We start from the raw sequence: 45,272 nt of genomic DNA on the forward strand, positions 1-45,272 counted from the left end.
ATGGGGACGATCGAGGAGTCGTTCCGCAAGGCGTGTTCCCGGTACGGGATCCCCGCGTCCACGCTCACCGACAACGGCAGCGTGTACACGACCCGGCTCCGCTCGGCCGAACCCGGCGGGTTCGAACGCACGCTCGCCCTGATGGGCGTGAGGCGGAAGAACGGCAGGCCGTACCATCCCCAGACTCAGGGCAAGATCGAACGCTGGCACCGCACCCTCAAGAAATGGCTCGCGGCCGGACCATTGGCGAAGGACCTCGACGAACTCAACCGGCAGCTCGACGGGTTCCGGCGCGAGTACAACGAGGAGCGCCCCCACCGCGCCCTGGGACGGCACACCCCCAAGGAGGCGTACGAGGCGAAGGGCAAGGCCGGCCCCGACCCCGAACTCGCCGCCCGCGAGCAGGCCAGGCGGGACGAGGAGGAACGCCGCGGGACGGGGATGGAGGCCTCCGGAAGGCCCGTGCGCCGCGGGCCGGGCGTCGGACGTGTCAGGCCCGTTGACGTCACCGTCCCCGCGGGGCTCCACAGGACGGACGGGCGCGGCTGCGTCGTCCGCGCGCGTGGAGGGGGCGTGCGCCGCATCGTCGTCAACATCGGCAAGAAGAATGCCGGCAGGACGGTGGAACTCGGCATCGACCACGGGGTCATCACCGTCGTCGACCCGGTCACCGGCGAGGTTCTCGCCGGGCAGGTGCTCGACCCCGCCCGCGACTACCAGCGCCGCAGGCCCTCGCCCGGTGTCAACGATGCCCCAGGACAGATGTAAACCATGCCCCAAGACACACCGTCAACCATGCCCCGAGACATGCGTCAACGATGCCCCAAGACAATACAGCCATTGCTCCGTAAGAACCGCCTCTTGAGACAAGTCAGCGGCGGAAATTACGGAGCAGTGGGGATATCTCCGTAAGAACCGCCTCCAAGAACGGCGGATGCCTCGTTCATATGGGTTGTTTCGGTTGATTCTCGCCTGACCACGGACGGGAGGTAAGCGGGGCGCTAAATCCATATCATCAGGCGGGGCGTCCCGCGCTCAGGTATTGACGAGTGGGGATTGCGGGATCCGGAACCCGGGTGATGGATCTGGAAACCTGGGTGATGGATCCGGACGGCTGGGTCAGCGGTGTCCTGCGTGACGGTATCGGCGAGGCGGGAATCGCGGAATCACCGATCGGCTCGGAACCCGGGTGGGGGAATCCGGACGGTCGAATCGGCGGCGTCCGGTCCGGGTTATCCACATTGAGACCGGAACATGGGAAGCTCCGTACACATTGTCCTAACGGTTTGGTGCGGCATCGGCGTCCGGCATAGCGTCGAGGCATGAAGACACATAAAGGAGTCGATGCGCTTCTGCGGGAAGCCGAACGGGAGCGACGCTGCGCCATCGGACGGGGCGATGCCATGCAGCATGCGCTGCGCAGGCGTCTGCGCTCCCATGAACTCGTATCCCCCTATCCCAACCTGTATGCGCGAGCGGGGTATTGGGAACGGCTCAACGTGGAGGAACGTTCGCTGCACACCATACGCGCGTTGGCGAAGCGTCGGCCCCGTTGGGTGTTCGCCGGTCTGAGCGCCGTCTGCCTGTATGGTCTCGAACATGGGTATGGCCTGCATGACGGGCGGATCCATATCGCTTCCCGCGGTGGGCCGCGCGGCGACGACAACAAGCGGTTGTGTCGTCTGTACATGTCGAGCACGGGTCGGCTTTGGCGCAGCGACGGCATTCTGGTCACGTCCCCGGCCCGGACGCTGATCGATTGCGCGACATACCCGTTCGCCAATGCGCTCGCCATATTCGATTCCGCGCTGCGCCGCGGACTGGTGCGTGCCGAGGAGATACGGGTATTGGCGTTGCGCGCGAACTGTGATGAGCGGGCGGTGGGGAGATTGGTGGACCATGCATCACCGGCCAGCGAGAACGGAGGTGAATCGCTGATGCGCGGATTGATGATCATGCAAGGGTTCGCCGAACCGCAACTGCAGGTCGAATTCGACAATCCCGGCAATCCCGAGGCTCCATACCGCGTCGATTTCTGTTGGAAGCTGGCCGACGGGCGCATCATCGTGGCCGAATACGACGGGATGGCCAAATATGCGGATACCGGTAATCCGAACCGCGCGACCTTGCAATCGAAACTCGAATACGAACGGAGACGGGAGGCCCATTTGAAGGCCGGAAACGTCTCCACCGTGATACACACCGTTTATGAGGACCTGGTACGACCGCAGAGGCTTGAGCGGAAACTGTCCGACGCCGGAGTCCCCAGGATCCGGTAATGCGGCGGACATCGCGGAATCCGGCCGGGGCGGACAACGACTCCTGCGGCGGTCGCTACGGAGATAGATCCGGTGCTCCGTAACAACCGCCGCCGGACATCGATGAGCGGCGGTTCCTACGGAGATGAACGGCTCGCTCCGTAATTTCGGACACTGGCTCGCCACAAGAGGCGGTTTCCACGGAGATCGACCCATTGCTCCGTAAGAACCGCCGCTTACGACCGGTCAGCGTCCGAAATTACGGAGCATCGGGTCGATCTCCGTAAGAACCGCCGCCGAAAAGGGTTCCGGGGATGGATGGAGTGGATGGGACGGGAGGAACGGATGGGATGGAATGGAGTGGATGGAGTGGATGGAATGGATGGAGTGGATGGAGTGGATGGGACGGGAGGTATCGGCCGTTTCAATCGAATGGCACTGCCGGGGAGACCCCAGGCCGGATGGGTGAGACGTATCGGCCACGCCGCATGGCATTGCCATGAATGGGCGAGGTGTTTCGACAGTCTTGGACACGCCGCACGGCATCGCCGGAAGGATTGCCGGGAATGGACGGGCGAGGCGGCCACGTGGCTTGGCGAATTTAGAATGGCGATATGGGAGACATGGGCAACATCGAGAACAGCGAGGAAACCGATATGGCAGCCAACAACGAAGTAGGTGTCGAAGATGTCACCGAGACCAATGGCACGACCGGCGACGGGAACCGTGGCGATGCGCTCATCATCAACTGCCTGCCGCTGACGGACGCCGAGCGGCGGGCGTTCGCAGCCGCGGCGCCCGGCGTGCGCCAGGAGTTCGTCGGCAACCCCATCGAACGCGGCACGATGATATGGAAGGCCCACGTGCCCGCGGAGCTCAAGGCGAAGGCCACGGCGGTCATCGGCAACATCCCGCCCTCCGACTGCCGCGACTATCCGCGTCTGGCCTGGCTGCAGACGTGGAGCGCCGGCGTCGACAAGTACGTCGCGCCCGGCGTCCTCGCCGACGGCGTCACCGTGACCAATGCGACCGGCGCGTACGGCCAGACCGTCGGCGAGCATCTGTTCGCGATGATGTGGGCGCTCATGCGCAACCTCCCCGACTATGCGCGCCAGCAGGGCGAACGCCGCTGGCACGACCTCGGCCGCGCGCTCAGCCCGGCCGGCGCGACCGTGCTGGTCATCGGCACCGGCGACATCGGCTCGCATTTCGCGCGGCTCGTCAAAGCCGTCGGCGCGCATACGGTCGGCATACGCCGCGACGCCGCGAAACCCGCGGACGGCATCGACGAGATGCATGGATTCGACGAACTCGACGCGCTCCTGCCCGAAGCGGATGTGGTGGCGCTCGCCGTGCCCGCCTCGCCCGACACGACCCATCTCATCGACGCGAGGCGGTTCAGTCTGCTCAAATCCACGGCCGTGCTGCTCAACGCCGGCCGGGGCAACGCCATCGACCCGATCGCCCTCGAACGGGCGCTCGCCGAGGACCAGCTGCACGGCGTGGGACTCGACGTCACCGAACCCGAGCCGCTGCCCGCCGACAGCCCGCTGTGGGACGAGCCGCACTGCCTCATCACCCCGCATGTGGCCGGCGGCAACCATCTCGAGGCCACCGAGCGGCGCATCATCGACATCGCGTTGGAGAACGTGAGACGCTACGCGGCCGGAGAGCCGTTCGTCAACGTGCGGCGGTAGGGGAGGAAGCCGGGGGCGATTCCCCCATAGGTGCTTCCCCCATACGACGTGTGCGGGACGCCCGCGACGGATGATTCCACCGCAAGCGCCCCGCACACGTCGTACACTCCTCGGGCCGCGATCAGCCTTCGAGGAACCCCTTCACCGACGCCTCGGCCGCCGCGTAGCCCTTGCGGTACATCATCTCCAGTCCTTCGAAGCTCTTCTTGAGCGTGTTGAGGCCGTACAAGTCCTCAGGTGCGAGGATGAGCACGCGGCCCTCCGCCTCGTACCGCTTCGCCAGCTCGATCTCGTCGTTGTACGTCTTGTACCGCATGCGCAGGCGCTCGGCCGCCGCCGGATACGTGCGCTCCAGGATGCGGGCCGGCGCGAGGTCCTTGCGCTGTTGGCGCACCTCGTCGCGCAGACGCGACAGAATCAATATCACCTTGTCATAGCCGTCGTCCAGCGCCTTCTGGACCGGGACCGGATCGGCGATGCCGCCGTCGTAGTACGGCACGCCGTCCACCACGTACGGTTCGCACGCCACCGGCACCGCCGACGACGCCTTGACTACGTCGAAGTCGTCGAAGCGGATGCGCGACTTGTCGAAGTATTTGGTCGAGCCGTCCTCGGCGTTGCAGGCGATGACGGTGAACCCGGTCGGGTTCGCCTCGAACGCGTCGAAGTCCACCGGGTATTCGCCGTCGTGGTTGCTCAGCGTGCCGTAGATGTAGTCGAGGTTCGCGAAATTGTGGTTCTTGAAGAAGCTTTCGGCGCTCGCGTATTCCTTGCGGAACGCGAACTTCGTGTAGAACGTGTGGTTGCGCCCGTGCTGGCGTGCGATGAACGAGGTCATGTTCGCGGCGCCCGCCGAGACGCCGTAGCACATGTCCACGTCGATGCCCTCCTCGAGCATGTAGTCCATCACGCCGCATCCGAAGATCGCGCGGAAGCCGCCGCCCACGTCGATCATCGCCGTCCTGTTCGCCATGTCATCCCCCTTTGCGTCCTGCATACGTCCCGCATCCCGCGTCGGTCCCGCGGTCCTGCGCCCGTATCCGTCCGCGGTCCCGCGGTCCGTCAGGCCGACACTACGCCCCGAGGCGGGACATCCCCACGCTTATTGGACAGGCATGGCGGAACCGTCGCAACGCGGGGTGGTTCCCCGCCGCCTCACGCGCTTCACGCGTGCAGCAGCTCGCGCGAAAGCGCGGCGATGCGCTCCGACGGGTCGGAGTTCGCGAGCTCGACGCCGCCCCGCGCCGATTCCGGCGCGAGATGGCCGAGCGATTCGAGCACGACGCCCAGATGGCGCACCGTGCCCTCGTTGCCGTCGATGACGGCCGCGCGTTCGGGCAGGAGCTCGCGGAAATAGTCGCGGTAGAACACGAAATGCGTGCAACCGAGCACCACCGAGTCGATGCGGTCGAGGTCGTACTGGTCGAAGTAGCCGTGCAGCGTGCGCATCACCAGGTCATGGTCGCCGAGCCTCCCCGACTCGACGATCTCCACCAGTTCCGGGCACGGTTCCTTGACGATCTCGTTGTCCGAGTCGAAACGCTCCATGAGCTTCGCGAACTTGCGTTCGCGCAGCGTGAGCGGCGTGGCCGCCACGATCACGCGCTGCGGGATGTGATGCGGGTCGGAGGGCACGTCGCCGCGGTCGCAGGCGATCTTCAACGCCGGCTCCATGCCGATGATCGGGATGTCGTACGCCTCGCGCAGGTCGTTCACCGCGGCGGAGGTGGCCGTGTTGCACGCGATGACCACCGCCTTGACGCCCTGCTTCACGAAACGTTCCACGATCGCGAAGCTCAGCTTCCTCACCTGCTCCGGCGTCTTCACGCCGTACGGCGCGTTCGCGGAATCGCCGAAATAGAGGACCCGCTCGTGCGGCATGTCCCGCACGAGCTGCCGCACCACCGAGATGCCGCCCAACCCGGAATCGAACACGCCGATCGGCGCCGTCGAACTCATCAGCACTCCTCCCTGCCACGCGCGGCCGTCTCACACGGCCGTTCCGCACTCCCGACCCAGCGTACTCGCGACGAGCGGACGGCGCGACCGGACGTGAACGGGCGGCGGCCCGGAGCGCGGCGGGTCGGGTATGCTGGCAGCCATGAGCATTCCGCAGCACGTCACCAAGGCGCACGCCACCGGCAACGATTTCGTCGTCTACCTCGATCCCGAGGGCCGTTTCGAGCCCACCGAGGAGGAGGTGAGGTTCCTCACCGACCGTCATTTCGGCATCGGCGGCGACGGCCTGATCCGCCTCGCGCGCCCGCGTGACGTGTCCGACCTGAGCGGGGAGCAGGTCGCCGACTGCGAGCGCAACGGCGCCGTATGGTTCATGGACTACCGCAACTCCGACGGTTCGCTCGCGGAGATGTGCGGCAACGGCACGCGCGCCATCACCCTGTTCGCCCAGCGCGAAGGCCTGTTCGACGGCGACGTGTTCCGCCTCGGCACGCGCGCCGGCGTCAAGACCCTCACCTCGCTCGGGAAGGTCGAAGGCCTCGGCGAGCACGTGTTCCGTGTGGACATGGGCGCGTGGAGGCGCGGCGAAACCGATGCGTACGAGGTCACGATCCCGGGCACGCCGGGCTCGGCCCGCGGCACGTTCGTCGACATGGGCAACCCGCATGTGGTCGCCGTCATCGAGGACGCGTTCTCCACGCTGCCGACCGTCGAGGCGCTCGACCTCGTCACGAAGCCGGTCGTGGCGCCCGTGATCGAATCCGACCAGAACGTCGAATTCGTGCGCATCGACGACATCGACGACGACGCGGACGATCTGGGCGAGGCGACGATGCGCGTCAACGAGCGCGGCTGCGGCGAGACGCTGTCGTGCGGCACCGGCCTGTGCGCCACCGCCGTCACGCTGCGGGCGAAGACGGGCGTGGACCACTGGCTGATCACCGTGCGCGGCGGCACGTTGCGCGTGGACGTGACCGACACGGACGTGACGCTCACCGGCGATGCGACGATCGTCGGCGATATCGAGCTGGCGCCGCGCGCCGCGTGACGGCGTGCGCTCGCCGGCGGACGGGATGACGGAACGACAGGACGAAGGGGAACGATGATGACGAAGCATGACGATGATGTGACGACGATCGACGGGCGCGGTGCGGACGGGTCCGCCGCCGCGAAGCTGCCCTCCGGATGGCGGCATGGGGCGACTTGGACCTATCTGGTCGTGCTGCTCGCCTCGGCGGTGGCCCTGATCGTCTCCTTCGTGCTCAGCGCCGAGACGCTCGAACTGGCGCGGCACCCGGACCAGCAGCTCGGCTGCGACGTGAACGCCGTGCTGTCCTGCTCGACCGTCGCCCAGTCGTGGCAGTCGGAGATCGTGAAGTTCGCCGGTCTGAGCTATCCGAACGCGTTCTTCGGCATCGCCGCCGAATCGGTGTTCGTCACCATCGCGGTGATCGGCCTCGCCCGCGTGAAGGTGCCCCGCTGGTTCGCGGCATGCATCTGGTTCGGCGGGCTCGCCGCCCTGCTCTACTCGTACTGGCTCACCACGCAGTCCCTGTTCGTGATCCGCGCGCTGTGCCCCTGGTGCCTGGCGCTCATGTTCTCCACGACAGTCCAGTTCATGGCGCTCAGCCACGCCACGGCGGTCGTGCAGCGGCTGCCCGGCGCGAAGGGGCCGGATCGTCCGCGCGGCCTCGACACCTACTACCGTCTCAACTACGACCTCATGGTCGATCTGGTGTGGCTGCTCGCGATCGTCACGCTCATCATCGTCAAGGACGGCGCCGCGATCTTCGCCTGACGCGGGCCGGAGAGGCGGCGTGGTGAGGTTACGATAGAGGGTATGACTCGTTACGTGACGCCTACTGACCCGCCGACGACCGGATGGGACCTGCACTGCCACACCGTGTTCTCCGACGGCACCGAGACCCCGGACGCGATGCTGGCCGAGGCTAGGGCCAGGGGACTTGCGGGCGTGGCGATCACCGACCATGACACCACCGCCGGCTGGCCGGACGCCGAACGCGCCGCCACCGATCGGGGGCTGCCGCTGCTGCGCGGCACCGAGATCACCGCGGAGGACGACGGCGTCTCCGTGCACATGCTCGGCCTGCAATACGATCCGCGTAGCGTGCACATCACCCGGCTGTTCGCCGTCACCCGTCAGGCGCGTCTGGAACGCACGCGCCGCATGGTGGAGCTCATGTCCGCGGATCTGCCGATCACCTGGCGGTCCGTGCTCGCCCAGGTCCGGGAGGGCGGCAGGACCACCATCGGACGCCCGCACATCGCCGACGCGCTCGTCGCCGCCGGCGTCTACCGCACCCGTTCCGAGGCGTTCGCCGATGCGGTGAGCGCCGACTCGAAGTACTACATCCCCACGCCCTCGCCGACCACGCATGAGGTGGTGCGCGCGGTGAACGAGGCGGGAGGCGTCGTCGTCATCGCCCATCCCGGCGATCTGAGCCGCAACAGAAGGCTGCTGTCCGACCGGCAGATCGAGGCGCTCATCGACGAGGGGCTCGACGGCCTCGAGGTGTGGCATCGCGGCAACCCGCCCGAACAGCGCGAACGGCTGCTCGGCATCGCGCGCGCCCACGGATTGCTCGTCACCGGCGGCTCCGACTGGCACGGCGCCGGCAAGCCGAACCGGCTGGGGGAGAACCTCACCGACGAGGACACCGTGCGGCGCATCGTGGAACGCGGCGCGATCGGTCTGTGGCGCTAACGGGGGAAACGCATCGGATACGACGAAGGGTCTTCTCTTCCCGGGAATCGGGAAGCGAAGACCCTTCGTTCATGCGCGGATGTACCGTGTCACGCCGCGGCGTCGCGGCCGCACGGCGTCACAGCGCGCCGAAGCCGACGGCGTGCTTCGTCTCGGAACCGACGATCGCGTAGCCGAGCGCGTCGGCCGGCACGATGATGCGGCGGCCCTTGTCGTCGGTCAGGCTGATCGGCCTGCCGGCGGCCACGGCCTCGGCGATGGCGTCGTTCACCGCGTCGGCGGAGTCGTCGGTGCTGAAGGTGACGGCGCGCGCCACGTTGCGGATACCCAGTTCGATGTCCATGATGCTCCTTGCTTGGGTTGGCTATGGGGTCTTGTGCCTGCGTTCCATTGTGCCCGCCTGCCGGCGGGTCCCGGCGGATTACGCCGTCGGCGTGGCGGGATCCGCCGGGACGGTGTGCGCCTCGCCGGTGTCGTCCGCGTCTTCGGCGTCGCCCGGCCCGCCGTCGGTATGCGTGGCGACGTCGTCGTCCGCGGGGACCGGCGTCGGCTCGACGGTGCCGGTGGAGGCGTGCACGGCGACGAGCGGCGCCGCGACCACGACCGGCGTGACCGAAGGCGTGTCGTCCGGATCGTACCCGGCCGGCGCCGGGACGACGACCGGCACGTCGTTCGTGTCGTCGGAGACGTCCGCATCGGCCGTGCCCGCGGCATCGGCCGCCGGAGACTGCGCGGGCATGGCGGCCCCCGACGCGGCGCCGGGCGACGGCACCCCGGTCGAGGCCGCGTCCGCGGCGTAATCGCCGGCGGCGCGGGGCTCGTCGTCGAAGGTCTCGTCGTCGAAATCGAGACCGGCGCGCGCATCGCGCAACGCGCGCTCCTCGCGCTCCAGCAACGGGATGACGATGGTGGCGGAGGTGTCCGGGTCCGGCTCCCGGGCACCGTCATGGGGGATGTCGCGCTCGTCGGTGTCGTCCGGATCGGTGGCCTCGGGCGCACCGGGGACGCCGCCCAACGTGATGGTGGCGGAGGAGCTCGGCGCCGGCATCGACGCGTACGCGGAAGGCTGCGGCCTGGTGGCACCGGTGCCGGCCGTGGGGACCGTGCCCGCGGCCTTGACCGGCGTGCGCGCCGTATCGTCCGTGGCGTCGCCTGGCACGGCGACCCGGCCGGCCGCCACGATGCCGGCCTGACCGGTCCTGTCCGCCCCGGGGGCGGGGGCCGCGGCGCGCGCGGCGGTCTCGGCGGCCGCGCGACGGCGCTCGCCGTCCTTGAGCAGCGTGCCCACGGTGATCGTCGACGGCGGCTTCTCGCGCGTGGCCTCGCCGTTCGGCGACATCCGACGGCCGCCGGGGGCGAACGAGCCCGGCTTCGGCTCGGCGGCGCGCGCGGTCACGCCCAGCTGGTGGGCGAGGCGGTCCACCTGCGCCTTGAAACGGATGATCTTCTGCGAATCGGCCTCGTTGAGCGCCTGGATGAAATCGCCCACCTGCTCCATCTGCACCCACAGGTTGGCGCGCAGCATGATGAGGCCGTCGAGACGGTTGCCCATCATGCGCCCGTAGGCGGTGAGCACCGCGTTGCGGTGGTCCTCGTCCAGCTTGGAGAAGATCCACGCCAGATCGCGGGCCGGATCGTTGACCTGCATGTTCTGCCAGTTGTTGACCGCGGTGATCGTCGAGCCGCTGAACCGCACGTCGCCGTCCTCGAATCCGCCGTGCACCATGCAGGTGTTGAACGACCACAGGCCCTCGGTCTCGAGGATCTTCGCCCAGCTCGAGGTGATCTCGGGCGGCACGTGGCCCGCGTTTTTCAGACGCGCGATCCACGCGGTCAGCTGCGCCCGGATCTGCCCTGTGGCGTACAGCGGGTACCCGGCCTCCCTGAGGAAGGACGGGTTGAGCCGGTGGATGGCGCCGATCGCCGTGCCCATCGCGGCGCAGTCGTCCAACGTGAGCAGGTCGAGCGGACGCTCCTTGCCGTCCTGGTGCATCGCCACCATCACCGCGGTGCTGCCGGTGGGGCCCTTCGGGTCGTCGCCCGGGGCGAAGCCGAGCACCCGGTCGAGCGCGAACCCGAGCCCGCCCGGCTCGCGCGCCGCGGCCAGCGCCTTCGCCGCCTTGACGCGCGCCGCCAGTTTCCCACGGCCTTCCTCGGTGTCGGAGGCGTAGACGTCGTACGTCTTGCCGGTCACGTCGCGCACCTGCGCCTGGTCGATGCCGTTCGCATGCGTCGCGCCCGGGAACACGCCGGCCACGACCACGGACGGCAGGGCGGCGGAGGTCAGCGCCGCCAGCAGAAGTTCATTGCGTTCAGTCACACTCCCACACTAATACACGCCGGGCCTGCCGCAGGCCCGGACACGGCGCGATTCGGGCGCTTGACGGGCCCGGCGGCGGGCTTCGTGCGCGCCCGGGCGCCCGAAGCCCGCGGATGGGCATGGGCCTTGCCACAATGAGGGCCATGGATAAGGCACTCGACGGTCTGGACGAGGCGCAGCTGGCCGCGGCCACGGCGCTGGACGGCCCGGTGCGCATCATCGCGGGCGCGGGCGCCGGCAAGACGCGCACGGTGACGCGGCGCATCGCCCACGCGTGCGCGTCCGGGGCATGGGACCCGGCACGCACGCTCGCCGTCACGTTCTCCGTCAAGGCCGCCGCCGAGATGCGCGTGCGCCTCGGCGCGCTCGGCGTGGGGGACGCGGTCACGGCCGCCACGTTCCACTCGGCCGCGCTCCACCAGCTGCGCCGCGTCTGGGCGGACGTGTGCGACGCGCCGTTCCCGCGACTGGTCGAGGACGCGCGCGACATCACCGCCCGCGCGATGCGGCAGGTCGATGCCGGCGTGGACGAGGACGACCTGACCGTGCGCGCCGTGCGCGACGAGATCAACTGGGCGAAGATCTCGCTCGTCTCGCCCGACCAGGTGGCGCGCGTGGCCGCCGTCACCGACCGGTGCCGGCCCGCCGGACTCGACCCGGACCGGTTCGCCGACGTCTACCGGGCGTACGAGCGGGAGAAGACCTCGCGCGGCGAGATGGACTTCGACGACATCCTGCTCATGGCCTGCCACGTGCTCGAGGACTTCGACGAGGCCGCCGCCGCGATACGGCGCGGCATCGGCTGGCTCACCGTCGACGAATACCAGGACGTCTCGCCGCTGCAGCACCGGCTCATGCGGCTGTGGCTGGGCGACAACCGCAACGTGTGCGTGGTTGGGGACCCGGCGCAGACCATCTACTCGTTCGCCGGGGCCTCCAGCTACGACCTGCTCGCCTTCGCCGACGAGTTCCGGCCGCTGTCCGCCGACATCCACCTCGACACCGACTACCGTTCCACGCCGCAGGTCGTCTCCTACGCGAACCGGGTGCTCGCCGCCTCGCCGGTGCGGCACGAATACCTGCGGCTGCGTTCGGCGCGCGAGGGCGGCCGTCGCGTCGAACGCACCGTATACGAGACGGATCTGGACGAGGCCCGCGGGGTGGCCGCGCGCATCAGGCGGCTCGTCGAGGCGGGGGAGAGCCCCGCGGACTGTGCGGTCCTCACGCGCATCAACGCGCAGCAGGCCGCATGCTGCGCCGCATTGCGCCATGCCGGTCTGGGGTATCGCGTGCGCCGCGACAACGGGTGGGCGTCGGCCTCGCCCGTCGCCGACATGGACATGGCGGCGCGGCTGGCCATGGTCGAGGCGCTGCGCGAACGGGACGAATCCGGGGAGTCGGCCCATGCCGCCGGGGCCGGGACGGGCGCGGGGGCCGGTGTGCCAGGGCCCGACGCGCAGGCCGCGCACCGGCTCGCCATGAAGCTCGGGCGCGTGACCGTGTCCACCGTGCACGCGTCCAAGGGCCTGGAGTTCAAGCACGTGTTCGTCATCGGCTGCTCCGAGGGCCTCATGCCCTACGGTTCGCCGCGGCCCGGAGACGAACTCGAGGAGGAGCGGCGGCTCATGTACGTGGCGGTCACGCGCGCCGAGGACACGCTGCACATGTCCTACGCCCGCTCCAAGGATGGGATGGGCCCCCAGCACCGTCGCCTGAGCAGGTTCCTGAGCTGAGGGCCGCGGGCATATCGGAACATCGGGCCGCGGGCCGTCGGGGCGCCGATGTCCTCGGCCCGATGTTCCGCGTCACTCGCCGTCGCCGGACGGTTCCGTGGAACCGTCGCCGCCCTCCTCGTCGAGGAGCTTCGACAGTTCGGCGTCCCAGTCGGTGCCGGTGGCGTTCGCATCCGCAGCCGGGGCCGTGGCCCCGTCGGCGGCGTCCGTGCCGTCGCGCTTCGCGTCCGCGGCGCCGGGGGTCGGCGCGCCGGGCGTGCCGGCGAGCGCGGGCAGCAGGTCGGGGTGCGACCATTTCGCGTCTCGCGCCCCGACGCCTTCCGCGGAGGTGATCATCTCCCACATGCCCGCGGCCTCGCGCATGCGCTTCGGGCGCAGTTCCAGGCCGAGCAGGCTTTCGAAGGTGCGTTCCGCCGGGCCGCCGGTGGCGCGTTCGCGGCGCATCATCTCGCGTAGCTGCTCGATGTGCGGGATGTGCGCCATGCCGGCGCGCCACACCACGCAGTCGACCCAGCCTTCGACCATCGCCAGCAGCGATTCGAGCGAGGCCATCGCCTGCTTCTGCTCCGGGGTGTCCGGGATGCCGACCTTGGTGAGGTTCACGGCGCTCGAGATGGAATCCGGGTCGAGCGCGCCGGCGTCGCGCAGCTGCTCCTCCATCGCGTCGAGGTCGATGGAGATGCCGCGCGCGTACTTGCCGATCAGCGCCTCGAAGCGCGGCATCAGCCACGGCACGGACGAGTAGAGGCGGGCGTGGGCCACCTCGCGCAGGGCGAGGAACGCCATCACCTCCTGCGCGGGGATCGGGTCGGGGCGCACGATGTCGTCGAACAGCGACCGGGTCTCGGGGTCGGCGGCCGGGTGAGCCGTGCCGTCGGCGGCGGGGACGTCGTGGGTGTTGCGGGCGGAGGAGAAGCCGATCGGGTTGGTTTTGGCGTCGTCGTCCCCGCCGGCCGGGGCGACGTCCTCGCCGTTGAGCTGTTTCGTGTATTCCTCGACGTTCTGGGCCACCAGGGCACCCGCCGGGTTCGACAGCAGGGCGATGCCCTGGTCGAAGCCGCCGTGCACCTCGCGGCTCAGGGAGCCGGCCGCGTGGCCCAGCTGCATGGCGAACGACGTGTTGCCCAGCAGTCTGACCAGCTGCTTCGGGTCCTTCATGCCGTCCGGGATCGGGATCGGCACCGGGCCGGCGAACATGCCCGCGATCTCGCCGTCGAAGGAGTCGCCGAGGCGTTCCGAGATCACCGAGGCGAGCGCCTCGCCCATCGAGGCGGCCACCGGGGCGGCGAACTTGGCCCACGCGTCGAGGGTGTCCTCCACCCAGCCGGCGCGGGTGAGCGCCTGCGGCTCGCCCGGTGCGGGGTCGAACTCGCAGGCCGTGTCCAGCCACAGGTTCGCCTCGCTCATCGCCCGCCGCACGGCCTCGCCCTCGCCGGCGGTCACCGACGTGCGCGATCCGTCCGCGTTCGCCTGCTGCAGGGCCAGCGATTTGGCGAGCTTGACGTTGATGGGCCCCTCCTCGACGACGTGCGTCATGTCGCCCATCGTGTTCAGGCCCCCCGCGGTGAACGCGGCCATCATCTGCTGCACCTCGGCGGGGTTCGGCAGCGTGCTCGGATCCTGGCTCATGAGCTGCTCGCGGATCGAATCGGGCAGCTGGGAGATCTGACGCCATGCCATCTCGCCCTGAACCGGGCCGAAGCATTTGATCAGCCACTCGTGAATTGCGTTCTCGTCCATAGTCGGATCCTCTTGTCTGATTCCGCCCACGCCTCCCGCGGCCGACCGGCGGCCCGGGCTGCGTGATCGCCCTTGGGTTTGCTCCCATATTAGGGGCCGGCGCCCACGTTTCGCGCAAAGCGTGCGCTGGTATGATGCGCGGTATGTCATTCCCGGATTCCCTGCGCGCCGTGCCCGGGCGCGTATGCCGCTATTTCCTCGACCGTTCGTTGCGCTTCCTCGCCGGTTTCGCGGCCGTGGCGTTGTGCGCCGTGACCCTGTGCCTGCCGAGCGCGTATTCGACCGAATGGCCCGGACCCACCCGCGACGTGCTCGGCACGGTGGGGGAGGGCGGCGACGCCTCCGAGGTCATCAAGGTCGCCGGCGCGGCCACGCACAAGGATTCCGGCAGGCTCCTGCTCGTCACCATCTCCGCGAACGGCGTGCCCGGGTACCCGCTGACCAACGCCGAGACGATCTGGGCGTGGCTCGACCCGCAGCGCGTCGTCATGCCTCGCGAGGCGGTCGTGCCGGTCGGGCAGACCACGACGGAATACAAGGAGAAGTCCGACAAGGAGATGACCTCCTCGCAGGACCTGGCCACCAAGGCCGCGCTCGCGTTCCTCGCCAAGCGCGGCGTCGATACTTCCGGCGTGAAGGTCTCCATGCACGTCGACGACATCGGAGGGCCGTCCGCCGGCATGATGTACACGCTCGGCCTCATCGACAAGCTCACGCCGCGCGACGAGACCGGCGGCAGGACCATCGCCGGCACCGGCACCATCGACGCCAAGGGAAAGGTGGGGCGCATCGGCGGGGTGCGGCTCAAGATGATCGCCGCGAAGCGCGACGGCGCCTCCTGGTTCCTCGCGCCCAAGGGCAACTGCGACGAGGTCGCGAGCCATGTGCCCGCCGGATTGCGCGACGTGCGCGTGTCCACCATCGACGAGGCGTACGACGCGCTCGTCGCCATCGGGCAGGGCAAGGGGGAGTCGCTGCCGCACTGCGCCGCGGACTGAGAGCATGGGGCGCGCGCGACGCGGCGGCGCACGTCCGTCGTCTCACGTTTCGTCGCGTGTTAACGCGGCTGTTCGTCGTGTGTTGCTATTGTTGGGACTCGTGAATCAAACCGCATCACAGAACGCTGAGGAATTTGGGTTTAAACCCGGCGACATCGTGCAGGAATGGCTGTGGGATGACGACGTGGACGATTCGATCCGGGAGAAGATCGAGGATCTGACCGGTGAGGAGCTCGTCGATGAGGACTACGACTCCGCCGTGGACGGCGTGATTCTGTGGTGGCGCGACGGCGACGACGAGGACGAGCTGTCCGACACGATCGTCGACGCCTACGCCGTGGTCGGCGAGGACGGCCCCCTGTGGGTCCTCACCCCGAAGCCCGGCCGCGAAGGCGCCGCAAGCTCCAGCACCGTGCAGTCCGCGGCGAAGACCGCCGGCATGAACGCCGCGACCCCGCTGACCGTGAGCCCGGACTGGAACGGCATCCGCCTGCGTGCATACGGCAAGGGACGCTGACCTGAGGGAACGAAGGCCCGGGGCGGGAAGGCCCCGGGCCTTTTGCCGACGGGGCGGGTCGCCCGCCGGTGCCCGACATGCGGCCGAAATCGCAGGGAATCGCGGACGATACAGGAACGGGGACGGCGGAATGCCGCCGTCCCCGTGACCGTGGGCGATGAGGGATTCGAACCCCCGACATCCACCGTGTAAAGGTGGCGCTCTAACCGACTGAGCTAATCGCCCGCAACGCAACACCATAGCGTAACCCCGAAGAGAACACGCGAAGTGGTGCACGTTCCCTGAACGCCGCCCCGGTCGGGGCGTAATCGCCTCCGCGGTGGTGAATATGACGTGACATTTCCCCGTGTCGCATGCGATATGCGGCGTATGCGTCGCATCAATCACGTAAGGTTGCACACAGTACCGTTCGTTCCTCTAGGAGGTTGATAGCCCATGGCGCAGCAATCCGAAGCCGGAATCCCCAGGGCAGGCAAGCGCAAGTGGGGCTACGACCCCGCCCAGGTGGACGCGTTCCTGGAGCGCGCGCACGCGCTGTACGACAGCGAGGGCGCGCAGCTGACCCAGCGAGACATCCAGAACGTCTCCTTCGACCTGACCCGCGGCGGCTACGTGATCGCGCAGGTCGACGCCGCGCTCGCCCGGCTGGAGCGCGCCGTGGTCGACAAGCAGACCACCTGGGAGATCACCCAGCACGGCCGCGTCGCCTGGAAGGCGCAGACCGAGGAGCTGTACCGCGAGATCACGCGCCACCTCGACCGCGCCGAGCGCGAGCGCTTCGGCTCGGGCAAGCCGCGCACCCCCTCCTACGACCGCAAGCAGGTCGACAGGCTCGCCGACCAGATCGCCGACAAATGCGCCGCCGAACTCGGCGTGGACGGCATCGACAGGAAGGACGTGCGCGACCTGGACAAGATCACCTCGGACGCCGTGGCCAACGCCGTATTCACCCAGCGCAAGGGCAGGAAGGGGTACGACGAGCGCCAGGTCGACTACTTCCTCAACACCTGCGTGCAGCTGCTGAGCCGCATCGAATCCTTCGCCCGCGTCTCCGACTACATCACCTCGGACGGCGAGGGCTCCGCCGAACCGGCAGCCGCATCCGGCGCCGCCGACGGCGTTGCGCCGCTGTTCTCCCCGGACGCGCAGTACCGCCGCCCGGAGCCCACCGCCGACGGCAACGACACGCCCCAGGGCTTCGCCCCGGCCGCCCGGACCGCCTCGCCGGACGCTTCGGCGGCATCCCGCTCCGACAGCTTCGACGCCCTCAGCCAGGCCGAACAGACCCTGTTCGCGCCCTCCGCCGAGCCGGTCGTCGGCTCGCCGTCCCTGGCCGCCGCGGCCACCGCCACGGCGTCCGCGCTGACCTCGACGCCGGCCCCGTCCGCCGCCGTGGCCCCGGCCGTGACGCCCGTCTCGCCGGCGGCCTCCCCGTACGCCCCGGCCGCGTCCGCCACGACCCCGGCGGTATCCGGCGACGCCCCGTCGTTCACCCCGGCCGCCCCGGTCTCCCCGGCGCCGAGCTTCGTCCCGGGCGCCGCCCCGGACCTGTCCGAGACCGACTCGTACACGCCCTCTTGGGCGCTGCCCTCCGACTCGCCGGCCTCCCCGTACGCGCCCGCGGCCCCGGCCGGTTCCGCCGTCGAACCGTCGCCGTACGCGCCGCAGACCCCGTCGTACGCGCCGGCGGCATCCGTCGAGCAGCCGGCGGCCCCGGCCTCCCACACGCCGGCGTCCTCGAACTCCTCGCTGGCCGCCCTGGCCCACATGGCCGAGGTCTCCCAGGAGCTGCCCGTGGTGGACACCTCCTCGTTCACCCCGAAGATGCCAAGCCTCGACGTGCCGAGCACGTTCTCGACCCCGTCGGTCCCGTCGACCCCGTCGGTCCCGTCGACCCCGTCCGTCGACCTGGGCGAGACGGCCTCGTTCACCCCCTCGTTCGCCATGCCGTCGTCCACGCCCGAGCCGTCGGCGCCGTCCGCGGCCCCGAAGCCGGCCGAGACGACCCCGGCACCCTCGTTCGCGCCGGCCTCCGCCGCGAACACGAACCCCTTCTCGCTGCTGCCCACCGACAACAGCGACCTTGAGATCCCCGACCTGTCGTTCCCGACCTTCGGCGACGACGAAAAGAAGCAGCAGTGATCCACAGCAACACCGTCGTCATCCTCGGCTCCACCGGTTCCATCGGCACCCAGGGGCTGGATGTCATCTCCCGTCATCCCGAACGGTTCGCCGTCGTCGGCCTCGCGGCCGGCGGCGCGCACATCGACCTGCTCGCCCGCCAGGCGGCCGAATTCCATGTGCCCCAGGTGGCGGTCTTCGACAAGACGAAGGCGGCCGCGTTGCGCGAGGCCCTCGACCAGGCCGGCGCGAAGCACACGCAGGTGCAGGCCGGCCCGGACGCCGTCATCGCCATGGCCGGCTCCGGCGCGAACGTCGTGCTCAACGGCATCACCGGCTCCATCGGCCTCGAACCGTCCATCGCCGCGCTGAAGGCGGGCTCCCAGCTCGCCCTCGCCAATAAGGAGTCCGTCGTCGCGGGCGGCCACCTGCTGTTCGGCGCGCAGACGCGCGAGGAGCAGATCAACCCGGTCGACTCCGAGCATTCCGCCATCTGGCAGTCGCTGCGCTCCGGCACGCACGCCGAGGTCTCCAGGCTCGTCGTCACCGCGTCCGGCGGCCCGTTCCGCGGCATGACGCGCGACCGGATGACCGATATCACGCCCGAGCAGGCGCTCAACCACCCCACATGGAACATGGGGCCGGTCGTCACCATCAACTCGTCCACGCTCATGAACAAGGGCCTCGAGGTCATCGAGGCGTCCCGTCTGTTCGACATCCCGCCCGAGCGCATCGCCGTGACCGTGCACCCGCAGTCCATCGTGCATTCGATGGTCGAATTCGTCGACGGCGCCACCATCTGCCAGGCGTCCCCGCCGGACATGCGCCTGCCCATCGCGCTCGGCCTGTCCGCGCCCGACCGCATGCCGGACGTGGCCGCCGCCTGTGACTGGACGCAGGCCGCCGCCTGGACGTTCGAACCGCTCGACGACGAGGCCTTCCCCGCCGTCTCGCTCGCGCGCCACTGCCTGGCCGCCTCCGAGAAGCACACGGCGGTGCTCAACGCCGCCAACGAACAGGCCGTGCACGCGTTCCTCGACCATCGCCTGCCCTACCTCGGCATCGTCGACACGGTGAAGGCCGTGCTCGATTCGATGGACGCCGAACTGCGCGGCGCGCCGCTGTTCCGGGACGTGGAGGAAATGGAACAGCTCGAACGCGAGGCCCGCGCCAAGGCCGACGAGCTGATAGACAAGCAGTGATGAATACGTTGAACACCGCCACCCCCGTCGACAAACCGTTCCGCAAGACCGGCGACCCGGTCGCCCTGACCAGCGAGTCGCCGCTGCACCCGCGCCGCAAATCCCGCCGCATCATGGTCGGCCCGGTGCCGGTCGGCGGCGGCGCGCCCATCTCCGTGCAGTCGATGACCAACACGCTCACCGCGGACGTGCCCGCCACGCTCCAGCAGATCGCCGAGCTCACCGCCGCCGGCTGCGACATCGTGCGCGTGGCCGTCCCGAGCCAGGACGACGCGGACGCGCTGCCCGAGATCTGCCGCAAGTCGCCGATCCCGGTCATCGCCGACATCCACTTCCAGTCCAAATACGTGTTCCAGGCCATCGACGCCGGCTGCGCGGCCGTGCGCGTCAACCCGGGCAACATCCGCAAGTTCGACCAGGTCGGCCCCGACATCTGCAAGGCCGCGACCGACGCGGGCATATCCTTGCGCATCGGGGTGAACGCCGGTTCGCTCGACAAGGAGCTGTACGCCAAGTACGGCGGGCCGACCCCCGAGGCCCTCGTCGCCTCCGCGCTCAAGGAGGCCCGCATGTTCGAGGACGTCGGCTTCCACGACTTCAAGATCTCCGTCAAGCACCACGACGTGATCACCATGGTCCAGACCTACCGCCTGCTCGCCTCCAAGGGCGATTGGCCGCTGCACCTCGGCGTCACCGAGGCCGGCCCGCAGTGGCAGGGCACCATCAAGTCGTGCCTCGCGTTCGGCGCCCTGCTCGCCGAAGGCATCGGCGACACGATCCGCGTGTCCCTCTCCGCCCCGCCCGTCGAGGAGGTGAAGGTCGGCTGCAAACTGCTTGAGTATATGGGGTTGCGCCCGCGCAAGTTCGACATCATCTCCTGCCCGAGCTGCGGCCGCGCCCAGGTGGACGTCATCCAGCTCGCCTCCGCCGTGACCGAGGGGCTCAAGGACGTGACCGCGCCGATCCGCGTGGCCGTCATGGGCTGCATCGTCAACGGCCCCGGCGAGGCGCGCGAGGCCGACCTCGGCGTCGCCTCCGGCAACGGCAAGGGACAGATCTTCATCAAGGGCAAGGTCATCAAGACCGTGCCCGAGGACCGGATCGTCGACACCCTGCTCGAGATCGCCGACGACATGGCCGCGAAGATGGAGGCCGCGGGCCAGGTGCCCGAAGGCTCCACCGGCCCGGTCGTCGTCCCCATCCAGCACCCCGGGCGCTAGAATCGGTCGCGTGCAACAGGACGAACGACGGACGCCACGGCGTGACGAGCCGCGCCCCGCGCCATGGTCGCGCGGGCGCCGGCTCTCGGTCAGCCTGCCCATCTTCATCGTCCTCATCGGTCTGCTCGTCACCGTCTCCAACCTCACCACCGTGCCGTGGGACAACGATCCCACCGGCCAGACCGTCGCCACCCTCACCGACGACACCGCCGTCACGTTCGACACCTCCTCCATGCCCGCCGGAACGTCCATCCACGACGAAGGCACGTACCGGGTGAAACGGGAGGCGAAATCCATCACCGTGCGCCGCGACGGCACGCAGGTAGGCGCGGCGAAACCGCGCAGGGTCGACGCATCCGCCGACTCCACCTGGCGGGTGCACGGCTCCGGCGCCGACGAGACGCAGGACGTGACCGTGCTCATCCGACGGCCTGTCGGCGCCACGGGCAGGCTTCCCGCCATCGTGTTCATGCACGGCGCCGGATTCGGCACCGCCTACAATTCGTTCGGCGACATGGCCGCCTCGCTCGCCTCCGCCGGATTCGTCACCGCCGTCATCGACAAGCCGGTCTGGTCCACCACCGACATCACGCGCGACTATCCGGCCTCCGCGCGCGTCTACGACGCCGCGATCGACCTGCTGCGCGCGCGGGACGACGTGAACCCCGCGAAGGTGGGTATCTACGCGACCAGCGAATCCACGTGGATCTCGCAGTACCTGCTCGCCGACGACCCTGACATCGCGTTCCAGGTGCTCCTCTCGCCGATGGTGTTCACGCCCAGACGCTCGCTCGGCTTCTTCATCTCCCAGGACTTCGCGCTCGTCGGCGCCAACGACGGCTACCAGTCGATCGTGCGGCGCGTGTTCAACGCCGACACGGCGCTGTTCGGATTGGACAACTTCGACCTCGACCTGCCCGAATCCTCCGCCTACGCGATCCCCACGCTCATCGCCTACGGATCCAAGGACGTGATGACCGCGCAGGTCGAAGGCGTGCGCCGCATGCTCGAGATGGCGCACGCGGCCGGCAACCGGGACATGACCGTGCGCAGCTACCCGGTCGCCAACCACGTGCTGCGGCTCGGCGACGAGGCGCAGACCGGCACGAAATTCGCCGACGCCTACGTGGACGACGTCATCTCCTGGGCGTCGGGCACGGCCGCCGGGCTCGACCAGACCTCCGAACGCGTCGCCGGCGACACGATCTACCAGTCCATCGCCGTGCCCGACGACCTGCGGCCGCGCCGCTCATTGACCGTATACGGCGTGGTGCTGCACGCCGGCATGCTCCTTCTGCTCGTCGCCACCATGCTCGCATGGCTGGCGGCGCTGGCGAGGCGCATCGCGTTCCGCCTGCGCGCACGCAACCGCGGCGTCGCATACCCGGGACTCGGGTTCTCGCACGGGTTCGGCAACGCGCTCGTCACGCTGACGATCACCACGATGGCCACGCTCCTCCTGTTCGCCGCCGGACTCGGCCAGGTGGTCATGGCCGTCGTCCGACTCGCCTGGGGCGCCGCCCCGGCCGAGGAACCCGGCATGATCTGGTGGAGCTGGCCAGTCATCGAGATCGTATGCACGCTGGTCGTCTGGGCGTGGTCGCGCGTGTTCGCCCGCCTCATCGAGGTGGCCGCCGAACGCGGCGTGCTGCGCTGGCCGCCCCGGCGCGAGGCCATCCACGGCATCGTGACCGGCCGCGAACCGGTGCTCGCCTCCACGAGGTTCGGCCGCGTCCTGTTCTGGATCACCGCCGCCGCCATGCTCCACGTCCTGTTCTTCTTCGCCTTCTGGGGCCTGTTCGTCTACTGACATCGCACTGACATCGGAAGGACCGGGGAACCACATGCCGCTGTATCGGGACGAAGGAGTGGTGCTGCGCACCGCGAAACTCGGCGAGGCCGACCGCATCATCACCATGCTCACCCGCGGGCACGGCAAGATCCGCGCCGTCGCCAAAGGCGTGCGCCGCACCAAGTCACGCTTCGGCGCACGGCTCGAACCGTTCATGCGCGCCGACCTGCTCATCGCCACCGGCCGTTCCCTCGACGTCGTCTCCCAGGCCGAATCGGTCGCCGCCTACGCCGAACCGATCTGCGCCGACTACGACGCGTACACGGCCGCCAACGTCATCGTCGAAACCGCCGACAAGATCGTCGGCGCCGAGGAGGAACGCGTCGCCGGCCAGTACCGGCTGCTCATCGGCGCGCTGAACGCGCTCGCCAGGCATGCGCACGCCCCGGAGCACATCAGCGCCTCCTACGTGATGCGCGCGCTCGCGCTCGCCGGCTGGACCCCGCGCCTGCACAGCTGCGTCGTATGCGGCAAACGACGTTTCACGGATGGTTTCACGGAGGAGATTGCGGCGCGGCCCATGGTGGGGGCGACGGTGGCCACGGCGATGGAAACCCAATCGCCGCAACGTTTCACGGATGGTTTCACGAATGGCGCGTATCTGTCCGTCCCGGCCGGCGGCCTCATGTGTGCGAAGGACCACACGCCCGAGGCCCGCCGCGTCACGCCCCTCGTGCTCGCCCAGCTCGAGGCGCTGACCGACGGCGACTGGACGGAGCTCGACGGCCGGGAGCTCGCCCCCGAGACCTCGCGCCTCGTGGAGGATTGGGCCGAGTACTATCTCGAACGGCCGCTACGTTCCATGCGGCTGCTAGATTGACAACCATGGCTTTCGAAAACGTGGACTACACGTCGCTGAACATCCCGGCGGCCCCCTTCTCCGACCCCTCCCGCATCCCCGACTTCCCCAAGGGCAAGGTGCCCCGCCATGTGGGCGTCATCATGGACGGCAACGGGCGCTGGGCCAAGGAGCGCGGCATGATTCGCACCAACGGCCACCAGGCCGCCGAGCCGGTCGTGTTCGACACCATCGCCGGCGCCATCGAGGCGGGCGTGCGCTACCTGTCGCTGTACACGTTCTCCACCGAGAACTGGAAGCGCAGCCCGCAGGAGGTGCGCTTCCTCATGGGCTTCTCGCGTGAGATCATCCACCGCCGCGTCGCGCAGATGGACGAGTGGGGCGTGCGCGTGCGCTGGTCCGGCCGCCGCCCGAAGCTGTGGAAGTCCGTCATCGACGAGCTCGAGGTCGCGCAGGAACGCACGAAGCACAACAAGGTCATCGACGTGGTGTTCTGCATCAACTACGGCGGCCGCGCCGAGATCGCCGACGCCTGCGCCGCCATCGCGAAGGATGTGCGCGACGGGAGGATCAGCGGCGACCGCGTCACCGAGAAGATGATCGCCGACCACCTCTACCTGCCCGACGTGCCCGACTGCGACCTCGTGATCCGCACGTCCGGCGAGCAGCGCACCTCGAACTTCCTGCCCTGGCAGGCCGCCTACGCCGAACTCGACTTCGTGCCCGAACTGTTCCCCGACTGCGGCCGCGAGGTCCTGTGGCGCTCCATCGACCACTACATCCACCGCGACCGTCGATTCGGCGGCGTCAAGAAGTGAAATAAGGAAGCGGCCGGATGTGCCTAAGCAACGCATCCGGACATGACTACGCCGCGCACAACGCGGCGAGGCGGTCGACGAACCGGCTTGTGAAACGGTCCGCATCCACGTCGAGGGCGACGTGGACGCGCGGGGCGTCCGGCGTGACGAGCCCCACGGGGTCGCCGGTGGTGCGGCCGCGCACCCCGGTGAAGTCGCCGGTCGCGGTCTCGGCGCGCAGGGCGATGCCGAACGTGGAGACCAGCGTCGGGTCGAGCGCGACCGCCGCGGCCAGCGGGTCGTGCAGGGGCATGCCGCCGGCGAAGATCGCGGGATCCGCCTCGAGGTTCGCCGCGATGGAGAAGTCCGCGAGCCGTGCGAGGAACCGGCCGCGTTCGGTACCGGTGCTCCGCCACCTGTCGGCGGCCTTGCTCGGCAGCAGGCACCGGTGCGTCACGTCGAGCCCGACCATCGTCACGTCCGCGCCGGAATGGAGCACGCGGTCCGCGGCCTCCGGATCCTGGATGACGTTCGTCTCCGCCACCGCGTCCCAGCAATTGCCCGGCTGGGAGAGCGTGCCGCCCATCATCACGAGGCGGAGCTTGCCGGCGATGTCCGGCGCGCGCCCGATCGCCGCGTCCATGTCGGTGAGCGGGCCGGTCGCGAGCACCGTCACCCCGCGCCCGTATCGCCTTACCTGATCGATGAGGAAGCCGATGCCGTCGAGGCGGGGCGAATCATCCTCGCCGTCCGCGAACGGGGAAACCCTCCATCCGCCCGCCGGGTTCGCGTGCGGGTCGTCGATCCGGTACCCGCCGACGGATACGACGCCGTCGGGACGCGCGGCGTCCGGGACGGCCGTAGCGAGATCGTCGGATTCGTCGAGGTCGTCGGAATCCGCTGAAGAGGCGGATCGGCCGGTGCCGGAACGGGACCCTTCGACATATCCGCCCAACCCGTCGGCACCGTGGAACCGCGCGCAGCCGGCGTCCGGGATGAACGAATCGGCCCATGAGGGGTGCGTGGACGAACGGAACACGGGGATGTCCGGGCGGCCGAACAGGTCGAGCACGAGTCGTGTGTTGCGCTCGGCCGTGGCCGCATCCACGTTGCCGTAGCCGGCGAGCACGCCGGCGAGCTCGCATTCGGCCGGCGACGCGAGCAGGTACGCGAGCGCCATCGCGTCGTCGACGCCGGTGTCCACGCAGGCGATGATGCGGGCGGGGGAGCGGTCGGTCATGGATGCCTCCTGGGATGCCGCTGATGGGGGGGATGGGGACGGAGCTTCGGAATGGACGGGCGATGACGCGAAACCGCCCGTCGGCGGATGTCGATGGGCGGTTTCGGATTGCCGATGCGGCGGGACGGCGATATGGGGCGCCGCCCTTCGCCGCTACTTGCCGAGGAACTCGTTGGTGGCGAAGTCCTTGGTGTTCGGGGCTTGGTGGATCACCTTGTCGTGGGAATCCGTGTAGGCGTCCTCCTGGGCGAGGAAGTCGAAGTACTTCTGCGGCTCGACGAAGTCGTTGGTGCCGAGCACGAAGGAGCCGTCCTTGATCTTGGCCGGGTCGCCCCAGTACTGGCCGTCGACGATGGTCTTCATGCTCTTGCGCACGAACTTCGTCTCCAGGTTCGCGTCCGGGGCCTCCTTGACGAGGATGTCGGCCGCGTCGTCCGGGTGGGAGTACGCGTACTCGTAGCCCTTCTGGGTGGCCTGCGTGAACTTCTTCACGAGCTCCGGATCGTTCTTGATCGTCTTGTCGCTGGTGATCACGCCGATCGCGTCCGCGTTGCCGGGCACGCCGTAGTCGGGCTCGGTGAAGCAGTTGAGCTTCGGGCCGTACATGTCGGCCTGCACGCCCTCCCAGGTGGCGTAGAATCCGCCGAAGTCGGCCTTGCCGGATTCGAGCGTCTTGAACGTGGAGGTGCCGACGGTCACCTTGTCGAACTCGCCCTTGCCGCCGTCGGTCTGGATCATGCGGCGCACCACGGCGTCGGACTCGTTGGAGCCGAACGTGGCGAACGTCTTGCCGTCCAGGTCCTTCGGGGACTTGATGGTGGTGTTCGAGGCGAGCGCGCACCAGATGGCGCTCGGCTTCTGCTGGACCTGCAGCACCTGCTTGAGGTGCGCGCCCTTGAGGTTGTACATGCCCACGTTGGTGAGGTTGGACAGTGCGAAGTCGGCGTTGCCGTTGTTCACGGCCTGTTCGGCGCCGGCCTGCGCGACGGCCACGATGTCCACGTCGAGGCCCTTGTCCTTGAACCAACCCTTGTTCTTGGCCACGTAGACGCCGATGTGGTTCGTGTCCGGCGCCCAGGACAGCATGAACGTGACCTTCTTCAGGCCGTCCGCGGAGGAGGAGTCGTTGCTCTGGCCGCATGCGGCGACGCCGATGGTCATGGCGATGGCGCCCACGAGGGCGATGGCCTTGGCTGCAAGGCTGTGCTTCATGATGAATCCCTAGTTCGTTGTCTCTCAACCGTTCTCTGGGTGTCGCTCCGGGCGGACGATCGGCAGAGAACGGCATGGAGGGCCTGACAGTCCGCCCGACCGGCGCCCCGGACATCCCTCGCATACGAAGCGGAAAGGGGAGGGATCCGTTTGCCACACGCCGGACAAGCGCTTGCCATTATAGAGGGGAGGGGATACCGGCCCGTCCGCGCGCCTCACTGGTCCGCGTCCGGGTCGGCGTCCTCGCCGACGGGGCCGAGCAGCAGGCGCTCGCTGATGTTCACCGCGATGAGCAGGAGGCAGGTCATCGCGATGATCGTGAACGTGGCGGAGAAGATGAGCGGCGTGCGGAACGAGTTGTACGCGGCCTGTAGCCAGATGCCGAGGCCCTTGCGCGCGCCCAGGTACTCGGCGGTGGAGGCGGTGGCGAAGATGTAGGCGGCGGTCACGCGGATGCCGCCGTAGATCTGGCGGGCGGCGACCCTGAGCTTGACGTGCCACAGCGTCCACCAGCGCGTCGCCCCGCAGGTGAGGGCCACGTCCGAATAGAATTCCGGCACCGCCTCGAGCCCGCGCACGGTCTGCACGGCGACCGGGAACAGGCCGAACACGGCGGTGATGACGATCTTGCCGGAGGTCTCGAAGCCGAACCAGATGAGGAACAGCGGGGCGATGGAGATGAGCGGCATGGTCTGCGCGGCGGCGAGTAGCGGGTAGAACGCCGCGTTGAACACACGCGAGCAGTACAGGCCGATGCCGATGAGCACGCCGGCGGCCACGGCGAACAGGAAGCCGACGACGCCCTCGTACGTGGTCACGGCGGCGGCGGGGCCGAGCGTGGGCCACACCTCGACGGTGGCCTGGGCGATCTCGCTCGGTGCGGGGATCATCGTGGAGGGCACGTGGCCGATGCGCACCCACGCCTCCCACACGGCGAACAGCGCGACGACCGCGATGAGCGTGGGGATATGACGGGTGAGACGCTTCGCGACGAACATGGGGACATCACCTTGCTTCCTCTCGTGGCCGGGACGTGGAGCAGTAAGGTGAGGAGCCTGCGCGTCGGGCGGCCGGTGGTACCGCAACAGAAGTATAGGGATGGCTTCGACCGGTACGCGCGGGTATGGGAAAGCCCCCTGGCGCGGCGGCCCGCGGTCGGCGGGTGTCGTGCGTCAGGGGGCTTCGATCGCGGGGACGGCCGTGCCGTCCCGTCCGCGACCTCGCGCCGACTACTCCAGTCCGATGGACTTGAGGTGGTGGAGCTTGAGCGAGGTGACCTTGAGGGAGCCGGATTCGGCGGAGAGGCGGATCGCGCGCGGGCCCTCGGAGGCGTACGAGTAGGAGCTGAGCACCTGGTGGCCGCCGTTGACGTACACCTCGACGGAGCCGCGGTCCACGTACACGCGCAGGTCCAGCGTGCCGGCGGCGAGCTCGGCCTCGGTGAGCGGCGCGGCGCGGTAGCCGCGGTCGCCGTGCTTCATGGCCTGGCGGTCCACCACGACGCGGCCGATCTGGTCGTCGTACGCCACGTAGGTGTAGGCGCCGTCCTCGGTGGCGTGGATCTTGAGGCCCGCGCGCTCGGCGGTGGAGTTCGCCAGGTCGATGGTCATCTCGATCTCGACGGCCTCGGCGTCGTCGGCGATGGTCAGTTCGCCGTCCATGCCGAGCGTGAGCGCGCCCTTGTCGACGGTGTCCTCGCGCAGACCCTCCATCTCCTTGACCGGGGCGGTGACGACGTCGCCGTCATCACCCAGCGTGATCTCGCGCGGCAGGGTGAGGTGGCCGCACCAGCCGTCCTCCTGCATCGGGATCGGCTCGACGAACGGGCTCAGCCAGCCGTAGACGATCTGGCGGCCGTCTCCGCCGTGCTCCGGGCCGTCCACGTGGAACGACTGCGGCGCGTAGTAGTTGTGGCCGCAGTCCCACAGGCGGAACTCGGTCTCGGGCTTGAACTCGCCGCCCGGCTCCCAGGTGCCGATCATGTAGCCGGCGTTGTTGACGTTGCGGTTCATGAAGCCGTTCGGCTTCGAGCCCATGGCGGAGAATCCGATGACCCACTTCTCGTTGCCGTCCTTGTCGTGGATCGGGAAGAAGTCGGGGCATTCGAGCATGAACACGTCCGGGTCCGGGTGCTGGAAGAGCACGCGCTCGTAGGTCCAGCGCACCATATCGTCGGAGGAGAACAGCCACATCTGGCCGCGCTTCTCCTTGGAGGAGACGCCGAAGGTCATGTACCACTTGTCGCCGGTCTTCCACACCTTCGGGTCGCGGTAGTGGTGGTCGACCTGGTCGGTCGGGCAGTCGATGATCATGCCCTGCTTGGTGGCGGAGGTCAGCTCGTCGTCGTCCGGGGTGGCGAGCATCTGGACCTGCCAGTCGCCGCCGGCGTTGTCGTGGCCGTTGGCCCAGCGGTGGCCGGTGTAGTAGAAGCGCAGCGCGCCGTCGTCGCCGATGACGGCGGAGCCGGAGAACACGCCGTCCTTCTCCTGCTCGAGCGAGGGGGCGAACATGATCGGCTCGCGCTTCCAGTTGATCATGTCGGCGGAGGAGACGTGGCCCCAGTGCATCGGGCCCCACTGGGTGCCGTACGGGTGCAGCTGGTAGAACACGTGCCAGCGGCCCTTGTAGAAGCACAGTCCGTTCGGGTCGTTGATCCAGCCGCCGTTCGAGGCGATGTGGAACTTCGGGTACCAGCGGTCGTTGCGCTTCGCGGCCTGCGCGGCGACGCCGGCCTCGGCCTTGGCGAGTTCCTCGGCGTGGTCGCGGATGGGGGTGAGCACGGGGTTGGCGGGGGTGAAATCGGTGGTCATGGCACGTCCTTGTGTGTTGGGGGTTGTCGGGTTGGTGTGGGGTGGATTGGCGGATGGGTGCGTGGGATGTCGGTGATCGGCGGTCGCGACGGGAAGGGGAGAGACCGTCGCGACCGCCGCGGGGTGCGGATCGCGGGTCCGGTCGGGTTATGCGGACCGGGTGCGGCGAGCCGGACGTCAGGCCTTGGCGGCTTCCATCTGGCGCAGCTGCTTGTCGGTGTAGAACGGGTCGCCGCCAACGTCCTGGTCGTCCTTCTTGATGACGAAGATGCCGTAGATCAGGGCCGCGAGCACGATCGCCGAGATGGTGAAGAAGGTCGGGCGGTCGCCCATGTGGTCATGCAGGGCGCCGAGCGGGGTGGAGAAGATGACCTGGCCGACCTGCGAGGCGATCTGGAAGCCGACCATGTACAGCGTGGCGGACAGCTTCGTGTCGAAGTGCAGGGTGAAGTAGCGGAACGCCGGCAGGCAGAACAGCGGCACCTCGATGGAGTGGAACAGCTTGACGACGGACACGGAGATCGGGTCGTGGAACACGCCGCACAGGCCGATGCGCAGGAACATGACGGTGGCGCCGAGCAGCAGGGCGTTGCGCACGCCGATCTTCTTCATGATGATCGGGACGACGCCCATCATCGCGGACTCGAGGAAGACCTGGAAGCTGTTGAGGATGCCGTAGGTGGAGTTGCCCATCTCGGTGGTCGGGAACAGGGAGGCGTAGTAGTTCGGGAACATCTGCTGGTCGAACACGGTGTAGAAGGTGTTGGTCAGCAGCATGAAGACGATGAGCACCCACAGGGTCGGCATCTTGAGGACGGAGACCATCTCCTTGAAGGAGGGGTTGGTCGGCGCGGCGTTCGGGTCGGCCTCCTTGCGGAGCTCCTCCTTCTGCTCGGCCGGGACCCAGAAGGCGTAGACGAGCAGCATGCCCAGACCGCAGGCGGAGCCGATCCAGAAGTTGATCAGCGGGTTGATGTTGAAGCAGAAGCCGGCGCACAGGGCGACGACCGCGTAGCCGAAGGAGCCCCAGGCGCGGGACTGGCCGTACTCGAAGCCGAAGTGGCGCGAGTAGCGTTCGGTGATGGCCTCGAACAGGGAGCAGCCGGCCATGAAGCCCGCGGACAGCACGATGGAGCCGATGAGGACGCCCGCGTAGCGGGTGGCGCCGCCGGCGTTGAGCATCGGCATGTAGACGAACTGGACGAACGGGCCGACGCAGGCCGCGACGGCGGAGATGAAGATGACGAGCTTGCGCTTGATGCCGAGCTGATCCTGGATGATGCCGTAGACGAACATGATGATCAGCGTGGCCAGGGAGTTGATCGAGTAGATCGAGCCCTGCTCGGCGGCGGACATGCCCAGGCCGTGCACGTCGTCGGTGAGGAACCTGGAGAAGAAGGACCACCAGATGCCCCAGGAGCAGAAGAACATGAAGATGCCGAAGGAGCTCTGCAGGTAGGAGGGGTTCCTCCACGGAGACTTCGTTGCCGTGTTTGCCATGGTTGTGTATTCCCTTGTCTCTCACGTCCGCTGCCGCGCGGACGCCCATTGGCTGGTTGTTGTCGTGCCGTCCCTTCCGGTCCGGCGGGGTTCCGTGCCCCGGCGGCTGCGCCGTGGTGCGGAATCGTGCTGACAGGTATGACTATAACGCGTCAAACGATTTACGTCAAACGATTTACGCGTGTCGCTGGAACACCATTCGTTCCAGCGCGTCAAACGTTTGATATAGCGCCATTTGGTGCATGGGTCGTGGCCGTGCCGCCGGCGTGTCGCGCGGTGGCGCCGACGGGTCGGTCGGAGATGGTTGGATGGTCGCGTCCGTGCGTCGTCGACGCGGATGCGCATGCCTTTTCAAGGGTAGAGGGCGGTTCGGGGCGGGACACGCTGCGTGAGCGTTCACGCGGGTGAAATCGTCGAAACGGTTCGGTGCGGCCCGTCAGCCCGCCGCGCGCACCGACTCCTTCTCGATGAGCGTGCAGTGGACCTTCGCCGGCACCGGCGCGTCGAGCGGCGGCAGCGGCGCCCGGGTGTCCGGCACGTCGAGGTCGTCGAGCGGGCGCTTCTCGATCATCGAGACCACCTTCGCCGCGGCCCAGTAGCCCATTTCGAAATGCGGCAGCTCCACGGTGGTCAGCCGCGGCGACAGCGTTTCGGCGAACACGCGGTGGTTGTCCACGCCGACGACCGACACGTCGCGGCCGATGACCAGGCCGCGCCGCGCCGCGCACTCGTACACGTACCAGGCGCGCGCGTCGTTGAAGCAGAAGAAGCCGTCCGGCCGTTCCCAGTCGAACAGGTCGGACACCGCCTCCAGTGCGGGCCCGTTGTTGAGCACGTCGACGACGAGCCGTTCGTTGAACTTGCGTCCGGCCGCCTCGAGCGCGGTCCTGTACCCGGCCAGTCTGCCCTCCTGCGCCAGCATCGGCTCCGAACAGCCGATGTAGGCGATGCGTTCGCAACCGGCCTCGACCAGGCGCGTCGTGGCGTCGTAGGCGATGCGGAACTCGTCCGGCTCGATGCTGGGCGTCGTCCCGTCGCGTCCCGTCGCGTCGACGAGCACGACCGGGCAGTCCTTGAGGCGGGCCGGCACGTCGGTGACGCGGTTCGACATCTTCGCGTACAGGAACCCGTCCGCGCCGTAGCGTTTCAGCGCGTCGATCTCGTCGTCCTCATCCATGCCGCCGTCCGTGCTGACGGTGATGAGCAGATAGCCCAGCTTGCTGGCCGCCGTCTGGGCCCCGAGGATCATGCCGCCGGCGTACGGGGTGGTGGCCACCTCCTCGCTGATGAAGCCGATGGTGCGCGTGCGGTTCGTGCGCAGCGAGCTCGCCATCGGGTTGACCTGATAGCCGAGCTCGTCGGCGACCTCGCGCACATGCGCCGCGATCGCCGGCTTGACGCGCCCCTCGTCGCGATGGTTCATCACCAGCGACACCGTCGACACCGACACCCCTGTGCGGTGGGCTATCTCCTTCATCGTGACCATACGTCAAACGATACACCCCATCGCCGTGCCGTTTGACGTGATGTCTGTTCGCCGCCGTTCCCGCCCGCCCCCGATCGGGCGTCCCGCGTCTCCCCGGGTGAAGATGCCGTCGATGTGGCGGCGTTGTGCCGTCGCGATCGCGGGGCGCGTCCGTACGATGGCGCCATGAGAAGCTTTCTGATCGAATGGCTGGTGCTGACGATCGCGGCGGCGGTCATGGTGGTGCTGTTGCCCGGCATGACGACGGTGGGGGAGCCGCCGATCCTCGGCGTGGCCGCGTTCTCCCTGTTCCTGGCGCTCATCAACGCGTCCGTCAAACCGGTGGTGCACATGATCGCGCTGCCGTTCACGATCCTCACGTTCGGCGTGCTGTACCTGGTCATCAACTGGCTGTTCATGCGCCTCGCCTCGTGGCTCGCCCTGAGCCTGTTCGGCGTGGGCGTCTACGTGCACGGGTTCTGGTGGGCGACGATCGGCTCGCTCATCATGGCCGTCGTCTCCGGCCTGGTCGGTTCCGTCATCGGGGAGTGACGCGAAGCGGGCGCGTGTTCGGTCGCGTCCGCGTGGCGACGCGTGTTCGACCGCGTCCCGCCTGCGCATGTTTTATGCTTTATCGTTGTATCACAGTGGATCCGCCGATGCCGCGACGACGCGTCGGACGGATGCGGGCGAAACGGCGAACGGAGGGCCATGGCATACGTGACGATACGCGACGTGGCGGCGAAGGCGGGCGTCTCCGCGGCCGCCGTCTCGCAGATCCTGCGCGGCAAGGGCCGGTTCTCCGCCGAGACCCGTGATCTGGTGAAACGCACCGTGGATGAGCTCGGCTATGTGCCCGACCGCCGCGCCAGCGCGATGCGCTCCTCCTCGTCGAAGACGGTCGGACTGCTCGTGCCCGACCTGCGCAACCCCTATTTCGCCGATTTGGTCTCGTCCATGGAGGACGAGCTGTACCGGCGTGGCTACACCACGCTCATCGGCACGTCCGCCGAACGGGTCGACCGGCAGGACGCCTTCATCGACACGCTGCTCGGGCAGCGCATCGACGGCGCGCTGGTCGTGCCGCAGGGCGCCTGCTCGCCGGGGATCCGTTCCCTCGTCGCGCGCGGATTGCCCGTGGTGTTCGTCGACCGCCGCGTCGAAGGGGCCGGCGAGGTGCCGTTCGTGGTCTCCGACCCCTACCCGGGCATGCGCGAGGCGTTGCGCGAGCTCGTGCGGCTGGGGCACCGGCGCATCGGCTATGTGGCGCATTCGTCGCTTGGGTCCGCCGGCGTCGACGAGCGTGGGAAGGCGTTCCGTCTGGTCGCCGGCGAGCTGCCGGGCATCGGGGCGTGCGTGGTCGTCGACTGCGACGCCACCTACGAGTCGAGCGTCGCGGCGCTCGCCCGGCTGCGCGAGGCGGGGGTGACGGCGATCGTGTGCGGCTATTCGCCCGACGCGATCGTCCTCATCGGGATGTGCCGCGCCGAAGGCATGGAGATCGGGCGGGACATGTCGGTGGTGTCGTTCGACGACATCGCCACCTTCCGCCTGATGACGCCGCCCGTGTCCGTCATCTCCCAACAGGCCGAGGAGATGGGGCGCCGCGGCGTGCGGATCCTGCTGTCGGCGATCGGCGACGCCGGTGCCGCCGGAACCGGCGCGGACGCCGCGGACGGTACGGACGTCGGAGAATCCGATGCGACGGCCGGGACGGCCGGCATCACGTCCGTCGACGGCGTCGCGCATTACGTGCCCACGACGTTCATCCCGCGCGGGTCCGTCGGGCCGGTCATGTGACGGGATACGCCTGTTGACGACGGACGGCGTGTCGTCACGTTGACAATGGTGATTTAACGTTTTATCTTTGAATCACCACCGATGATAAAACGTTAAATCACGGTTCCTGCGGACCGGACGAGACGACAGGTCATCGAACGTCAGTGATGACACCGAACAGCAATCAGCGCCATCGATGAAGAACACGGCGACAGCCGCGGAAGGCAGGAAACCATGAAGAAGCTCATCCTCGATCTCGACACCGGCGTGGACGACGCGCTCGCCATCTCCTACGCGCTCGGCAGCCCGGAGGTCGAACTCATCGGCATCACCGGCACCTACGGCAACGTGCTGCTCGACCAGGGCGTGCGCAACGCGCTTGCCGTCACCGACCTGCTCGGCCACCCGGAGGTCAGGGTGTACAAGGGCCTGCCGCACTCCAGCACCATCGACTCCTTCACCGTCGGCGAGATCTCCGCGTTCATCCACGGCGCCAACGGCATCGGCGACGTCGACATCCCCGACTCCGGCCGCGCGCCCGAAGCCGAACCGGCCGTCGACTTCATCATCGACGCCGTCAAGACCTACGGCAAGGACCTCGTCTACGTGCCCACCGGCCCGATGACCAACATCGCCGCCGCGCTCGCCAAGGCCCCCGAGATCAAGGACGAGATCGGCCGCATCGTGCTCATGGGCGGCGCCCTGACCGTGCCCGGCAACTGCAACGCCTGCATGGAGGCGAACATCTCGCAGGACCCGGAGGCCGCGAACGCGCTGTTCCACTCCGGCGCCCCCGTCACCATGATCGGCCTCGACGTGACCCTGCGCACCCTGCTCACCTACAAGGAGACGCAGCGGTGGCGCGACCTGAACACCAAGGCCGGCGACTTCCTCGCCGACATGACCGACTTCTACATCAAGGCCTACGAGACCACCTCGCCGCACCTGGGCGGCTGCGGCCTGCACGACCCGCTCGCCGTCGCCGTGGCCGTCGATCCGACGCTCGTCGACACGCTCGACATCAACATGAAGGTCGACCTCGAAGGCCCCACCCGCGGACGCACCATCGGCGACGAGAAGCGCCTGAACGAGCCCGCCCTCACCACGAAGGTGGCCGTCGGCGTCGACGTGCCGCGCTTCCTCGACGAATTCATGACCCGCATCACCGCGCTGGCGAAGCACGCCGGCTGAGACGCCGCTTCCCGCGGCGGGGCGGCGGAAGGGTGCCATACCCGACACCCTCCCGTCCCGCCGCGTCACGACCCGAACGAAACACACCGAACCAACGACACAAGGAACCAACATGTCACGCAACGAAGCGACCGTCCCCGCCGACCCGTGGGCGGACCCCAAGACCAGCAACGACATGGCCGTCAAGGCCCTCATCCCGCTGCTCATCACCTTCATCCTCGGCACCCTGTGCCTGCAGGGCTTCAACCTGGTGTTCACCCAGGTGGGCCAGGACGTGGGCGCGCCCGCACAGGCCTCGCTCATCACCGCCATCCCGGGCATCGTGCTCGGCATCGTGTGCTTCATCTACGGCTCGCTCGGCGACTTCGTCTCCCTGAAGAAGCTCGTCGTCGTCGGCCTGATCACCCTGTTCGTCGGCTCCGTCTTCGGCTTCGTGGCGAACTTCCTTTTCACCGCGAACCTGTGGACCGTGATCGTCGCCCGCGTGCTGCAGACGGCGGGCGAGCAGGTCGCCGGCTCGGTGTTCCTCGTCGTGGCAGCAAATACCTCAAGCCGTCGCTCAAGGTGATCTTCTTCGGCCTGTTCACCGCCGGCTACCAGATCTCCGCCTCCATCGGCGTGTTCGCCGCCGGCATGCTCAGCGCCATCGCCTGGCAGTACCTGTTCCTCATCCCGTCGGTCACCATCCTGTTCCTGCCGCTGCTGCTCAGGAACCTGCCGGACAAGCAGGGCAACGGCGAGAAGGTCGACTGGCTCGGCTTCACGCTCGTCGGCTTCGCCGTGGCGTTCCTCACCCTGTACTTCTCCTACAACGCGATCTGGATGCTCGTCGTCGCCGCCGTGCTGTTCGTCGCCTTCGCCGTGTACATCAACAAGGCCGAGCACCCGTTCGTCACCCCCGCGTTCTTCCGCAACACGCGCTGGATCGGCGCCATCGCGCTCATCCTCGTGTTCTACTTCGTCAACTACTTCGCCTCCCCGGTGTTCAACGCCATCGGCGCGAACGTGTACGGCATGAGCACCTCGCAGGTCTCCATGCACATCGTGTTCGCGTTCCTCGTGGCCGCCGCCTTCGGCATCTGCTCCGGCGCCATCGTCGGCAAAATCGGCGTGCAGCCGTCCCTCGCCATCGCCGGCACGCTCATGGCCGTCGGCTTCATCGGCGCGGGCCTCGCCGTCAACGCCGGCTTCGTGGTCCTCACCCTGTTCGCCTGCGTGTTCTACGCCGGCTGCGGCCTCATGTACTCGCCGGTCGTCTCCACCGTGCTCGGCACGCTGCCCCAGGACGAGTCCGGCCGAGGCGTGGGCATGAACGACCTGGTCATGAACGTCACCGGCTCCATCGGCATCGCCGTCTTCGGCGGTCTGCTCGGCGGCCAGGCGTTCTCCGGTTCGAGCATCATCGGCGCCACCGGCGCGGCCGCCAGCTACTCCAACCTGCTCATCATCGCCGGCTGCGTGCCGCTGGTCGGCGTGATCTACTACCTCATCGTCCGCAAGCACATCTACGCGAAGTGACGTGCGTCCATGTCCCCGGGCCGGCCGCGACCGGCCCGGGGACATGGACGGTCCCGGACCCCGATGAACCAGGGCGCCCCTCCCGACGATTCCGAATGAAAGGCAATCCCGTGTCGCAGCACAACATCACCACCATGCTCGAGAACATCCACGGCACCGTGTCCGTCATCGGCTCGATGAACGCCGACTACACGGTCGCCACCAAGCGCCTGCCCGGCCCGGGGGAGACCGTCACCGGCGGCCCGCTCACCGTGCTGCCCGGCGGCAAGTCCGGCAACCAGGCCGCCTCCGCCGCGCGCATCGGCGCCGACGTGCGCATGTTCGGCGCGGTCGGCTCCGACGCCAACGCCGATTTCCTGCTCGGCGAGCTCGGCAAGGCCGGCGTGGACACCACGCACGTGCGCCGCGTGCCCGGCCCCAGCGGCACGACGGTCATCGCCGTCGACGAAGGCGGCGAGAACATGATCGTCTACTCGCCCGGCTCCAACGCGCAGGTCGACGCCGGGTACGTCGAGTCCGTGCGTGTGGCGCTGACCGGCGCCGACGTGCTCGGCCTGTGCCTGGAAAGCCCGATGGAGGCCGTCATCGAGGCGGCCCGACTGGCGCACGAGGCCGGCAGGACCGTGCTGCTCAACAACTCGCCGTTCCGGCCCGAGTTGCCCGCCGAGCTCGTGAAGCTCACCGACATCCTGCTCGTCAACGAGCACGAGATGGCGCAGATGCTCGGCCTCGCCGAGCCCGCCGACGGCGACTGGTCCGGCTTCGACTGGGCCGCCGCCGCGGAACGCATGCGCGGATTCGGCTTCGATCGGGCCATCGTCACGCTCGGCGGCGACGGGTCCGTGGTGCTCGACGCCGCTGCGGAGGGCGGGTTCTCCCGCATCGCGCCGACGCGCGTCGAGGCGGTCGACACCACCGGCTGCGGCGACGCCTTCATGGGCACCGTGCTCGCCGGCCTCGCCTCCGGCTACACGCTTGCGGACAGCGCGGCGCTTGCCTCCGTGGTCTCCGCCTACGCCGCCACCGGGCGCGGCGCGCAGGCGTCCTACGGCGACGCGTCGACGATCCGCGACTGGTACGCCGGGCGGTGACACGTCGGGTGGTGGCGCTCGCCGTCCGGCGTACCACCACCCGAGCGTCGGTGAGCCTACTCCCCGGAGCTGATGGCGCGCAGCACGTTGACCATCTCGATGGCGCCGAGCGCGCAGTCGAAGCCCTTGTTGCCGGCCTTCGTGCCGGCGCGTTCGATGGCCTGCTCGATGTTCTCGGTGGTGATCACGCCGAACAGCACCGGCACGTCCGAGTTCAGCGACACCTGCGCGATGCCCTTCGCGGTCTCGTTGCACACGAGGTCGTAGTGGGAGGTGCTGCCGCGGATGATCGCGCCGAGGCAGATCACCGCGTCGTAGCGTCCGGTGGACACCATGCGTTTGGCCGCGATTGGGATCTCGAACGATCCGGGCACCCACGCCACGTCCACGTCCTCGTCGGCCACGCCGTGGCGGCGCAGGCCGTCCTGCGCGCCGGACAGTAGCTTCGAGGTGATGAACTCGTTGAACCTCGCCGCCACGATGCCGATGCGGATCGGCTTGGCGGCGGAATCGTCACCGGCGACGGAAGCGGCTCCGGCTACCAGTTGTCCTTCGAATACGGTCATTTCAGTTCTCCTTTGTCGTGGTCGCCATGTTCGTCATGGTCGACAGATTCGTCATGGTCGACAGATTCGTCATGGTGGACAGGTTCGTCATGGTGGACAGGTTCGTCATGTCCGACAGGGCGCCCAGCAGGTGCCCCATCCGGTGTTCCTTGGTGGACAGGTAGTTCGCGTCGTACGCGTTCGCGGGGATGACGATCGGCACGCGCGAGGCGATGGCGATCCCCGCCTGCTCCAGCTGGCCGATCTTGTCCGGGTTGTTGGTCATCAGGTCGACCGACGCGACGCCGAGGTCGCGCAGCATGGCCGCCGCGGTCTCGTATTCGCGCGCGTCGGCGGGGAATCCGAGTTCCAGGTTCGCGTCGAGCGTGTCGAACCCGCGTTCCTGCAGCTCGTAGGCGCGCAGCTTGTTGAGCAGTCCGATGCCGCGTCCCTCCTGGCTCAGGTACAGGATGACGCCGCGTCCCGCCTCGGCGACGCGCCGCATCGCCTCATGCAGCTGCGGTCCGCAGTCGCAGCGTTGCGAGCCGAATACGTCGCCGGTCAGGCACTGCGAGTGGATGCGGCACAGGACGGGCTCTCCGGAGACGATGTCGTCGCCCATCACCAGCGCCACGTGCTCGCCGCCGTCGTCCGACTCGTAGCCGACCATCGTGAACCGTCCGTATTCGGTGGGCAGGTTCACGCGCGCCACGCGGCGCACCGTGTGCGGGAACGCGTGCGTGCGGCGGTAGTCCTGCAGCTGCGCGATGGTGATGTAGGCCAGGCCGTGTTCGGCGGCGAAGCGTTCGAGGTCGTCGCGCCGCATCATCGTGCCGTCGGCCTTCATCATCTCGCAGCACAGTCCGCACGGCTCGAGTCCGGCCAGCCGCGCCAGGTCGACGGTTGCCTCCGTGTGCCCGTTGCGTTCCAGCACGCCGCCGGGGCGTGCGACGAGCGGGAACATGTGGCCGGGGCGGCGGAAGTCCTGCGGCCGCGTGTCCGGGTCGACGCACGCCAGCGCGGTGAGCGAGCGGTCGCGCGCGCTGATGCCGGTGGAGGTGGCCACGTGGTCGATCGACACGGTGAACGCCGTGTGGTGGTTGTCCGTGTTCGCCGTGCACATCGGCGGCAGGTCGAGCCGCGTCGCCAGTTCCGGGCTCATCGGCGTGCAGATCAGGCCCCTGCCGTGCGTGGCCATGAACGCGATGTTGCTCGGCGTCGCGTGGCGGGACGCGCAGATGAGGTCTCCTTCGTTCTCACGGCTTTCGTCGTCCGCCACGACGACGATGCGCCCGGCCGCGATGTCCCGGATGGCGCGCGCCACCGGGTCGTTCGGGTTCGTATGTTGCGTATGTTCCGTGTGTTGCGTCATGTCTGTCATGTCCGTTCTCGATGATGTCTTGTCGTTGTCAGAATCCGTGCGCGGCGAGGAAGTCCGCCGTGATCGCGCCCGTTCCGGTGTCTCCGGCCGTGCCGGCCGTCACGTCGTCCGTGCCGCCGTCCGCCGGCATCTCCAGCAGTCGCGCCGTGTATTTCGCGATCGGGTCGATTTCGAGGTTGACCACGTCGCCGATGCGCCGTTCGTCCAGCACCGTGTGCGCGGCGGTGTGCGGGATGATCGACACGCCGAACGAGTCGCGTCCGGCGTGCGTCATCGTCAGGCTGATTCCCTCGACGGCGATCGATCCCTTCTCGGCGATGAACCGCATGAGCGTGTACGGCGCGCGGATCGTGTAGACGACGGCGATGCCGTCGCGCGTGATCGACGTGACCACGCCGGTGCCGTCGATGTGCCCGGAGACGATGTGTCCGGAGAACCGTCCGTCGGCGGACATCGCGCGTTCCACGTCCACATGGTCGCCGCGGCGGAGCGAGCCGAGGGAGGAGCGTCGCAGCGTTTCGTGCATCACGTCGGCGGTGAACGTCGTGCCGCGCACGGACGTGACGGTCAGGCACACGCCGTTGACGGCGATGCTTTCGCCGATCGCCGTGCGGTCGGTCACCACCGTCGGCGAGTCGACGGACAGGCGCGCGAAGTCGGCGCCGTTCTCCAATCCGACGACCGTGCCGAGGTCCTCAACGATTCCGGTGAACATAGTCGACGCCTCCTTCGATGACGATGTCGTCGCCCACCGTGGCGACGGTGCGGCGCGTGAGAAGGAAGGCGTCGTCCGGCGCGCCGACGCCCGCGCCGCCCACCGGGCCGGGCGCGGTGCGGCCGCCGAACAGTTTCGGCGCGACGTAGGCGCTCACTTTGGTCACGACCTGGTCGCGCAGCGCGGACCAGGCGAGTTCGCCGCCGCCTTCGATCATCACGCTGTCGACGCCGCGCCCGCCGAGCGTTTCGACGATGGCGGCGACGGAGGCGTGCCCGTCGGCGTCGGCCGGCACGTGGAGGATCTCGCAGCCCGCGTCGCGGTAGGCCCGCGCGCGGGTCTCGTCGGTCGAGCAGGTGGCGATGATCGTGGGCGTCTCGCGCGCGGTGGCGACGACCGCCGCGTCGCGAGGCGTGCGCAGATCGGTGTCGCATATCACGCGGATCGGGTCGTGGCCGCCGTCGATGCGGCAGGTGAGCTGCGGGTCGTCGGCGATGACCGTGCCCACGCCCACCATGATCGAGGCGAACCGGCCGCGGTCCTCGTGCACGCGGCGGCGCGCGGCCTCGTCGGTGATCCAGCGCGACAGGCCCGATGCGGTGGCGATGCGGCCGTCGAGCGTCATCGCGTATTTGAGCATGACGAACGGCGTGCGCGTGGTGATGTAGTGCAGGAAGATTTCGTTGAGCGCGTCGCATTCCTCGCGCAGCACGCCCTGCGTGACCTCGATGCCCGCGTCCGTGAGCCGGCGCACGCCTTTGCCGGCGACGAGCGGGTTCGGGTCGGGGGAGCCAACCACCACGCGGGCGATTCCGGCGTCGATGAGCGCCTGCGTGCACGGCGGTTGCTTGCCCGTGTGACAGCAGGGTTCCAACGTGACGTAGATCGTGGCGCCGCGCACGTCGACGCCGTCGCGTTTCGCCGCTTCGAGCGCGGCGCGTTCGGCGTGCCATCCGCCGAAATGGTCGTGATGTCCGGTGGCGATGATCGCGCCGTCGCGCGCGATGACCGCCCCCACCATCGGGTTCGGGTTGACCTTGCCCGCTCCGAGTCGTGCGTGGCGCAATGCCACGGACATGAGGTCCCTATCGTCCATGAATCCCCTTTCCTTGCGATAGGGCATGTCCAGGGTGCTTCATGATGGCGGTGGGGTCGTGTGCCGGTTTTGATTCCGGCTGCCCGGGCATCGGGCGAGACGCATCACGTTTTATGGTCCCGAAACGCGAGCACCCCGGATTCCGTTCGAAATCCAGGGTGCTCGAGATGGGTCGCATGATGCGCATCGCCGATGCGCGTACGCGACGGTATGCGGTCGCGTACGCGGGCCGATGGTCCACGCCGCCGCAGCTTCTTTCATCCAGACTATGACTGTCGGTACCGGAATCTCACCGGTTCGGCATCGCGACTGCTGATCGCGATGCTCGCGGACTGAACCGCCGATCGGGAATTTCACCCTGCCCTGAAGATGCGTATTGAATTGTCGGTTCGACAGTATAGGGGGCGGGGCATAGACGACGGAAGCCGGCGTCCCATGTAGTGGACGCCGGCTTCCGTGTGAGGGTTCCGATCAGGCGAGGCCGGAGAGCTTGTTGATGAGCTCCGGGTCACGCGTAGCGCCCTTGTCCGCGGAGCGGGCAAAGGCGGCGTAGGCCTTGAGGGCCTGCGAGACCTTGCGGTCGCGGTGCGCCACGTAGCCGTCGCCGGCCTCGAGCTCGCGGCGGCGCTCCGCCAGCTGCTCGTCGGTCAGTTCGACGTTCACGGAACGGGCCTCGATGTCGATGTCGATGATGTCGCCGTTCTTGATGAGCGCCACCGGGCCCTTGTTCGCGGCCTCCGGGGCCATGTGGCCGATGGCCAGGCCCGAGGAACCGCCGGAGTAGCGGCCGTCGGTGAGCATGGCGACCTGCTTGCCGATGCCCTTGCCCTTGACGAAGGAGGTCGGGTACAGCATCTCCTGCATGCCCGGGCCGCCCTTCGGGCCCTCGTAGCGGATGACCAGCGCCATGCCGGGCTTCAGGGTGTCGTCGAGGATGACCTTGATGGCCTCCTCCTGGGACTCGACGACGAGCGCCGGTCCGCGGAACTTCCAGATCTCCTGCGGCACGCCCGCGGTCTTGACGACGCAGCCGTCGGGTGCGAGGTTGCCGCGCAGCACGGCGAGGCCGCCCTCGTGGATCTCCGGGTGGTCGATGTCGTGGATGGCGCCGTGCTCGCGGTCGGTGTCGAGCGAGTCGAACAGCGTCTCGTGTGTCCACGGTTCGGGGGAGATGATGTGGCCCGGCGCCGCGTGGTAGAGGGTCTTGGCCTCCTCGGTGCAGGTGTCGCGCATGATGTCCCAGTCGTCGAGCTTGGCCTCGAGCGACGGGTAGTCGATGGAATGGACGTCCTTGTGCAGCTTGCCGGCGCGGTCGAGCTCGCCGAGGATGCCGCAGATGCCGCCGGCGCGGTGCACGTCGGAGATCTCCCACTTGCCGGACGGGGCGGCCTTGCAGATGCACGGCACGGTGTGCGAGATGCGTTCGATGTCGTCGAGCGTGAAGTCCACGTCCGCGCTCTGGGCCATCGCGAGGATGTGCAGCACGGTGTTGGTGGAGCCGCCCATCGCGACGTCCATCGTCATCGCGTTCTCGAACGCGTGCTTGGTGGCGATGGAGCGCGGCAGCACGGAGTCGTCGGAATCCTTGTAGTACTGGTTCGCGATCTTGACGACCTGACGGGCCGCCTTGCGGAACAGCTCCTTGCGGAAGCCGTGGGAGGCGAGGATCGTGCCGTTGCCGGGCAGGGCGAGGCCGATGGCCTCGGTCAGGCAGTTCATCGAGTTGGCGGTGAACATGCCGGCGCAGGAGCCGCAGGTCGGGCAGACGGTCTTCTCGTAGTTGAGCAGGTCCTCCTCGGAGACGTTGTCGTCGGCGGAGGCGTACATCACGGAGATGAGGTCGGTGTTCTTCTTCACGGTGCCGTCGGCGAGGACGGTGGTGCCGGCCTCCATCGGGCCGCCGGAGACGAACACGGTCGGGATGTTGAGGCGCAGCGCGGCCATGAGCATGCCGGGGACGACCTTGTCGCAGTTCGGGATGCAGATCAGGGCGTCGGCGCAGTGCGCGTTGCACTGGTATTCGACGGTGTCCGCGATGATGTCGCGGGAGGGCAGGGAGTACAGCATGCCGGTGTGGCCCATGGCGATGCCGTCGTCGACGGCCATGGTGTTGAACTCGCGCGGGATGCCGCCCGCCTCCTTGATGGCCTCGGAGACGATGCGGCCCACCTTGTTGAGGTGGACGTGGCCGGGCAGGAACTCGTCGAAGGAGTTGGCGATGGCGATGATGGGCTTCCTGCCCATGTCGTCGCCGCTGACGCCGGCGGCACGGTAGAGGGCTCGCGCGCCTGCGAAGACGCGGCCGGACATGAGTTTTGCGGATCGCATTTCAGTCATGGTTCCATTCAAGTCCCTAATCGGGACACGCGTTTTGTCAAGAGTCAATATATGGAATTCACGAGGATGTTACGTTGGTCACGGCGGTGTGGGCATGCGCCGCAACGGCAGCTTCCGCGACTCCGGGCGTCGCCCGCGCGTGCGTCGGTGTGGGGCCCGACGCCGTCCCGGCCGCGGAATCGAGCGTGCCCGATGTCGTCCCGGCCGCGGAATCGGGGGCGTGCATGGAGAGGCGGGTCCTTCCGCGGACGGTGGGGCTGTGATGCACAATTGCGGTAAGCCCTTACAGATTTTTTCCGAAACACATTCGACAGATTCCTTGAAAAGCTGTACACTGTTTTCGGTAAGGGCTTACCGCAAAGTCGCGAACCGAACGACTGCACCACAGAAAGAAGTATCATCATGACCGCATCCAAGCCGAAGGTCGTCCTCACCATGCAGCCCGCCGAACTGGTGGACAAGCTCATGAACCCCACCCAGTGGGCCCGTCTTGACGCCGTCGCCGACGTGGACCGCGACGTCATCGGCGACTTCCACGCCGACGGCCTCGACGACCGCCTCGCCAAGGCCGACTACATCTTCTCCGGATGGGGCCCGGACGCCCGCATCGACGCCGAGACCCTCGCCAAGATGCCGAACCTCAAGGGCATCGCGGCTGCCGCCGGCAACGCATGGCGCCTGCTTACGCCGGAGGCGCTCGACGAGGTCAGGCGCCGCGGCATCCTCATGTCCAACTCCGGCTACGTCAACGGCATCCCCGTCGCCGAGTACTGCATGGCGATGATCCTCATGGCCAACAAGGACTTCTTCCGCGCCGAGCGCATCTACCGCGAGCGCCGCGAGTACATCAACCGTGAGGTCGAGTTCCCGACCGCCGGCAACTACGAGAAGACCGTCGGCCTGGTCACCGCCGGCTCGCGCATCGCCCGTCACCTGCTCGGCCTGCTCAAGGGCTACCGTCTCAACGTCCTGGCCGAATCCCGCTCGATGAGCGAGGAGGAGACCTCCTCCCTCGGCGCGAAGAAGGCCGACCTCGAGACCGTGTTCCGCGAGTCCGACATCGTCTCCCTGCACACCCCGAGCCTGCCCGCCACCAAGGGTATGATCGGCGCGAAGTACTTCAGGATGATGAAGGACGGCGCCTGGTTCATCAACTCCGCCCGCGGCGCCGTCGTGGACGCCGACGCGATGATCGCCGAGCTCAAGACCGGCCGCATCAACGCGATCCTCGACGTGACCGACCCGGACGAGCCGCTGTCCGCCGACTCGCCGCTATGGGACATGCCGAACGTGGTCCTGACCCCGCACATCGCCGGCTCCGAGGGCACCGAGCTGCAGGGCATGGGCGAGAATGTCGTCAACGAACTCACCCACATGATCAAGGGCGAGCCGCTCGACTTCGGCGAGTGAGCGTAGTGGGGGGGGGGGGGGGGGGGGGGGGGGGGGGGGGGGGG

General features: G+C 68.4%; 36 protein-coding genes, 1 tRNA gene, 1 pseudogene and 1 riboswitch. Of the genes and pseudogenes, 21 read left to right on the plus strand and 17 right to left on the minus strand.

Going from position 1 to position 45,272, the window contains the following annotated elements; genetic code table 11:
• The 3 genes from GFD21_RS11310 to GFD21_RS00015 form a co-directional block, all read left to right on the plus strand.
• Positions 1–768 (plus strand): integrase core domain-containing protein (locus tag GFD21_RS11310; RefSeq protein ID WP_163195888.1); only part of this gene is annotated, 768 nt, incomplete at its 5' end.
• A 554-nt stretch (positions 769–1,322) separates the two neighbouring features.
• A complete protein-coding gene (locus tag GFD21_RS00010) occupies positions 1,323–2,279 on the plus strand; it encodes a type IV toxin-antitoxin system AbiEi family antitoxin domain-containing protein (RefSeq protein ID WP_163195889.1) in 957 nt (318 codons plus the stop codon).
• Between the two features lie 635 nt (positions 2,280–2,914).
• Positions 2,915–3,955 (plus strand): D-2-hydroxyacid dehydrogenase, encoded by a 1,041-nt coding sequence (locus tag GFD21_RS00015; protein WP_163195890.1) that lies wholly within the window; start codon positions 2,915–2,917, stop codon positions 3,953–3,955.
• A 121-nt stretch (positions 3,956–4,076) separates the two neighbouring features.
• Here the strand turns inward: GFD21_RS00015 and GFD21_RS00020 are convergent, their stop codons facing one another.
• Positions 4,077–4,928 (minus strand): patatin-like phospholipase family protein, encoded by an 852-nt coding sequence (locus GFD21_RS00020; protein WP_163195891.1) that lies wholly within the window; start codon positions 4,926–4,928, stop codon positions 4,077–4,079.
• Between the two features lie 191 nt (positions 4,929–5,119).
• The gene (murI, locus tag GFD21_RS00025; protein WP_163195892.1) at positions 5,120–5,914 is read right to left on the minus strand and encodes a glutamate racemase; all 795 of its coding nucleotides are present in this window, start codon (positions 5,912–5,914) and stop codon (positions 5,120–5,122) included.
• A 142-nt stretch (positions 5,915–6,056) separates the two neighbouring features.
• Between murI and dapF the strand changes: the two genes are divergently transcribed.
• The 3 genes from dapF to GFD21_RS00040 are packed head-to-tail and all read left to right on the plus strand — an operon-like array spanning position 6,057 to position 8,639.
• On the plus strand, positions 6,057–6,962 hold the full coding sequence (gene dapF, locus GFD21_RS00030) for a diaminopimelate epimerase (RefSeq protein ID WP_163195893.1): 906 nt from the start codon (positions 6,057–6,059) through the stop codon (positions 6,960–6,962).
• 57 nt (positions 6,963–7,019) lie between these two features.
• Positions 7,020–7,712, plus strand: a complete 693-nt coding sequence (locus GFD21_RS00035) for a vitamin K epoxide reductase family protein (RefSeq protein ID WP_163196489.1) — start codon at positions 7,020–7,022, stop codon at positions 7,710–7,712.
• Positions 7,713–7,745: 33 nt separating this feature from the next.
• A complete protein-coding gene (locus GFD21_RS00040) occupies positions 7,746–8,639 on the plus strand; it encodes a PHP domain-containing protein (protein WP_318643720.1) in 894 nt (297 codons plus the stop codon).
• 118 nt (positions 8,640–8,757) lie between these two features.
• Here GFD21_RS00040 and GFD21_RS00045 read toward each other — a convergent pair whose 3' ends face one another.
• Together GFD21_RS00045 and GFD21_RS00050 are read right to left on the minus strand one after the other, a co-directional pair.
• Positions 8,758–8,982 carry a DUF3107 domain-containing protein gene (locus tag GFD21_RS00045; protein ID WP_163195895.1) on the minus strand — a complete coding sequence of 75 codons (225 nt, stop codon included), beginning with the start codon at positions 8,980–8,982 and terminating at the stop codon, positions 8,758–8,760.
• A 78-nt stretch (positions 8,983–9,060) separates the two neighbouring features.
• On the minus strand, positions 9,061–10,959 hold the full coding sequence (locus GFD21_RS00050; RefSeq protein WP_318643687.1) for a phosphotransferase: 1,899 nt from the start codon (positions 10,957–10,959) through the stop codon (positions 9,061–9,063).
• A 134-nt stretch (positions 10,960–11,093) separates the two neighbouring features.
• Here GFD21_RS00050 and GFD21_RS00055 point away from each other — a divergent pair, with 134 nt between their 5' ends.
• Positions 11,094–12,692, plus strand: coding sequence for an ATP-dependent helicase (locus tag GFD21_RS00055; RefSeq protein WP_163195896.1), 1,599 nt, complete (start codon positions 11,094–11,096; stop codon positions 12,690–12,692).
• A 72-nt stretch (positions 12,693–12,764) separates the two neighbouring features.
• Here GFD21_RS00055 and GFD21_RS00060 read toward each other — a convergent pair whose 3' ends face one another.
• Positions 12,765–14,432 carry a zinc-dependent metalloprotease gene (locus GFD21_RS00060; RefSeq protein ID WP_163195897.1) on the minus strand — a complete coding sequence of 556 codons (1,668 nt, stop codon included), beginning with the start codon at positions 14,430–14,432 and terminating at the stop codon, positions 12,765–12,767.
• A 143-nt stretch (positions 14,433–14,575) separates the two neighbouring features.
• Between GFD21_RS00060 and GFD21_RS00065 the strand changes: the two genes are divergently transcribed.
• Positions 14,576–15,430 carry a YlbL family protein gene (locus tag GFD21_RS00065; protein ID WP_163195898.1) on the plus strand — a complete coding sequence of 285 codons (855 nt, stop codon included), beginning with the start codon at positions 14,576–14,578 and terminating at the stop codon, positions 15,428–15,430.
• A gap of 100 nt (positions 15,431–15,530) precedes the next feature.
• Positions 15,531–15,947, plus strand: a complete 417-nt coding sequence (locus GFD21_RS00070; RefSeq protein WP_404801536.1) for a DUF3052 domain-containing protein — start codon at positions 15,531–15,533, stop codon at positions 15,945–15,947.
• A 151-nt stretch (positions 15,948–16,098) separates the two neighbouring features.
• On the opposite strand, the gene GFD21_RS00075 is transcribed toward GFD21_RS00070, so the two are convergent.
• Positions 16,099–16,172, minus strand: a tRNA-Val gene (locus GFD21_RS00075).
• A 210-nt stretch (positions 16,173–16,382) separates the two neighbouring features.
• On the opposite strand from GFD21_RS00075, the gene GFD21_RS00080 reads away from it, so the two are divergent.
• The 6 genes from GFD21_RS00080 to GFD21_RS00105 are packed head-to-tail and all read left to right on the plus strand — an operon-like array spanning position 16,383 to position 23,959.
• On the plus strand, positions 16,383–18,089 hold the full coding sequence (locus tag GFD21_RS00080; protein ID WP_163195900.1) for a DivIVA domain-containing protein: 1,707 nt from the start codon (positions 16,383–16,385) through the stop codon (positions 18,087–18,089).
• The gene (dxr, locus tag GFD21_RS00085; protein ID WP_163196490.1) at positions 18,089–19,270 is read left to right on the plus strand and encodes a 1-deoxy-D-xylulose-5-phosphate reductoisomerase; all 1,182 of its coding nucleotides are present in this window, start codon (positions 18,089–18,091) and stop codon (positions 19,268–19,270) included. Before GFD21_RS00080 ends, dxr begins: the two co-directional genes overlap by 1 nt.
• On the plus strand, positions 19,270–20,490 hold the full coding sequence (gene ispG, locus GFD21_RS00090; protein ID WP_163195901.1) for a flavodoxin-dependent (E)-4-hydroxy-3-methylbut-2-enyl-diphosphate synthase: 1,221 nt from the start codon (positions 19,270–19,272) through the stop codon (positions 20,488–20,490). The genes dxr and ispG overlap by 1 nt, the downstream gene beginning before the upstream one ends.
• 10 nt (positions 20,491–20,500) lie before the next feature.
• Positions 20,501–22,300 carry an alpha/beta hydrolase family protein gene (locus GFD21_RS00095; protein ID WP_163195902.1) on the plus strand — a complete coding sequence of 600 codons (1,800 nt, stop codon included), beginning with the start codon at positions 20,501–20,503 and terminating at the stop codon, positions 22,298–22,300.
• Positions 22,301–22,334: 34 nt separating this feature from the next.
• Positions 22,335–23,162, plus strand: a complete 828-nt coding sequence (gene recO / locus GFD21_RS00100) for a DNA repair protein RecO (protein ID WP_163195903.1) — start codon at positions 22,335–22,337, stop codon at positions 23,160–23,162.
• 5 nt (positions 23,163–23,167) lie between these two features.
• Entirely contained in the window at positions 23,168–23,959 is a 792-nt protein-coding gene (locus tag GFD21_RS00105; protein WP_163195904.1) for an isoprenyl transferase, read from the plus strand.
• A gap of 46 nt (positions 23,960–24,005) precedes the next feature.
• On the opposite strand, the gene GFD21_RS00110 is transcribed toward GFD21_RS00105, so the two are convergent.
• The 6 genes from GFD21_RS00110 to GFD21_RS00135 form a co-directional block, all read right to left on the minus strand.
• The gene (locus GFD21_RS00110; RefSeq protein ID WP_163195905.1) at positions 24,006–25,178 is read right to left on the minus strand and encodes a nucleoside hydrolase; all 1,173 of its coding nucleotides are present in this window, start codon (positions 25,176–25,178) and stop codon (positions 24,006–24,008) included.
• Between the two features lie 153 nt (positions 25,179–25,331).
• A complete protein-coding gene (locus GFD21_RS00115) occupies positions 25,332–26,390 on the minus strand; it encodes an ABC transporter substrate-binding protein (protein ID WP_163195906.1) in 1,059 nt (352 codons plus the stop codon).
• A 215-nt stretch (positions 26,391–26,605) separates the two neighbouring features.
• Positions 26,606–27,388 carry an ABC transporter permease gene (locus tag GFD21_RS00120; protein WP_163195907.1) on the minus strand — a complete coding sequence of 261 codons (783 nt, stop codon included), beginning with the start codon at positions 27,386–27,388 and terminating at the stop codon, positions 26,606–26,608.
• A 231-nt stretch (positions 27,389–27,619) separates the two neighbouring features.
• The gene (locus tag GFD21_RS00125) at positions 27,620–29,200 is read right to left on the minus strand and encodes a glycoside hydrolase family 32 protein (RefSeq protein WP_163195908.1); all 1,581 of its coding nucleotides are present in this window, start codon (positions 29,198–29,200) and stop codon (positions 27,620–27,622) included.
• Positions 29,201–29,377: 177 nt separating this feature from the next.
• The gene (locus GFD21_RS00130; protein WP_163195909.1) at positions 29,378–30,700 is read right to left on the minus strand and encodes an MFS transporter; all 1,323 of its coding nucleotides are present in this window, start codon (positions 30,698–30,700) and stop codon (positions 29,378–29,380) included.
• A 436-nt stretch (positions 30,701–31,136) separates the two neighbouring features.
• Entirely contained in the window at positions 31,137–32,186 is a 1,050-nt protein-coding gene (locus GFD21_RS00135; protein WP_163195910.1) for a LacI family DNA-binding transcriptional regulator, read from the minus strand.
• Positions 32,187–32,351: 165 nt separating this feature from the next.
• On the opposite strand from GFD21_RS00135, the gene GFD21_RS00140 reads away from it, so the two are divergent.
• The 5 genes and pseudogenes from GFD21_RS00140 to GFD21_RS00160 all read left to right on the plus strand — a co-directional run bounded on the left by GFD21_RS00140 (position 32,352) and on the right by GFD21_RS00160 (position 37,744).
• Complete coding sequence (locus GFD21_RS00140; RefSeq protein WP_163195911.1) at positions 32,352–32,717, plus strand: phage holin family protein; 366 nt, start codon at positions 32,352–32,354, stop codon at positions 32,715–32,717.
• 159 nt (positions 32,718–32,876) lie between these two features.
• Positions 32,877–33,965 carry a substrate-binding domain-containing protein gene (locus tag GFD21_RS00145; protein ID WP_163195912.1) on the plus strand — a complete coding sequence of 363 codons (1,089 nt, stop codon included), beginning with the start codon at positions 32,877–32,879 and terminating at the stop codon, positions 33,963–33,965.
• Positions 33,966–34,178: 213 nt separating this feature from the next.
• The gene (locus GFD21_RS00150) at positions 34,179–35,135 is read left to right on the plus strand and encodes a nucleoside hydrolase (protein ID WP_163195913.1); all 957 of its coding nucleotides are present in this window, start codon (positions 34,179–34,181) and stop codon (positions 35,133–35,135) included.
• Between the two features lie 112 nt (positions 35,136–35,247).
• A pseudogene (locus GFD21_RS00155) lies at positions 35,248–36,653 on the plus strand (MFS transporter).
• Positions 36,654–36,748: 95 nt separating this feature from the next.
• Positions 36,749–37,744: a ribokinase gene (locus GFD21_RS00160; RefSeq protein WP_404801537.1), complete on the plus strand. Its 996-nt coding sequence runs from the start codon at positions 36,749–36,751 to the stop codon at positions 37,742–37,744.
• Between the two features lie 56 nt (positions 37,745–37,800).
• Here the strand turns inward: GFD21_RS00160 and ribH are convergent, their stop codons facing one another.
• The 5 genes from ribH to ilvD form a co-directional block, all read right to left on the minus strand.
• On the minus strand, positions 37,801–38,310 hold the full coding sequence (gene ribH, locus GFD21_RS00165) for a 6,7-dimethyl-8-ribityllumazine synthase (RefSeq protein ID WP_163195914.1): 510 nt from the start codon (positions 38,308–38,310) through the stop codon (positions 37,801–37,803).
• 1 nt (position 38,311) lies between these two features.
• Positions 38,312–39,661, minus strand: coding sequence for a bifunctional 3,4-dihydroxy-2-butanone-4-phosphate synthase/GTP cyclohydrolase II (locus GFD21_RS00170; RefSeq protein ID WP_163195915.1), 1,350 nt, complete (start codon positions 39,659–39,661; stop codon positions 38,312–38,314).
• Positions 39,662–39,698: 37 nt separating this feature from the next.
• Positions 39,699–40,385, minus strand: a complete 687-nt coding sequence (locus GFD21_RS00175; protein WP_163195916.1) for a riboflavin synthase — start codon at positions 40,383–40,385, stop codon at positions 39,699–39,701.
• The gene (ribD, locus tag GFD21_RS00180) at positions 40,366–41,481 is read right to left on the minus strand and encodes a bifunctional diaminohydroxyphosphoribosylaminopyrimidine deaminase/5-amino-6-(5-phosphoribosylamino)uracil reductase RibD (RefSeq protein ID WP_163195917.1); all 1,116 of its coding nucleotides are present in this window, start codon (positions 41,479–41,481) and stop codon (positions 40,366–40,368) included. Before ribD ends, GFD21_RS00175 begins: the two co-directional genes overlap by 20 nt.
• 245 nt (positions 41,482–41,726) lie before the next feature.
• A riboswitch (FMN riboswitch) is annotated at positions 41,727–41,856 on the minus strand.
• A gap of 96 nt (positions 41,857–41,952) precedes the next feature.
• On the minus strand, positions 41,953–43,818 hold the full coding sequence (gene ilvD / locus GFD21_RS00185; RefSeq protein WP_163195918.1) for a dihydroxy-acid dehydratase: 1,866 nt from the start codon (positions 43,816–43,818) through the stop codon (positions 41,953–41,955).
• A gap of 402 nt (positions 43,819–44,220) precedes the next feature.
• On the opposite strand from ilvD, the gene GFD21_RS00190 reads away from it, so the two are divergent.
• The gene (locus tag GFD21_RS00190) at positions 44,221–45,228 is read left to right on the plus strand and encodes a hydroxyacid dehydrogenase (RefSeq protein ID WP_163195919.1); all 1,008 of its coding nucleotides are present in this window, start codon (positions 44,221–44,223) and stop codon (positions 45,226–45,228) included.
• The last annotated feature ends 44 nt before the right edge of the window (positions 45,229–45,272 follow it).

The sequence above is a fragment of the Bifidobacterium platyrrhinorum genome (assembly GCF_010667645.1).
GTDB classification, from domain to species: domain Bacteria; phylum Actinomycetota; class Actinomycetes; order Actinomycetales; family Bifidobacteriaceae; genus Bifidobacterium; species Bifidobacterium platyrrhinorum.

Coding starts and splice junctions, on each gene's coding strand:
- GFD21_RS00035 (WP_163196489.1), top strand. CDS start 7,020: ATGACGAAGCATGACGATGATGTGACGACGATCGACGGGCGCGGTGCG.
- GFD21_RS00150 (WP_163195913.1), top strand. CDS start 34,179: ATGAAGAAGCTCATCCTCGATCTCGACACCGGCGTGGACGACGCGCTC.
- GFD21_RS00125 (WP_163195908.1), bottom strand. CDS start 29,200: ATGACCACCGATTTCACCCCCGCCAACCCCGTGCTCACCCCCATCCGC.
- GFD21_RS00055 (WP_163195896.1), top strand. CDS start 11,094: ATGAGGGCCATGGATAAGGCACTCGACGGTCTGGACGAGGCGCAGCTG.
- GFD21_RS00115 (WP_163195906.1), bottom strand. CDS start 26,390: ATGAAGCACAGCCTTGCAGCCAAGGCCATCGCCCTCGTGGGCGCCATC.
- GFD21_RS00175 (WP_163195916.1), bottom strand. CDS start 40,385: ATGTTCACCGGAATCGTTGAGGACCTCGGCACGGTCGTCGGATTGGAG.
- GFD21_RS00105 (WP_163195904.1), top strand. CDS start 23,168: ATGGCTTTCGAAAACGTGGACTACACGTCGCTGAACATCCCGGCGGCC.
- recO (WP_163195903.1), top strand. CDS start 22,335: ATGCCGCTGTATCGGGACGAAGGAGTGGTGCTGCGCACCGCGAAACTC.
- ispG (WP_163195901.1), top strand. CDS start 19,270: ATGAATACGTTGAACACCGCCACCCCCGTCGACAAACCGTTCCGCAAG.
- ribD (WP_163195917.1), bottom strand. CDS start 41,481: ATGGACGATAGGGACCTCATGTCCGTGGCATTGCGCCACGCACGACTC.
- GFD21_RS00140 (WP_163195911.1), top strand. CDS start 32,352: ATGAGAAGCTTTCTGATCGAATGGCTGGTGCTGACGATCGCGGCGGCG.
- murI (WP_163195892.1), bottom strand. CDS start 5,914: ATGAGTTCGACGGCGCCGATCGGCGTGTTCGATTCCGGGTTGGGCGGC.
- GFD21_RS00010 (WP_163195889.1), top strand. CDS start 1,323: ATGAAGACACATAAAGGAGTCGATGCGCTTCTGCGGGAAGCCGAACGG.
- dapF (WP_163195893.1), top strand. CDS start 6,057: ATGAGCATTCCGCAGCACGTCACCAAGGCGCACGCCACCGGCAACGAT.
- GFD21_RS00015 (WP_163195890.1), top strand. CDS start 2,915: ATGGCAGCCAACAACGAAGTAGGTGTCGAAGATGTCACCGAGACCAAT.
- GFD21_RS00170 (WP_163195915.1), bottom strand. CDS start 39,661: ATGACGCAACACACGGAACATACGCAACATACGAACCCGAACGACCCG.
- GFD21_RS00190 (WP_163195919.1), top strand. CDS start 44,221: ATGACCGCATCCAAGCCGAAGGTCGTCCTCACCATGCAGCCCGCCGAA.
- GFD21_RS00135 (WP_163195910.1), bottom strand. CDS start 32,186: ATGGTCACGATGAAGGAGATAGCCCACCGCACAGGGGTGTCGGTGTCG.
- GFD21_RS00110 (WP_163195905.1), bottom strand. CDS start 25,178: ATGACCGACCGCTCCCCCGCCCGCATCATCGCCTGCGTGGACACCGGC.
- GFD21_RS00060 (WP_163195897.1), bottom strand. CDS start 14,432: ATGGACGAGAACGCAATTCACGAGTGGCTGATCAAATGCTTCGGCCCG.
- GFD21_RS00080 (WP_163195900.1), top strand. CDS start 16,383: ATGGCGCAGCAATCCGAAGCCGGAATCCCCAGGGCAGGCAAGCGCAAG.
- GFD21_RS00120 (WP_163195907.1), bottom strand. CDS start 27,388: ATGTTCGTCGCGAAGCGTCTCACCCGTCATATCCCCACGCTCATCGCG.
- ribH (WP_163195914.1), bottom strand. CDS start 38,310: ATGACCGTATTCGAAGGACAACTGGTAGCCGGAGCCGCTTCCGTCGCC.
- GFD21_RS00065 (WP_163195898.1), top strand. CDS start 14,576: ATGTCATTCCCGGATTCCCTGCGCGCCGTGCCCGGGCGCGTATGCCGC.
- GFD21_RS00020 (WP_163195891.1), bottom strand. CDS start 4,928: ATGGCGAACAGGACGGCGATGATCGACGTGGGCGGCGGCTTCCGCGCG.
- GFD21_RS00130 (WP_163195909.1), bottom strand. CDS start 30,700: ATGGCAAACACGGCAACGAAGTCTCCGTGGAGGAACCCCTCCTACCTG.
- GFD21_RS00160 (WP_404801537.1), top strand. CDS start 36,749: ATGAAAGGCAATCCCGTGTCGCAGCACAACATCACCACCATGCTCGAG.
- GFD21_RS00045 (WP_163195895.1), bottom strand. CDS start 8,982: ATGGACATCGAACTGGGTATCCGCAACGTGGCGCGCGCCGTCACCTTC.
- ilvD (WP_163195918.1), bottom strand. CDS start 43,818: ATGACTGAAATGCGATCCGCAAAACTCATGTCCGGCCGCGTCTTCGCA.
- GFD21_RS00145 (WP_163195912.1), top strand. CDS start 32,877: ATGGCATACGTGACGATACGCGACGTGGCGGCGAAGGCGGGCGTCTCC.